This is a genomic window from Pseudoalteromonas sp. 2CM28B, assembly GCF_023161935.1.
The window spans coordinates 1-57,671 of sequence record NZ_JALNTH010000008.1; the positions used below are offsets into that span (position 1 = coordinate 1).

General features: G+C 39.9%; 59 protein-coding genes (1 of these 59 running past the window's edge). 40 read left to right on the forward strand and 19 right to left on the reverse strand.

Translation table 11 applies throughout. The features are described from left to right. Window positions 1-81 precede the first annotated feature (81 nt). Window positions 82-2,934 (reverse strand): TonB-dependent receptor domain-containing protein, encoded by a 2,853-nt coding sequence (locus tag MTN96_RS12795; protein ID WP_029771981.1) that lies wholly within the window; start codon window positions 2,932-2,934, stop codon window positions 82-84. A 528-nt stretch (window positions 2,935-3,462) separates the two neighbouring features. On the opposite strand from MTN96_RS12795, the gene MTN96_RS12800 reads away from it, so the two are divergent. Continuing rightward, window positions 3,463-3,852, forward strand: a complete 390-nt coding sequence (locus tag MTN96_RS12800) for a cytochrome b562 (protein ID WP_024031804.1) — start codon at window positions 3,463-3,465, stop codon at window positions 3,850-3,852. Between the two features lie 200 nt (window positions 3,853-4,052). Continuing rightward, window positions 4,053-4,439, forward strand: coding sequence for an OsmC family protein (locus MTN96_RS12805; RefSeq protein ID WP_004586490.1), 387 nt, complete (start codon window positions 4,053-4,055; stop codon window positions 4,437-4,439). Window positions 4,440-4,490: 51 nt separating this feature from the next. Here the strand turns inward: MTN96_RS12805 and ykgO are convergent, their stop codons facing one another. Both ykgO and MTN96_RS12815 read right to left on the reverse strand, forming a co-directional pair. Next, window positions 4,491-4,625 carry a type B 50S ribosomal protein L36 gene (gene ykgO, locus MTN96_RS12810; RefSeq protein WP_004586489.1) on the reverse strand — a complete coding sequence of 45 codons (135 nt, stop codon included), beginning with the start codon at window positions 4,623-4,625 and terminating at the stop codon, window positions 4,491-4,493. Further along, window positions 4,625-4,888 (reverse strand): type B 50S ribosomal protein L31, encoded by a 264-nt coding sequence (locus MTN96_RS12815; RefSeq protein ID WP_004586488.1) that lies wholly within the window; start codon window positions 4,886-4,888, stop codon window positions 4,625-4,627. The genes ykgO and MTN96_RS12815 overlap by 1 nt, the downstream gene beginning before the upstream one ends. Before the next feature lie 224 nt (window positions 4,889-5,112). On the opposite strand from MTN96_RS12815, the gene MTN96_RS12820 reads away from it, so the two are divergent. Further along, window positions 5,113-5,379, forward strand: coding sequence for a hypothetical protein (locus MTN96_RS12820; RefSeq protein WP_004586487.1), 267 nt, complete (start codon window positions 5,113-5,115; stop codon window positions 5,377-5,379). Window positions 5,380-5,563: 184 nt separating this feature from the next. On the opposite strand, the gene MTN96_RS12825 is transcribed toward MTN96_RS12820, so the two are convergent. Then, window positions 5,564-6,607, reverse strand: a complete 1,044-nt coding sequence (locus tag MTN96_RS12825) for a metal-dependent hydrolase (RefSeq protein ID WP_248531860.1) — start codon at window positions 6,605-6,607, stop codon at window positions 5,564-5,566. A 266-nt stretch (window positions 6,608-6,873) separates the two neighbouring features. Then, window positions 6,874-7,761, reverse strand: coding sequence for a LysR substrate-binding domain-containing protein (locus tag MTN96_RS12830; RefSeq protein ID WP_248531861.1), 888 nt, complete (start codon window positions 7,759-7,761; stop codon window positions 6,874-6,876). 114 nt (window positions 7,762-7,875) lie between these two features. Between MTN96_RS12830 and MTN96_RS12835 the strand changes: the two genes are divergently transcribed. The 3 genes from MTN96_RS12835 (at window position 7,876) to MTN96_RS12845 (ending at window position 10,371) form a co-directional block, all read left to right on the forward strand. After that, a complete protein-coding gene (locus MTN96_RS12835) occupies window positions 7,876-9,048 on the forward strand; it encodes an MFS transporter (protein ID WP_138684637.1) in 1,173 nt (390 codons plus the stop codon). Window positions 9,049-9,202: 154 nt separating this feature from the next. Further along, on the forward strand, window positions 9,203-10,018 hold the full coding sequence (gene dkgB, locus MTN96_RS12840; RefSeq protein WP_004586484.1) for a 2,5-didehydrogluconate reductase DkgB: 816 nt from the start codon (window positions 9,203-9,205) through the stop codon (window positions 10,016-10,018). Between the two features lie 65 nt (window positions 10,019-10,083). Beyond that, the gene (locus tag MTN96_RS12845) at window positions 10,084-10,371 is read left to right on the forward strand and encodes a putative quinol monooxygenase (protein WP_248461973.1); all 288 of its coding nucleotides are present in this window, start codon (window positions 10,084-10,086) and stop codon (window positions 10,369-10,371) included. Window positions 10,372-10,484: 113 nt separating this feature from the next. On the opposite strand, the gene MTN96_RS12850 is transcribed toward MTN96_RS12845, so the two are convergent. Beyond that, window positions 10,485-11,138, reverse strand: a complete 654-nt coding sequence (locus tag MTN96_RS12850; protein WP_064387197.1) for a DUF6058 family natural product biosynthesis protein — start codon at window positions 11,136-11,138, stop codon at window positions 10,485-10,487. A 172-nt stretch (window positions 11,139-11,310) separates the two neighbouring features. Between MTN96_RS12850 and dapA the strand changes: the two genes are divergently transcribed. After that, entirely contained in the window at window positions 11,311-12,225 is a 915-nt protein-coding gene (dapA, locus tag MTN96_RS12855; RefSeq protein WP_248450309.1) for a 4-hydroxy-tetrahydrodipicolinate synthase, read from the forward strand. Between the two features lie 79 nt (window positions 12,226-12,304). On the opposite strand, the gene MTN96_RS12860 is transcribed toward dapA, so the two are convergent. From MTN96_RS12860 to MTN96_RS12875, 4 genes are read right to left on the reverse strand one after another with little or no spacing between them, the layout of a single operon-like run. Further along, entirely contained in the window at window positions 12,305-13,309 is a 1,005-nt protein-coding gene (locus tag MTN96_RS12860; RefSeq protein ID WP_248531862.1) for a BtrH N-terminal domain-containing protein, read from the reverse strand. Window positions 13,310-13,317: 8 nt separating this feature from the next. Next, window positions 13,318-13,719 (reverse strand): hypothetical protein, encoded by a 402-nt coding sequence (locus MTN96_RS12865; protein ID WP_248531863.1) that lies wholly within the window; start codon window positions 13,717-13,719, stop codon window positions 13,318-13,320. Window positions 13,720-13,731: 12 nt separating this feature from the next. Further along, entirely contained in the window at window positions 13,732-14,886 is a 1,155-nt protein-coding gene (locus MTN96_RS12870; RefSeq protein ID WP_248531864.1) for a beta-ketoacyl-ACP synthase III, read from the reverse strand. A 9-nt stretch (window positions 14,887-14,895) separates the two neighbouring features. Next, window positions 14,896-15,816 carry a dialkylrecorsinol condensing enzyme gene (locus MTN96_RS12875; protein WP_248461977.1) on the reverse strand — a complete coding sequence of 307 codons (921 nt, stop codon included), beginning with the start codon at window positions 15,814-15,816 and terminating at the stop codon, window positions 14,896-14,898. An 81-nt stretch (window positions 15,817-15,897) separates the two neighbouring features. On the opposite strand from MTN96_RS12875, the gene MTN96_RS12880 reads away from it, so the two are divergent. Continuing rightward, window positions 15,898-16,338: a DUF2141 domain-containing protein gene (locus MTN96_RS12880; RefSeq protein ID WP_248531865.1), complete on the forward strand. Its 441-nt coding sequence runs from the start codon at window positions 15,898-15,900 to the stop codon at window positions 16,336-16,338. A gap of 54 nt (window positions 16,339-16,392) precedes the next feature. Here the strand turns inward: MTN96_RS12880 and MTN96_RS12885 are convergent, their stop codons facing one another. Beyond that, the gene (locus MTN96_RS12885; RefSeq protein ID WP_248531866.1) at window positions 16,393-17,211 is read right to left on the reverse strand and encodes a hypothetical protein; all 819 of its coding nucleotides are present in this window, start codon (window positions 17,209-17,211) and stop codon (window positions 16,393-16,395) included. Between the two features lie 239 nt (window positions 17,212-17,450). Between MTN96_RS12885 and MTN96_RS12890 the strand changes: the two genes are divergently transcribed. The 28 genes from MTN96_RS12890 (at window position 17,451) to MTN96_RS13025 (ending at window position 42,537) form a co-directional block, all read left to right on the forward strand. After that, window positions 17,451-19,484 carry an FAD-dependent oxidoreductase gene (locus MTN96_RS12890; RefSeq protein WP_248531867.1) on the forward strand — a complete coding sequence of 678 codons (2,034 nt, stop codon included), beginning with the start codon at window positions 17,451-17,453 and terminating at the stop codon, window positions 19,482-19,484. Window positions 19,485-19,527: 43 nt separating this feature from the next. Beyond that, window positions 19,528-20,451 (forward strand): ABC transporter ATP-binding protein, encoded by a 924-nt coding sequence (locus MTN96_RS12895; RefSeq protein ID WP_248531868.1) that lies wholly within the window; start codon window positions 19,528-19,530, stop codon window positions 20,449-20,451. Next, the gene (locus MTN96_RS12900; protein ID WP_248531869.1) at window positions 20,445-21,608 is read left to right on the forward strand and encodes an ABC transporter permease; all 1,164 of its coding nucleotides are present in this window, start codon (window positions 20,445-20,447) and stop codon (window positions 21,606-21,608) included. The genes MTN96_RS12895 and MTN96_RS12900 overlap by 7 nt, the downstream gene beginning before the upstream one ends. After that, entirely contained in the window at window positions 21,599-21,871 is a 273-nt protein-coding gene (locus MTN96_RS12905) for a hypothetical protein (protein ID WP_055019111.1), read from the forward strand. Before MTN96_RS12900 ends, MTN96_RS12905 begins: the two co-directional genes overlap by 10 nt. Then, window positions 21,871-22,956, forward strand: a complete 1,086-nt coding sequence (locus MTN96_RS12910) for a beta-ketoacyl synthase N-terminal-like domain-containing protein (RefSeq protein ID WP_248531870.1) — start codon at window positions 21,871-21,873, stop codon at window positions 22,954-22,956. The genes MTN96_RS12905 and MTN96_RS12910 overlap by 1 nt, the downstream gene beginning before the upstream one ends. After that, entirely contained in the window at window positions 22,957-23,481 is a 525-nt protein-coding gene (locus tag MTN96_RS12915; protein ID WP_146258056.1) for a hypothetical protein, read from the forward strand. Window positions 23,482-23,563: 82 nt separating this feature from the next. Then, window positions 23,564-24,295, forward strand: a complete 732-nt coding sequence (locus tag MTN96_RS12920) for a beta-ketoacyl synthase chain length factor (RefSeq protein WP_248461984.1) — start codon at window positions 23,564-23,566, stop codon at window positions 24,293-24,295. Further along, window positions 24,274-25,068 (forward strand): 1-acyl-sn-glycerol-3-phosphate acyltransferase, encoded by a 795-nt coding sequence (locus MTN96_RS12925; protein WP_248531871.1) that lies wholly within the window; start codon window positions 24,274-24,276, stop codon window positions 25,066-25,068. Before MTN96_RS12920 ends, MTN96_RS12925 begins: the two co-directional genes overlap by 22 nt. Further along, window positions 25,061-25,318: a phosphopantetheine-binding protein gene (locus MTN96_RS12930; protein ID WP_055019106.1), complete on the forward strand. Its 258-nt coding sequence runs from the start codon at window positions 25,061-25,063 to the stop codon at window positions 25,316-25,318. The genes MTN96_RS12925 and MTN96_RS12930 overlap by 8 nt, the downstream gene beginning before the upstream one ends. A gap of 51 nt (window positions 25,319-25,369) precedes the next feature. Next, on the forward strand, window positions 25,370-25,624 hold the full coding sequence (locus MTN96_RS12935; RefSeq protein WP_055019171.1) for an acyl carrier protein: 255 nt from the start codon (window positions 25,370-25,372) through the stop codon (window positions 25,622-25,624). Next, window positions 25,624-26,190: a hypothetical protein gene (locus MTN96_RS12940; protein WP_248531872.1), complete on the forward strand. Its 567-nt coding sequence runs from the start codon at window positions 25,624-25,626 to the stop codon at window positions 26,188-26,190. Before MTN96_RS12935 ends, MTN96_RS12940 begins: the two co-directional genes overlap by 1 nt. Continuing rightward, window positions 26,174-27,514, forward strand: coding sequence for an AMP-binding protein (locus MTN96_RS12945; RefSeq protein ID WP_248531873.1), 1,341 nt, complete (start codon window positions 26,174-26,176; stop codon window positions 27,512-27,514). Before MTN96_RS12940 ends, MTN96_RS12945 begins: the two co-directional genes overlap by 17 nt. Continuing rightward, complete coding sequence (locus tag MTN96_RS12950) at window positions 27,507-27,863, forward strand: acyl-CoA synthetase (protein ID WP_248531874.1); 357 nt, start codon at window positions 27,507-27,509, stop codon at window positions 27,861-27,863. The genes MTN96_RS12945 and MTN96_RS12950 overlap by 8 nt, the downstream gene beginning before the upstream one ends. 12 nt (window positions 27,864-27,875) lie before the next feature. Then, window positions 27,876-28,613 (forward strand): glycosyltransferase family 2 protein, encoded by a 738-nt coding sequence (locus MTN96_RS12955; protein WP_248461989.1) that lies wholly within the window; start codon window positions 27,876-27,878, stop codon window positions 28,611-28,613. A 15-nt stretch (window positions 28,614-28,628) separates the two neighbouring features. Then, on the forward strand, window positions 28,629-29,618 hold the full coding sequence (locus MTN96_RS12960) for a family 2 glycosyl transferase (RefSeq protein WP_248531875.1): 990 nt from the start codon (window positions 28,629-28,631) through the stop codon (window positions 29,616-29,618). 20 nt (window positions 29,619-29,638) lie between these two features. Then, window positions 29,639-31,189: a histidine ammonia-lyase gene (hutH, locus tag MTN96_RS12965; protein WP_248450278.1), complete on the forward strand. Its 1,551-nt coding sequence runs from the start codon at window positions 29,639-29,641 to the stop codon at window positions 31,187-31,189. A 14-nt stretch (window positions 31,190-31,203) separates the two neighbouring features. Then, window positions 31,204-31,632 (forward strand): thioesterase family protein, encoded by a 429-nt coding sequence (locus tag MTN96_RS12970; RefSeq protein ID WP_248450276.1) that lies wholly within the window; start codon window positions 31,204-31,206, stop codon window positions 31,630-31,632. Beyond that, on the forward strand, window positions 31,622-32,206 hold the full coding sequence (locus MTN96_RS12975; RefSeq protein WP_248450274.1) for a hypothetical protein: 585 nt from the start codon (window positions 31,622-31,624) through the stop codon (window positions 32,204-32,206). The genes MTN96_RS12970 and MTN96_RS12975 overlap by 11 nt, the downstream gene beginning before the upstream one ends. Continuing rightward, a complete protein-coding gene (locus MTN96_RS12980; RefSeq protein WP_248531876.1) occupies window positions 32,175-34,514 on the forward strand; it encodes an MMPL family transporter in 2,340 nt (779 codons plus the stop codon). The genes MTN96_RS12975 and MTN96_RS12980 overlap by 32 nt, the downstream gene beginning before the upstream one ends. Beyond that, window positions 34,514-35,779 carry an NAD(P)/FAD-dependent oxidoreductase gene (locus MTN96_RS12985; RefSeq protein ID WP_248450271.1) on the forward strand — a complete coding sequence of 422 codons (1,266 nt, stop codon included), beginning with the start codon at window positions 34,514-34,516 and terminating at the stop codon, window positions 35,777-35,779. Before MTN96_RS12980 ends, MTN96_RS12985 begins: the two co-directional genes overlap by 1 nt. A 77-nt stretch (window positions 35,780-35,856) precedes the next feature. Beyond that, entirely contained in the window at window positions 35,857-36,345 is a 489-nt protein-coding gene (locus tag MTN96_RS12990) for a DUF3261 domain-containing protein (RefSeq protein WP_055019095.1), read from the forward strand. 1 nt (window position 36,346) lies between these two features. Then, on the forward strand, window positions 36,347-37,516 hold the full coding sequence (locus MTN96_RS12995) for a beta-ketoacyl-[acyl-carrier-protein] synthase family protein (protein WP_248531877.1): 1,170 nt from the start codon (window positions 36,347-36,349) through the stop codon (window positions 37,514-37,516). Window positions 37,517-37,519: 3 nt separating this feature from the next. Further along, window positions 37,520-37,975 carry a hypothetical protein gene (locus MTN96_RS13000; protein WP_055019093.1) on the forward strand — a complete coding sequence of 152 codons (456 nt, stop codon included), beginning with the start codon at window positions 37,520-37,522 and terminating at the stop codon, window positions 37,973-37,975. Further along, window positions 37,975-38,700: a 3-oxoacyl-ACP reductase FabG gene (fabG, locus tag MTN96_RS13005; protein WP_248450268.1), complete on the forward strand. Its 726-nt coding sequence runs from the start codon at window positions 37,975-37,977 to the stop codon at window positions 38,698-38,700. Before MTN96_RS13000 ends, fabG begins: the two co-directional genes overlap by 1 nt. Beyond that, window positions 38,700-39,929, forward strand: coding sequence for a beta-ketoacyl-ACP synthase (locus MTN96_RS13010; protein ID WP_055019091.1), 1,230 nt, complete (start codon window positions 38,700-38,702; stop codon window positions 39,927-39,929). The genes fabG and MTN96_RS13010 overlap by 1 nt, the downstream gene beginning before the upstream one ends. Window position 39,930: 1 nt before the next feature. Continuing rightward, window positions 39,931-40,734: a MipA/OmpV family protein gene (locus MTN96_RS13015; protein ID WP_248450266.1), complete on the forward strand. Its 804-nt coding sequence runs from the start codon at window positions 39,931-39,933 to the stop codon at window positions 40,732-40,734. A gap of 1 nt (window position 40,735) precedes the next feature. Further along, window positions 40,736-41,167 carry an excinuclease ABC subunit A gene (locus MTN96_RS13020; RefSeq protein WP_096042945.1) on the forward strand — a complete coding sequence of 144 codons (432 nt, stop codon included), beginning with the start codon at window positions 40,736-40,738 and terminating at the stop codon, window positions 41,165-41,167. 68 nt (window positions 41,168-41,235) lie between these two features. Further along, entirely contained in the window at window positions 41,236-42,537 is a 1,302-nt protein-coding gene (locus MTN96_RS13025) for a DEAD/DEAH box helicase (protein ID WP_004586461.1), read from the forward strand. A gap of 68 nt (window positions 42,538-42,605) precedes the next feature. Here MTN96_RS13025 and MTN96_RS13030 read toward each other — a convergent pair whose 3' ends face one another. Further along, window positions 42,606-44,213 (reverse strand): NAD(P)/FAD-dependent oxidoreductase, encoded by a 1,608-nt coding sequence (locus tag MTN96_RS13030; RefSeq protein ID WP_024031796.1) that lies wholly within the window; start codon window positions 44,211-44,213, stop codon window positions 42,606-42,608. A gap of 192 nt (window positions 44,214-44,405) precedes the next feature. On the opposite strand from MTN96_RS13030, the gene fdxA reads away from it, so the two are divergent. From fdxA to MTN96_RS13045, 3 genes are all read left to right on the forward strand, one after another. Next, a complete protein-coding gene (gene fdxA / locus MTN96_RS13035) occupies window positions 44,406-44,729 on the forward strand; it encodes a ferredoxin FdxA (protein WP_055254052.1) in 324 nt (107 codons plus the stop codon). Between the two features lie 140 nt (window positions 44,730-44,869). Continuing rightward, window positions 44,870-47,116, forward strand: a complete 2,247-nt coding sequence (locus MTN96_RS13040; RefSeq protein WP_248531878.1) for a carbohydrate binding family 9 domain-containing protein — start codon at window positions 44,870-44,872, stop codon at window positions 47,114-47,116. A 223-nt stretch (window positions 47,117-47,339) separates the two neighbouring features. Beyond that, window positions 47,340-49,247, forward strand: a complete 1,908-nt coding sequence (locus MTN96_RS13045; protein WP_154944725.1) for a bifunctional diguanylate cyclase/phosphodiesterase — start codon at window positions 47,340-47,342, stop codon at window positions 49,245-49,247. Window positions 49,248-49,510: 263 nt separating this feature from the next. Here MTN96_RS13045 and MTN96_RS13050 read toward each other — a convergent pair whose 3' ends face one another. The 7 genes from MTN96_RS13050 to MTN96_RS13080 all read right to left on the reverse strand — a co-directional run bounded on the left by MTN96_RS13050 (window position 49,511) and on the right by MTN96_RS13080 (window position 56,281). Then, entirely contained in the window at window positions 49,511-50,212 is a 702-nt protein-coding gene (locus MTN96_RS13050; protein ID WP_054981895.1) for a TorF family putative porin, read from the reverse strand. Window positions 50,213-50,221: 9 nt separating this feature from the next. Beyond that, window positions 50,222-51,439 carry a BCCT family transporter gene (locus MTN96_RS13055; protein ID WP_004586453.1) on the reverse strand — a complete coding sequence of 406 codons (1,218 nt, stop codon included), beginning with the start codon at window positions 51,437-51,439 and terminating at the stop codon, window positions 50,222-50,224. A 146-nt stretch (window positions 51,440-51,585) separates the two neighbouring features. After that, window positions 51,586-53,253, reverse strand: coding sequence for a choline dehydrogenase (gene betA, locus MTN96_RS13060; RefSeq protein ID WP_248531879.1), 1,668 nt, complete (start codon window positions 53,251-53,253; stop codon window positions 51,586-51,588). A gap of 10 nt (window positions 53,254-53,263) precedes the next feature. Then, window positions 53,264-54,727, reverse strand: a complete 1,464-nt coding sequence (gene betB, locus MTN96_RS13065) for a betaine-aldehyde dehydrogenase (protein WP_248531880.1) — start codon at window positions 54,725-54,727, stop codon at window positions 53,264-53,266. A gap of 1 nt (window position 54,728) precedes the next feature. Next, window positions 54,729-55,304: a transcriptional regulator BetI gene (gene betI / locus MTN96_RS13070; protein ID WP_024031790.1), complete on the reverse strand. Its 576-nt coding sequence runs from the start codon at window positions 55,302-55,304 to the stop codon at window positions 54,729-54,731. Between the two features lie 414 nt (window positions 55,305-55,718). Beyond that, window positions 55,719-56,024: a hypothetical protein gene (locus tag MTN96_RS13075; protein ID WP_024031789.1), complete on the reverse strand. Its 306-nt coding sequence runs from the start codon at window positions 56,022-56,024 to the stop codon at window positions 55,719-55,721. Next, window positions 56,024-56,281, reverse strand: a complete 258-nt coding sequence (locus MTN96_RS13080) for a DUF3081 domain-containing protein (protein WP_024031788.1) — start codon at window positions 56,279-56,281, stop codon at window positions 56,024-56,026. Before MTN96_RS13080 ends, MTN96_RS13075 begins: the two co-directional genes overlap by 1 nt. Window positions 56,282-56,427: 146 nt before the next feature. Here MTN96_RS13080 and MTN96_RS13085 point away from each other — a divergent pair, with 146 nt between their 5' ends. Continuing rightward, window positions 56,428-57,671, forward strand: partial view of a flavohemoglobin expression-modulating QEGLA motif protein gene (locus MTN96_RS13085; protein ID WP_248531881.1) — the 5' portion only. 37 nt of this gene lie beyond the right edge of the window; the window shows 1,244 of its 1,281 coding nt (coding positions 1-1,244); its start codon is at window positions 56,428-56,430; its stop codon lies beyond the right edge, outside the window.

Genomic DNA, 57,671 nt, shown 5'->3' on the forward strand with positions numbered 1-57,671 from the left:
AAGTGCATAAAAAAGACCTGGCGCTTTCGCACCAAGTCTTTCATTAAAACCGTCAACCTATTTCAGGACGGGACATAAAAACTAAAAATCGTATGATAAGTTTACATAGCCAAAACGGCCAATATTATCGTAACTTGCACTACCACTACCTGTACCACGTGTACCGTATGGAAGCTCTCTGTTAAATACGTTATCTACGCCTAATTTAACACCCATGCCATTATCAAAGTTATAACCTACTGTTATATCTGAAATAATATAAGTGCCATAGTTCATTAAGCTACTAGGGTTAGGGTTGTCTTCAAGTTCTTGTTCTGTGTATAAGCTAACTTGTTCAATATAGCGAGTGCTTAAAGAGGTGTAGAAACGCTCGTAGCTATACTCTATATTAATGTTAGCTTGCCACTCAGCTTCGCCAGTTGTACCCGCATATTCAATGAACTCTTCTGGTTCATCTTGGAATGGGAACTCTTTACGTTCAATTAAGTAAGTACCAATTAAACGGGTTGCAAAGCTACCCTCAAGGGCATCAAAGTCATAAGCAAGTTCAAAATCAATACCAGAAGCTTCTTGGCCTGATACGTTTAGAACTGAGTTTTGAATTAGCGTAATTTCACTGTTTGCATCACGCGTTATTAAATCACAGTATTGATTTTCAATACCTGAAGTGCTGTCGACACAGCGATCCAGAATTTCTTGAGATGCAATTGTAGAAATCGCATCTTCTAGTTCTATTTTCCAGTAATCTAGCGTTAATACTGCATTTTCAATGAAATCAGGCTGGTACACTAAACCTATCGTTGTACTTGTTGATTCTTCACCTTTAACATCACGGTTACCACTTTGTAAGCCTTCAAGTGTTTGTGAATCGTAGTCGGATTCAAAGCCAACTGGTACACCAAGCGCAGCACAGTTAGCACGGCGAGTGTCGCTATTTTGTAAATCATTTAAGTTATCGGCTAAACAAGGATCATCTACGTTATAGAAAGTTTGGCTAGGTGCGCCAAAAATTTCACCAATATTAGGCGCTCTTAGTGCTTCTGACTGTGTAAATCGCAAGCGTACTTGGTCATTAACAGTCCAATCTAAGCCAAGCTTCCAGCTTGTTGCATCACCAATAGTGCTGTAATCAGCGTAACGCACAGCTGCATCCAGTACTAAATCTTGAACAAAAGGAAGGTCAGAGACTAAAGGAATAGTGGCCTCAGCAAAAACTTCATTTACATCAAATTCGCCCTTATCCTCACCTAAAGCATTGAAGAAAGTCCCCTCAGCGTTATCAGGTTCAATTGTTTCACTTTCTTCTTTACGGTATTCAACACCAAATGCCATACCAACATAACCTGCCGGTACTTCAAAAAGTGCACCATTTGCCAGTGAAGCTGAAACCACTGTTTGTGTGATTTCAGAAGTACCGGTCGATACGGTATTAATATAATCAATGGCTTCTTGGCTAGGTGCGCCAAAACCCATAATGTTTACAGGCACACAGCCGTCAGCACGTGCAGCTTCACTACGACATACAATGTTGCCTTCGTCATCTTCAATTGCATCAAGCGCGAAAGAATAGTTATCTAAAATCATATTAGCGCCATTTACACGCTCAAGTTCGGTTTTACCACGAACCACTGAAGCATCTAGATCCCAATCTTCTAAAACTGTTCCTTTTAAACCCGCTACAAAGCGCGTGGTTTCACGGGTGTTATTTTCGATACGACGACCTAAATCTGTCATCATACGTAAAACATTAATCGAGTCGACGCCTTCACCATCATTAGCCTCTTCCATTAATGTTCTGACGCTGTCATCTAAGTATGGGTTATCTATACTGATTGTATTTCTAGGATCGCCAAAGAAAAATGCTGGTTGACCAATGCTTTCACCTTCACTGTTGACGTATTTTGCTTCAAAATAAGCATTTAAGTCTTCTGTTACGTCATAGTTGACTTTGAAATTAACATTGTATCTTTCAAATTCAGGTTGTATTTCATCAAATTGTGCAAGGTTAAACGAGTCACAATCGGCACACAGTAATCCATCAACATTGTCACCAATATAAATATCTCGCTGTGTTCCATCTGGATTAAACGTATTTACATAGCCGTTACCTACGCTAAATACGCCTGCGTTATTAATTGCATAGTAGCCTGCATTTGGTGTGTAAATTTTATCAGGAAAGTTTGGGTCATCTTTATTAGCATCAGTTTGTGCTTGGTTGCGTAAACTTGAGTAAGAGCCGTCTGTCCACGGGTGATCAAGTGCGTTTAATGAGTCTTGACCAGAGTATTCAACTGCAAATGCTGCGTTACCGCGGCCATTATCAAAGTTTTTACCATATGAAAAAGTGGCTTTTTCGTTGTTATAATCACTTAGGTCAGAAACCCCTTTAGTCACACTTACGTTTAAGCCTTCAATGTTGTCTTTTAAGATAAAGTTAACTACGCCCGTTACCGCATCCGCACCATAAACGGCCGATGCACCACCGGTAACTATTTCAACGCGCTCAACCCATACACTTGGAATAGTATTCGTATCGACTGATTGAGAGCCCGCAGAACTTGAAACATGGCGCTTACCATTAACAAGTACTAAGGTACGGTCTGTACCCATATTACGTAAATCAAGAATATTTAAACCGGCAGTACCAATGAACCTGCCTGAGTTTGCAAGTGAGTATGTATTACCCAACGCTGGTAATTTGTTTAAGGCTTCACCAATATTAACTGCGCCGGTGTTAATAAGATCTTCGCCAGAGATAACGGTAACAGGGGCAGGGGCTATTGCGCCTACACGGCTGATTTTAGAACCTGTTACTTCTATTCTTTCTAATTTTTTTTCATCCTCTTCTGCCGCTAATGATGAAAATGCTAAACCTGCAGTTGAGAGACAAAGTGCAGCTTTAATACTGTGAGAGACTATATTAAACGTTTTCATTGAAATTCCCTAGATGATTACTTGTGATTTTAGGTACAGCTCTTGTGCAATGTGTATTAATTACTACGAGCTGTTTGTTTATTATTTACATTGCACATTAACAATTAACATGGATGTATATGGGAACAACTAATTTTCGCTGAAATCACAATAAAATAAGCCCAAACACAGTGTTAATTAAATGAAGAAAATATGCTTAACCTTTGTTTTAAAAAAAAGATTATTCTTCTAATTGAAATTGTTGTCACTGTTTTTAAATTGTATTTAATATAGGTAATTCATGTGTTTGTATTGATGTTTTTGAGTTTTTATTAGGCGGTGTTAATTTCTATTGTCCCTTTTATGGGGTGTTTTTTTTAAGGTGTATTATTTGTATTTACTGTTTAGTTACATTTATAAAGGTAATACTTGTTATTTACTCGTTTATTGTAAAGCCCCTTTACAGTTATCTAGCATCCTATGCACCTTGAGTTACTTTATTACGTAAACTTGATACACTTATACTGTTTTTTATAAATAGGTTTTACCATGAAGTTTTTAGTTTTAATTTTTACTTTTGTATTTAGTACTGCGGCCATTTCAGAGCAAGAAGTTGATCTCGAAGTTAATATGAAAAATACAGGCCTTGCTTATAAAAATGCGGTGCAAGCAGTAGGTATAGGTGGCTTTAATACCGCCATAGATAAGTTTATTACTTTGGTTGAAACCAGTAAAAAAGCGACCTTTCATAAAGAAGCACAAATGTCGCTACAAGGGCTAGATAAAGTTATTGCGCAAGCAAAGTTGGCAAAAAAATTAGCGAATGAGCGCGGGCTTGATGCAGCAAAGCCAGCCCTTAAAAATATAGATGATTTACGCAAGAAGTATCATGAGTTGCACGAGCCTCCGGGTTTTTTTGACTTATTGTTTGGTAATTAACCTCAGCTTTTTTGTAAATTAATGTCGAGCAGTTATTTCAGCGCTACATATGCTAACTTTTTCGCTATAGCGCATTATTGATGCGCAGATTTGTGATGTTTTAATAAAATGTATAGCTGCAGATTAAGTAGTTTGAGTGCTCATTTTTCAATATTTTAGTAAAGCTCTTATCTAGGGTGCAGATTAATTAAGGAATAGTAATGGAAATTTCAGTGTCATTGTTAGAGGGTCAAAAACAAAGTGCAAAATTTGGTGACCTTGAAGTAATAAGCGATCAAAGTATTAATGCTGGTGGCGGTGCCGAACACCCAGAACCGTTTGACTACTTCTTAGTAAGCATGGTGCTATGTGCTGGGTTTTATGCACGTAAATTTTGTGAGCAACGCGATATCTCTACACAAGGGATGACGCTTACGCAAAATAATGAAAACGTAGATGAAGAAGGTAAAAAATTATTTTCTATCGAAATTAATTTACCAGATGGCTTTCCTCAAAAATATAAAAAAGCACTTATTGCTGCGGTTAATACGTGTACTGTTAAAAAAGTGATTCAGGCCCAACCTGAGTTTTCTGTAGTTGTTAAATAAAAAATACGGGTAAACATGGTTCGTTTACCCGTATACTTCACGGAATTAGTGTTACTTTTTCTTCATTCCTTGTACTGCTTTAAAACGTGGATTGTCTTTACATATTACAAAAACACGTCCTTTTCGCTTCACTATTTGACATCCTGGTCGTTGCTTAGCGCTTTTAAGCGAGCTTAATACTTTCATTACTCACCTTTTTTGGCAGTAGATAAGTTTTTAAAGCGACGGTTAAACTGCGCGACACGGCCGTCACTAGCCACTGTTTTTTGCTTACCAGTATAAAATGGGTGCGAGTCGCTAGACACATCAATAGGCACATACGGATACGTTTTCCCTTCAAGCTCAATAGTGCGGTCTGTTTTAATGGTTGAGCCAATAATGAAGTAGCTATCGGCAGCTGTATCGTGAAAAGCAACCACGTTGTAATCTGGATGGATATTAGGTTTCATAATACGCCTCAGTTTGTTATGTGATAATATAACTATATAGTATCGAGTTTACGGTATTTGTGCAAATGATTTTTACTCTCATTTACTGGTATTTTTGCTGGCTAATTGCGCAAACAATTCAAAAAATAACCACTTAAACCAAAAATACTGGCTATTAGTTTTTAGGCTGTTATAACTATATAAAAAGTGTTAACAAGAAAATTTTTACGGTTTAGAGGTAAGCTATGAGCGACGCAGCACAACAAGAACAAATAGACCAAGGGGTGATGGAAACCCTTAGAGAGCGCGATCACACAGTCTTATCTGAGCAAATTAATCCAATAGACTGTACACACAACGATATTATTGAGCTATTAGCACACTATATGGCGTTAAGTGAGCAAGATAACGACGAACTATTTGACGATTGGTTTGATAATCTAAATAAAGAACAGCACACTGTTTTAAAAGTGTTTGAGGTATACCGCGGCCAATACGAGCACCAAAATTAATACTTAGGCGCAGCTGAAACGCTCACTTAGCTGCGCCTTATTAATTAACCACCAACCTGAGCTTTGGATAATAAAATTATCTCAAGCTGCTAATTTGTTTTCACATAAAATTTTTAGCTAGCGAAAGCAAACTTAAATATTATAACCACAGCTCAGATTAATGAATGCAATTATAATCAGAGAGTTAAGGCGTTTTCATACAGTTTTTGTCTGCATAGGGCGGGGCTAAACTGACATCAGGGTTCCAAATTCTATCCCACACTTTACTTAGGCTACTTAAATTAGAGCGCTGATTTAGTTTTTCAAAGTTGCTTGCCTGCACTCCTTTGTTGGTTTTTTCACCAACTGCAAAATTAAATACGTAATAACACTCCATGCCCATACGTAAGTCAGATAAAACAATTTTATTTTGCTGCTCTTTCACGCTATAAAAGCCTTTAGTAAACCACTGCAAACGTTGTACGCCCCATTCATTTTTAATATCGTTTAGCAAAGCGGGGCTTGTGTTATAGCGGTTTATTGTAACCTCTTCAGGGGAGTCAAATACCGAGGCATAACTTATGTAATATTGCCCATCAGACATCGCTACAACTCGCCATAGCAAGGTTGTAAGCGGGGCGGGGGTGCTTACATAGTTATTAATGTGTATGTGTTTATGTGCAAACGCGGCGTCTATTTTATTGTTAATTATTACTTTTAAAATAAGAGAGCTACATAAATAAAGGCTACTGAGCACAAGCATAGCGGCGTTAATTTTATAAATGCGCGGTGTGTGTATTTTAGGTATTAAAGTGCACAGAAAGGCCAAGAATAACGGCAGGGTGTACAGGGGATCGATTATAAATATATTTGAAATAGCAAAAGGGTGCTCGCTAAGCGGCCAGATTAATTGCGTACCATATACTGTAAAGCTATCAAGTAATGCATGGGTCGATAAACATAAAAATACCAGCCAAAACCAGCGTGCTTTATGTATTTGCATACCGGAGTGTATTTTTAAAATAAGCCAAACAATAAGTGGGCTAATTAATAAATGCACTATAAACGAATGGCTGAAACCGCGATGATAAGTAAATGCCTCCACTGGCCCGCCATAAGGAATAAAAACATCTAAGTCGGGTAAAGTACCTAAAGCAGCACCCCATAAAGCGGCTTTTCGGCCAATTTTATTACCTAATACGGCGTAACCTACTGCGCTACCTAAAACTACCTGCGTTAACGAGTCCATTTTATTCCTTCTTATTTAGGGTGTTAGTTATGCTGCCCTTGGGCTTAAAACCAATCCACAATAATACTTAATCATATTGCGGGGCTAAACGTGTCGCTACCTGCGTTAAAAAATTTTAATTTACGACTGCATGGATGCAGAAGGTAGAGCAATGCAGGAGCAATTGCTGAGAACAACGAAATAGCAAATTTTTTGCTTAGCTATCCACACGTTTTTCCAGTCACAATATAGATTACTTAATTAAGCGTTTGGTATAAAAACGTCACTTACAATTTCAGCAGTGGTTTTATAAAATCTAAAAAAGCCATTATACGCGACGATACAGCACTGTTTTTGTAATACACCGCTTGCACAATTTCGCGGTTGTTTGGCGTGCTAATACTCCCTGGCAGTATTTCTATTAGTTTGTCTGATTTTAAATCATCACCAATCATAAAGTGCGAAAGCAGCGCCACCCCTTGGTTTGCCAAGCATAGCTGGCGTACAGTCTCGCCGCTACTGGCGGTTAAGCCAAAATTTAAAGCTGTGGTCGATTTTAGCGGCCAGTTATTAAGTTTGGGCGAGTCGGTAAAACCAATGATTTTATGCTGGGTTAAGTCGCTGGTGTGCGAAATAGTCGGTGTATGTTTAAGGTAACTAGGGCTTGCAACTAAATGCAATTTACTTACGCCGAGCTTTTTTGCATGTAGGTTGGAGTCTTTTAACTCGCCTATACGAATTGCTAAGTCGGTTTTATGTTCGAGCAAGTCAATAATGCTGTCGTGGGAGGTTATATCAAGCGTAATGTGGGGGTATTGCTTATTAAATTCAGCAATTAAAGGTACCAATTGGTGTAGTACAAAGGGGCTGGCTGCATCAATACGTAATTTTCCACTAGGGGCTTGTTTTAAAAGCTTTATTGCTTCTTCGCCGGTTTGTAAAGTGTTTAAGCCATCGCGAGCATATTTAATAAAGGTATGGCCCTCTTCGGTTAGTTCTAATCGGCGAGTGGTCCTATTTAGTAATGTACATTGTAACGTGTTTTCAAGGCGAGACACGGCCCGCGACACTTTTGCTACTTGCTGATCAAGCAAATTAGCTGCTGCTGAAAAACTTCCGCTATCTACTACCGTTAAAAACATTTCTAAGTCTTCGGTTTTTGCATGCTGAGCCATACGTGAGCACCTTACTTTTGCATTAATTACAAAAGTATTTTGTCACTAATGCTATTTTTTGCAAACACATTTTTAGTCAAACTGTAAGTCTTAACTAATAATGAGGATTTAATTATGCCATTGGCTTTGTGGGCGCTCACCTTAAGCGCATTTGCAATAGGAACAACCGAGTTCGTAATAGTGGGATTAGTGCCTACTATTGCAAACGATTTAGGCGTAAGCCTACCTTCAGCTGGTTTGCTAGTTAGTTTATATGCAGTAGGGGTTGCCATTGGTGCACCAGTATTGACCGCACTAACTGGGCGTTGGAACCGTAAAATTGTACTAATAAGCTTAATGGGCTTATTTGTTTTAGGTAACTTACTTGCATGGCAAGCGCCTAGTTACGAAACATTAATACTAGCGCGTATTTTAACAGGCTTGGCTCACGGGGTGTTTTTCTCAATTGGCTCAATGATTGCCACAAGCTTAGTAAGTAAAGATAAAGAAGCCAGTGCTATTGCTATTATGTTTACCGGACTTACTGTAGCGCTAGTGACGGGTGTGCCACTAGGCACTTGGATTGGCCAACACTTTGGCTGGCGAGCAACGTTTTTAGTGGTGTCGGTACTGGGTTTAATCGCTTTAATTGGCAGCGCTATTTTAGTACCAAAAAACTTAAAACAGTCTATTCCGGCAACGTTTAAAGAGCAGCTTCAGGTTATTGTTAAGCCGCGCTTATTACTCGTATATTTAATGACAATTTTAGGTTACGGCGGCACGTTCACTGCGTTTACTTACTTAGCACCTATTTTAGAGCAAGAAACAGGTTTTGCTCCTTCAGCGATTGGTTTAATTATGCTGGTTTACGGTGTATCGGTAGCCATTGGTAATATTTGGGGCGGGAAACTGGCTGATAAACGTGGCCCAATTAGCGCACTGAGTATTATATTTAGCGCGCTGACAATTATTTTATTGGCTTTTACTTTTACGATGGAGTCAAAAGTAGCGGCCGTACTGACTATTCTAGTTTGGGGTGCATTTGCGTTTGGTAACGTACCAGGCTTACAGCTTTATGTCGTAAAACAGGCGCAAAAGCATACTCCTAATGCGGTAGATGTCGCATCGGGCTTAAACATAGCAGCGTTTAATATTGGTATCGCACTGGGCTCAATTATTGGTGGCAGTGTAGTAGAGGGCATGTCACTTCAAGATACCGCTTGGATTGGCGCAGCAATTTCTGCTCTAGCATTAGTAGTAACTCGTTACAGTGGCATGCTTGATAAGCGAGAAGTGAAACAAGCATAAAGTATTCTGTTAAGGTTGAAACTTAAATTTATGACCTCATTACCTGTATTGAGGTCATAATTTTTAGGTGACAACACAAAAGAAGTAAAAGGTGTATTTCGTAAAACTTTAAACAGTTTGTATTTTTAACCGATTATTTTATAAGGATAGAGCCATGACACAACGTGTAATAGAAATGCCAGATTTAGGCATGGGAACATTCCGTTTAGAAGGCGATACCGCCTACAATTCAGTAAAAATGGCGTTAGAAGTGGGGTTTCGTCATATTGATACTGCGCAAATTTATGGTAACGAAGAGCAAGTAGGCCAAGCCATAAAAGATAGTAACATTCCGCGCAGCGAAATATTTTTAACCACCAAAGTGTGGAACAACAAACTTAATAAAACTGACTTTATTGCCAGCGTTGAAAAGTCACTCGAGAAATTACAAGTAGACTCTGTCGATCTACTGCTTATTCATTGGCCTGCGCCTTCAAATGATGAACCAATGAGTGAGTACCTAACGGAGCTTTTAAAAGCTAAGCAGCTTGGTTTAACAAAACATATTGGCGTATCTAATTTTACTATTGCCAACTTAAACGAAGCAATGCAAACCCTTGATTCGCGTGAAATATTTACTAACCAAGTTGAGGTGCATCCGTATTTAACCAATACTAAGCTACGCGCTTTTTGTGCCCAGCACGATATTCACGTTACAGCGTATATGCCATTTGTAGTTGGTAAAGTACTAAAAGATCAAACTATTATTGATATTGCTAATAAGCATGAGGCATCACCAGCGCAAGTAGTTATTGCATGGATTAATGCCAACGGCATGACCACTATTCCATCGTCAACTAAGCGTAAAAACTTAGAAGATAACTTTAATGACCATGTTAAATTAGACGCTGAAGACATTGCTCGTATTGACGGACTTGATTGTGGCGACCGCCAAGCAACGCCTGATTTTGCGCCGCAGTGGGATCAGTAATAAAATACGCAAAACAACATTAGGTGTAGCAAAGCTGCACCTTTATTTTTTTAAAAGGACTCCGTATGTTAACGGTAATTGCCACTATAGCGAGCAAAAATATCGACGCAGAGGTTGTTTTAACTGCGCTCGAAAATCTGCAAAAGTATTCACGTCAAGAAGTGGGTTGTTTGCGTTACGAGTTGTCGGTTAAACGAGACTCAGACAATACCGAGTACCTTGTAAGTGAGCAGTGGGCGTCGCAAGAACACTTTGAAGCTCATAAACAAGAGCCTCACTACAAAGCATTTGGTACCCAAGTTACCGGGCTTGTAACAAGCAGTAATATTGCAGTGTACAACACCATCGGCTAGTAAAAAGCACTCTTATTAGTTAATGAGTAAAATACAGTGGCGGCGTAAGCATACATCGCCATTTGCGTTGCTTAGTCTTTTAAATACCCACCTCATATTAAAACCTCCGCCTTTTATTTAATCGATAAATCGTACTTTAAAATAAGTGCATCTATGTAACGGGCACGCAATGTGTGTTGTTTTTCGTGATCGGCACCGTGGCCTAATGCTTTATTGAGTAACTTCATCGCGGGGTGAAGCTGCGTCCGCTCTTGCTGGTTTAAACTTCCTTTAGTGCGCAATTCAGTAATATCGTCTACCAGCAAGCGGCCTATATCCACACATACTATTTCGTCAATTAAACCGTTTTGTGTCAGTACGCCGTATTTGCTACATAAAAACTGTTGCCACACTTGCTGTAAATGCTCGTCTATTTCGCAGCCAAATAATTCTTCATTAAAACTAAAGCCTTGCTGGGCAAGTTTACTCAGGCTTGCCGTGTACTGCTGCGCAAAGTAATTAAAGGCATTACTAGAGGATTCAATTTTTTGTTTTATTAGCCCTTGCCCCCAATTTACACAGCCGCGCGGGTAATAGTCATCGTACTCTTCACATTCATACAAACCAGAGTACGAGCTGCAACTTAATTGGCTTTTTATACAATAACTTGGTTTAGGAAAAATACTTTGCTGCTGCCATGTATCTAGTTGCTCGGCATCAATATTTAAAGCATGGCAAAGCTCATCGGTGTTATAAAAATGAGTGGCTAAGTAGTCAGATAAACGCATAATGGCTCGCTTAAAGTTAAAAATATAAATACTGTTTAAATGTACAGTGTTTGTATTTTGTATTATCAAACTAAATAACACAAGCCATTTTACGTTTATTATTCGCTTAGGCCTGCAAAAATGCGTGCAAGTATGTTACAAATAGCGCAAGTTTTATAAATAATGAATTTTTATGCGCACCCTAGAACAAATTAAACAAGCAAGCTTAATTACCGCCATTAAAACCCCATACTTAGCCAATGGTGAAATAGATTTAGCAAAGTACGATGAACTCGTTGAAATACAAATTGCAGCGGGTGTAGATGGCATTGTGGTTGGTGGTACAACCGGCGAAGGCCAGCTAATGAACTGGGAAGAGCATTTAATGCTTATCGCGCACAGTGCAAATAAATATGGCGATAAGCTGGTGATTGTAGGGAATACGGGGAGCAATAATACCCGCGAAGCTATTAAAGCCACTAAGTATGGCTTTGCAAGTGGTATGCATGCCGCGCTGCAAATTAACCCATATTATGGCCGCACCTCTATTGCCGGTGTTAACGAGCACTTTAAACGTGTACTGGATATTGGCCCTGCGTTTATTTACAACGTAGCAGGGCGCACAGGGCAAGATTTAACCCCTGATATTATTGAGCCATTAGCAAAACACCCTAATTTAATTGGTGTAAAAGAATGTGGTGGTAACGAGCGTATTGCCCATTACGAACAGCAAGGCATTGCGTGTTGGTCAGGTAACGATGACGAAGCACACGATGCACGTCACACACACAATGCACACGGTGTTATATCGGTCACATCTAATCTTATACCTGGGTTGTTCCGCCAGTTAATGGATACTAAAAATGATGCCTTAAATACCTCATTACAACCTTTAATGAACTGGCTATTTTGCGAGCCAAACCCGATTGCAATAAACACCGCAATGATGATGACAGGCGCGGTAAATCCCGTATTTAGATTACCGTATGTGCCACTGAGCGATGAGCAACAAGCACAAGGAGTAGAGCTTATCAATGCTTTATCAATCAGCGACTTTGTTGGAAAAACAGCAAAACCGTTACTGCAAGACTATTCAATAATTGGCTAATGAATAAACAGTGAGTATGAAAAAGTCACCTTGGGTGACTTTTTTCGTTCTTAAGATAAGGCTTTTTACTTAAAAACTTTTAAGCAATAGCGTTTAATAGCAATTTACTTAATTTTGCCTCTTGCTCTGCGACTTGCTCTAACTTATTTGCTATCTCGTTTAGGTTGATATCGCTACGCTTTTTGCAGTATTTTACCGCTAACATTGCAAACTCACGCCATAAGTCACCAAGGTCAGTTGTATGCTCAGCACATTCTTTTAATGCAGGGGTATTGGTTTTCTCGCTGGCTTGCTCTAAAAAGCTGGCGTACATAAATCTAAAACCGGCACCACCAGTACCAATTTCTTCTTGCATCCGTACAATGTGCGCTAAGTAAAGCCGTGCATATTTAGCGGGCTTTTTATCAAGCATACGTATTTGTTTTGCCATGTGGCGAATGCCTTTCAGGCCAAAGTAAGGCAGCACTAAGCCATTCATCATCTTAGCGGTTTTTTTAATTGCAGGTTTTATTACTGGGGCTAAGTCACATTGGCTTGGCGCTGAGCGAATCACATACATTAAGCCTTTTGCAGCCAATGCACCTTTGGCGAAGCGGGCATTTTTTAAATCATCGTATGCGCAAGTAACAGGGTTCTCAAAAACCGGATCGCTGATCAAGTAATCACCTTGCTCGGTTTTACCATACACCACCAAATTATGGGCATTAAAGTGAAAGCGCATATCCTCAGGGAAGTAGGGTAACCAATAAACTGAGCTTTGCAGACCCACTAAATTGCCCTTTGCAAGCTCGTTATCAAGTGCTTGCATACCAGCTTCTGGACTTGAAAACTTGCGGCTTTCTAATTCTATATTTAACTTTTTACATACCTTTTTGATGATGGTTTTTGGTGGCATGCGGTAGGCGATCAATGGCATACCACTAATTTTAACAAAAGGTAAATAAGCAAAAGTAAGCGCCGATGCAAGCCCAAATGCCATTGGCTCGCTCATGTCTATGCCTTTGCTCTGCAATAGCGTAGCAACTACGCCAGTTTCACAATGCGAAGATTGCTGGTGGTTTATTGGTAAAATAATATCAGGCATGAAAGTATCTATTGTGAGGGCAAAGTCAGCAATGCTTCGCGGCTAATTTTTAAGGTGTCGCAGTAGCGATTAAGTTTTTTATCAGACAATTTTGCAAACACCGAAGGGCGTAAATGACGTTTAATTTGCCATTGAAAAAAACCGCTGGCGCCAGCGAGTGTGGGAATATCGAAGCGCCTAGCTAACATATGATAAGCTAATGGCGACACTTCACCACGTTGCGCTTGTGCTAGGGCTTCGTTGGTTTGCTCGTTTAAATAGTCAACAGCCAGTTGGGTGGCAAAACTTTCCACTTCCCAACCCGATGATTTTACGCCTTCATAATGGCCGCTCTCATCCACGGCGTAAACAAGTTTGTTTTGACCTTGATAGGTTTTGCTGTTGTCTTGGGGCACATCATGTTTTTTCACAGGCGACTCACATTATTTGTTAATCACGGTTAACTGCATAAAAGCACTAGAAAAACGCCCGCTTTCAGGCACATAACACAATAGTGTTTGTCCATCAGTTAATTGACCTGATTTAAACAGTTCATCAAGCATAATAAAGATAGACGCAGAGCCAGTATTGCCTTTTTGCGTTAAATTTGTGAACCATTTATCGTACGGAATTTGGAAGTCTATATTACAAAGGCCATCGAATAATCGCTCACGAAAGTAACCCGAAGAATAATGCGGCAGGAAAAAGTCGTAATCACAAGCTTTAATGCCTCGCTTTTGAACTATCTTGCTCAGTGCGTCTTCTACGGTGTATTTTACAATATTTTCATTTAACAGTTTTACGTCTTGTTTTACTGATAAAATAGAGTGCTGTTCGCGCTCTTGTGAATCAAAACGTGTCCAACTTTTTAGCTTACCGTTAACTTTTTCAGCACCGGCGTACATGCATGCCTCGAGTTGATCAGCATACGAAGTGACATCAATCCAGTCTATACGTAAAGACAAGCCGTGGTCGTTGGCTTTGTTACTTAATAATGCAGCACCAGCACCGTCAGAAAGCATCCAACGTAAAAAATCTTTTTCAAAGGCGATTTCAGGCTTTTGGTTTAGCATTGCAACTTTATGTTCGCTCTCAGCATTAAAATTACGCGAATGCATGACATTTGAAGCAAGCTCACTGGCTACCACTGCACTGTGCTGGCTTTCGCCTGCTTTTACATTTAAATAAGCGTATTTAAGTGCGGTGATTCCGCATAAACAAATACCGGCGGTTGAGATGACCTCAAGGCTAGGGTTTTTAAGCTCGCCATGAACCATCACACCGTGATTAGGCATGATTTGGTCAGCCATTGACGTACTTGCTACTAAGCAATCAAGTTGTTCAAGTTGTGTGCCTAGCTTATTAAACAAACCACGCACTGCATCCGCAGCCAATGACGCATTGGTGTAGTTGTATTCACCAGTTTCGGGGTCAATGGCGTAGTATCTGGTTTTTATCTGGTTGCTCCGTAATATAACGGGTTTTGCGCGGGAGCGTTGTCCGCCAACCTCACCTAAAACGACTTCCATTTCTTTATTGCTTACAGGACTATTGGGTAAGACAGCGTGTAAGTTATTTATATATACAGCATTTTCCATAACGGACGGTTACTCTCCAGATGGCTCAGCAAAATAGGCTTTTTGCTTGGCTATTCTTTTTCTAGTTAAGGGGGCAATTAATTTTTTTATGAGTGCTGTTATTGGCACAACAGTAATGATTAAGGTCAGCAAAAATAACACATAGATCAATAGCCCACAACTTCGGCGCGTTGAATGCATCGGGCCAAGTGTAGCTAAAATTTTACTCCATATTTTAAAGCTATGTTGGCCTACACGTTCGCTGGCTATAAACTTTTCGTTCACCTTGACTGCGCCTAGTCCTTTAAGCACGGGTTTATCTAATGTGTGCCCGGGCTCTAAGGTTAATAAGGCTTTTTTGATAGCAACGCCAAAACGACTTGCTGCGGTTATTTCGTGCTGTGCTACACCCGCTGCTGGCACCCAAGATACTGATTTCTTTTTCCCAGAAAACATCCAAAGTGGTGTGGCTAAAAAGCTAAAACCGGTGCCGCATTCATCACTTAGTACCACATTATCAATGAGCTTAGCGTTTACATTACTCAATAGTTGTTTCATTTTCTCTTGCGCGCTTAGCCACATACCACGACAACCTATTACAGTAATAACAGGTTTGTTGTTGAGTAGCTTAATCGCTTGTTCAGACTGCATAAACGAAGATATAGGTAACGAAGGTGATAAAAACCATACTTGGTAAGTTAAAATAACCAGGTCGTAGTCATCATGGGCAGACTCTATAAGGTCCATTGGCTGCGGAACCATTTTCACGCATTCGGGAAAGATATGGAAAAAGGTTAAAAAGGGCCAAGGGAAAGGATAAGGCTTACTTGGTTTTAAATTAAGATAGTCGACAATTATATCTTCACTGCCTTGAATCGGTGAGACGATAGAGTCTGCTATTTGAGTGAGTTGACCCGTTTGTGAGTAGTGAATAACGAGAACTTTGCGCATCCTTTAACCTTTTGTAACTTCCTAAAAGTCCGTTATTATACCTAGATATAGGTACTCAAGCCATAGAAAGGAGCGTAAGGCATGAAAAAATTCATTGGATTATTAGCCATCAGCTTAATGATGAGCCAAAGTTTCGCGAAGGAGCGACACACACTTAAACTCTCGTTTGCCAAATTTAAACAGGTCACTGGCACGGTGCATTATCAAATTCTTGATTGCAGTAATGTGGCTTTAAGCTGGCAAGAGTTACCTAATCTAGTCACGCAAGAAGTAGTCGTTTCAGCCAACTCATTGGAGCAGTCAACTTCACTGCAGGCAGGCAGCTATTGTGTTCGATTTTTTCAGGATTTAAATGGCAATGGTGAGCTAGACTTAGCCGCCAGTTCGATACCCAAAGAACCGGTTGGCTTTTCAAATAACCCAAATTTGATGTTTGGCCAGCCATCCCCTGAAGATGCTGTCTTTGAGTTTAGCCAAAATAGCGAGATTCAAATTAAAGTGAACAATAAAAAACGCCGCTAAAATGCGGCGTTGTTATTAAGTTTTGTAGACCTTATAACGTCTACAGACCCTGTATTATTGTAGTTGTTTTTCTACTTCTATTAGGTCAACCGTACCTGCCTGATAGTAAGGGCCTTTGCCTTCGATTTCGTCAGGACAATGCTTGCGCACTGCGCGGATAGGACTATTTTCTTCGGCATCTTCAATTAAGGCTTTATAGCGACCGTTTTTATCTGTTGCTAAGCCTTTACATACCCATGCGAGTGTATCGTATTGATGTTGTTGCCCCGTTTTGTAGTTTTGGGCAAAATATTCAGCCAGGGTGTCGCCAACTTGTTGCGAAGGAATACCACTTGTGGTGTATTTTTGCGCGAGCATTTTGATTTCAATTAAATTTCCTGAAGCAATATCAAACATTGCTTTATCATCACCAGTTAATGATGAACCGTTTGTAACAGGCGCTTTTTGTATGCTCTTTAAATCAATACTACCAACAACGTATTGGCTCGCATCAGTAGAAGGTAAGCTTTTTAGTGAGCGTTTCGCGTATTTACGAACTTTTTTATGAGCATTACTGTTTACAATGCTAGTGAGTAACTCTCGGTAACGTGGGTTACCTGTTTCACCTAGTGCGCGACACGCCCATGCAATGGTATCGAGTTGATAATCCGGTGCATGTAAATAGTTTTGTGCGACAAATTCGGCTAGTACATCTAACACTTGAGCATTGTTGGTATTATTAGCGACTATTGATTGTGCGGCTTTTTTTACTTCGGTTAAATCACCAGAAACTAAACGATCATAATCGCGCTGCTCTATTGTTGTCAGGGCAAATGCTGAGCTTGATAAGGTTGCTAATGTTAAGCCAATTATTAAAGGCTTGAATGAAAACATAACCATTCCTTGTTGGTATAGTAAAATAAAATTAATAAAAACAGAGTGTAAAAACGTTTTATCTGTTAATTGAGTTTTATCATAATGCCGGTTTAGGTATTCAACAAGCCCTTATTTTTAATTTTGACTATAAAATGCACTGTTTAATATGCTGCGAAGAAAATTAGTGGGTAATTTTTGCAGTCATTATTAAAGCTTGCTACTCTAGCGCGGTTTTGTACCAGAGTTGTGTAGTTTGTATGTCATTCAGTCGATTATTTGCCCCTTATCATTTAGCTTTTACTACGCTGAAAAACCGCGTGGTAATGGGGTCTATGCATACAAATTTAGAAGAGCTACCAGATGGCTTTACTCGTCTCGCTGCTTTTTACGGTGAACGTGCACAGGGTGGGGTCGGTTTAATAATCACAGGGGGAATTTCTCCGAACCCCGAAGGCATACTGGCACCGAATAGAAGTGTACTTGATTGCCAAACTGGGGTGGCACAGCATAAGCTCATAACAGATGCCGTAAAACAACACGGTACTAAAATATGCATGCAAATACTTCACGCCGGTCGTTATGGCTATCAGCCTCAGCAAGTCGCGCCTTCGGCCATTCAGGCACCGATCAGTCCTTACATGCCAAAAGAATTAACCACCGCTGAAATAGAAAAACAAATTAATGATTTTGCGCAATGTGCAAAACTTGCTAAACAAGCAGGCTATGATGGCGTTGAGATCATGGGCTCAGAAGGTTATTTAATTAACCAGTTTATTGTTAAAGCGACCAATAAGCGCATTGATGAGTGGGGTGGGTGTTATGAAAATCGGATTCGTTTTGCGATTGAAACTGTAAAACATGTTCGCCAAGCCGTAGGCCCTGAATTTTTATTAGTATTTAGGTTATCATTACTGGATTTAGTAGCAGATGGCAGCACTTTTGCTGAGGTATTACAGCTTGCACATGCGCTTGAGGATGCTGGAGTCGATATGCTCAACTCAGGCATAGGCTGGCATGAGTCACGCGTGCCGACTATTGTAACCAGTGTTCCTAGGGCGCTATTTACGTCATTGAGCCAACGTTTAAAGGCGGCGGTTTCGGTGCCGGTGATCACCAGTAATCGTATCAACACCCCGGAAGTCGCAGAGCAATTATTAGCGGACGAACACGCTGACTTTATTTCCATGGCGCGACCATTTTTAGCTGACAGCCAATTTGTTACCAAAGCACATAACAACCAAAGTGCACAGATCAATACCTGTATAGCGTGTAATCAGGCTTGCCTCGATAATATTTTTGTTAATTTACCCGCTTCATGCATTGTTAATCCTCGCGCATGTAATGAAACCTTAATACTGACAGCTAAAGCTACACAAAGTAAACAGATAGCTATTATCGGGGGTGGGGCTGCGGGCATGGCCTGCGCAATTTATGCTGCTGAGCGAGGCCATAAAGTGAGCTTGTTTGAACAAAGCAACCAGCTTGGTGGGCAACTTTTATTAGCGGCAAATATCCCGGGTAAAGAAGAGTTTAAAGAAACATTACGGTATTTTAAAAATCGTTTATCGAGCCTTAATGTGAAAGTTTGCATGAATACACAAGCGGATACTGCAACCTTGGCTCAGTTTGATCATTGTGTTGTTGCTACTGGGGTGAAGGGCTATACACCTGATATTGTGGGAATTGATGACCCGAAAGTGGTCGGCTATCAAGCAGTGTTAGATGGTAGCGTGTCAATTAAAGGCAATGTGGCGATTGTCGGCTCTGGTGGCATAGGTTTTGATGTTGCAAGTTTTATTACTGGCAATCAATCTGGGCACAGTGTGCAACAAACTGCGCAGGGTTTTTCGAATCAATGGGGCATTGATTTAACGGTGAATTCACCGGGTGGTGTGATAAATAAACAGCCGAAAGCAGACAGTGCTGATACAGCACCTAAAGTGTACTTATTACAGCGAAAGTTACGAAAGCATGGGGCTGACTTGGGGAAAACCACAGGTTGGATCCACCGTGAACATTTAAAACATCAAGGTGTTAAGATGTTAGCTGCGGTAAATTACACTAAAATTGATCAACAAGGGTTACATATCAGCGTACGAAAAAGAGAGCGGATTTTGGCGGTCGACCATGTTGTGATTTGTAGTGGGCAAGAACCCGTATTACCTTGTAATCATCAGCAGCTAGATGAACTATCTATTCCTGTAAGCTATATTGGTGGTGCATTAAAAGCCGAAAAACTAGATTTACAACGGGCTATTGGCGAGGCGTTTAACCTTGCGCAACGTTTATAATTAAAATAACAACAAGGACAGTAATCATGGCGCAGGATACCTTATGGCAAAAATAGCTCCTATCATGTTGGAACTACAACAACTTAGCTTTGCTTATAAAGGGGCTGAACGGTTGACGGTTGATGCTGTCTCACTGCAGTTAAAACAAGGGACATGCACCGCTATTTTAGGCCCAAATGGCGCAGGTAAATCGACATTAATTTCGTTAATGACTGGCTTGTTAGCCCCTGCTGCAGGACGGATAGAGTACCCGCATTATCAACAGTTAAGCCTAAAACAGGCAATAGCAAAAAAAGTGGCTTTAGTACCACAAGATTTTGCCTTTTATGAAGAGCTAACTGTGTATGATAATCTTGCTTTTTTTGTTGCAATAAGTGAAAAAAATCGCCGTTTACATGCTCAGTATATTGAATCCGCAATTGCTGCCTGCAATTTACAAGCGGTTACTAATAAACGAGCAAGTACACTTTCAGGTGGCTATAAACGGCGTTTAAATATCGCAATCGCACTGAGCAAACAACCTGATATTATATTTTTAGATGAGCCGACTGTGGGAATCGATCCGCTCTCTCGTGATGCCATTATTAGTTTGTTGCAGGATTTAAAAAAACAAGGAAAAACCTTGGTTTACACCTCACACTTGTTATACGAAGTGGCGCAATTATGTGACGATGTAGTGTTTATAAAAGACGGTAAAGTTGTCGCCAACCAAGCTATTAACAGTGCTCAATTCACGCTTAACTTTATTACTAAAAACCGTTTATCTCAGATGCAGTTAGCGTTATTTACAGAGCAATTAAGAGTGATTAGTGAGGCTCAGTATCAGTTGACTATTTCAGACACCAAGCTACTTGGCAGTCTTTTTAGCGCTTTAAGTCAGCTTAGTGATGAAATAAAGTCTGTTAATTTTTCTGATAACCAAATTGAGCAGCTTTATCGGGCGTTGTTTTCGGAGCAGGCATGTTAATTCACACACTGAAAAAAGAAGCGCGCTTAATTGCTAATGATTTGCACAGTTTAGCAGTCTTATTGCTTATGCCCATCGTGTTCATGGTGATTATGACCATGGCAAGTAGTCAGTCACAACAAAGTATACAGCAGAACTTGGTACTGTCAGTGGCGGGTGAAAATAATAGCCAACACAGCCTGGTTATTACTAAGTTACTGCAAGCACAAGGGTTTACTATTAGCGCTAATAAAAGCAGAACCGAGCAAGTCAGTCAGTTGATTATCAATCCGCAGTTTGATCAACAAATCCTTATGCGCCAAGGTACAAGCCAGTTACAACTTATTATAAGTGATGATCTTGCCCCACAAACACGTTTATTACTGCGAGAAAAAGTGAAAGCGTGTTTGGCACAACTGAAACTTTATTTATATATGCTCGAAACTGGTGATTTAGACGCCGATGCCGTTATTGATGAGCAAATAAACGCAGTAATCACAGCATCTGATGTCAATTATTTACTTGCCAATACTCCTGCAAAAGCGCTACACAACCCAGCATTAAATAGTATTCCTGCATGGTGGGTGTTTGGCGTGTATTTTATTGTGTTACCAGTCTCTTTAACTTTTATAAACGAGCGAAATAATGGCACCTTAGTGCGGTTAAAAACCTACCCTATTAGCATGGCGCGTTACTTTTATAATAAAGCATGTGCCTATACACTCGTAAGCTTAGTGCAAACAGTGTTATTAGCGTTAATAGGCTGCGTGGTGATCCCGTATTGTTTAGAATTGCCGCTACTATCTCTAAACAGCTTGAGCTTGTGTGTGATTGCATTAATCAGTTTAAGTGTTGCGGCTATTTCCTTTGCATTATTTTTAGCCAGTTTAGTATCAAGCTATGAGCAAGCTATTGTTGTTGGGGGAGGGGTGAATATCATCCTAGCGGCAATGAGTGGCTTTATGGTGCCGCTTGAGATCATGCCAAGCAATCTTGCAGCACTGGCAAATGGTTCGCCTATGTATTGGTCAGCACAAATTTTAAGGTTAATAATGGGCGAGACAATGACACACAGTTTTTGGCATTACAGCGTATTACTTTGGGGTTTTTCATTGTCATGCTTTAGTGCCGCTCTATGGATATTTAATAAAAAAATGAGGAATTTGACATGGAATTAGCCGAACTAAAACTACAATTAAAGCAGCTGATTATTACCGAGTGTGACAAAGAAGATGATTTTGCCCCTGAAGACATTATCGACTCAGAGCCTTTATTTGGTAGTCAGTCACGCATAAATTTAGACTCATTAGACGCGTTGCAATTATCTTTAGTACTAAAGCAGCATTTTGGTATTAAAGTTGAGGGCTCGAAAGAAACTCGTAAGCATTTGCAGTCTATTGATACTATTGTTGATTTTATTGTTAGTGAGCGCGAAAAATAATGGCTTTACGCAGTGTCTATTTAAATGCCAGTGAAGTGATGTGTGCAACGCTAGGCACTGAAACAAGCAATAAAGTACAGACTAACGAAAGTGAAGTAGTGGCGTTTAAATCATTTAGAGATGAAATAGACAACTGTCAATTTGGCGACATTTTAGCTTACTTTGATCAATTGTTATTACCGCTGTTTGCAAAACTTTCATTAACTGCTGAGGATCTTAAAGCCACATGTTTGTTTTTAGGTTCAACATCATTAGATATCAGTGCAGTTGATATTGGTGCCAGTGATGAACTTTGGCTCTCTACAACCAACAAAATAAATCGGGCTTTAGTTCAGCGTTATGGGCTCAATGACTTAGAATTTACTTTTAGTACGGCCTGTACCGCTAGCGCTAATGCATGTTTATACGCAAAACGCTTAATTGCCCAAGGTAAAATAGACAATGCGCTAGTCATTGGCTGTGAATTTTATAATCCTTTAACAGTCGAAGGGTTTAAGTCGCTAGATTTGATTAGTCAATCTGGCTTAGCCGCATTTGCTAAAGGGCGCTCCGGTCTGGTGTTAGGAGAAGGCCTTGCTGCATTGTACCTATCTGAAAAAGCAGCTGAGCAGTGTCAGTTTAAGTTGTTAGGTGGTGCTTCTGCTTGTGATACTTACAGTTTAACTATGACGCAAGAAGACGGCAGCCATATTGCGCAAGTGATCAGCGATGCGCTTAGCGATGCCGGTATTAGTGCTAGCGAGATTGATGTTGTTAAGGTTCATGGCACAGCAACGCTTGGTAACGATGAAGCAGAGTGCAACGCATTAACAAGGGTTTTTAACCAGCACCAACCACCTTTAATCGCTTTCAAGCCTTTTACAGGTCACACCTTGGGAGCGTGTGGTGTTATTGAAATAGCCTTGTACCAGCAATGTCAGCAACAACAAAATTACGTAGTGGCAAGTTATGCTCACGATAGCAAAGAATTAATGTGGCCGTTTTATGTAAAGCCAGACTTTACGCAGGTAAACACTGTGCTACTTAACTACTTTGGTTTTGGTGGCAATAACGCAGCGTTAGTGATGCAAAGGCATAAGGCTTAGATGATGAACGTACTTGCAAACTCATTAGTTAGTTTAGATAAATCACTGGATATAAAAGCACTGCGCCAGCAAATAAAACAAGAGACAGGTTTAACAGTTCGTAGAATGGATGCATTTACACTGATTGCCTTATTGGCCGTTTTTAGGGCAAAGCAGGGCATTGATTTAACCTCGCGGATTGGCTTGTACAGTTGCGCTGATTATTTTTCTAGTGATTTAATGCAATCTATGTTGCTTGACGTACACAACTGTGAAGCCATTAAGCCGCTTAGCTTTGTTGCGAGTGTGGGCAATGCCGCTAATTATTACCTTGCTAGTGCTTATTTTATTAACGGCCCTAATTTATTTATCGGCTCAGATAAGTCAGGAATGAAAAAGAATCAACTATTAGCTCAAGCTGACATGGAAAGTGGGATCATTGATATTGCTATCTTAGTAGTGTGGCATGAAGATGATAAAATACGTCATTGTTCAGTTAAAATAGTGGAAAATGCTGGTTTTTCCAGCGAACGTGGCAAAGATTAGTGTCTTCTACTTGAATCCGAGCATGCAGGGCTGTAGAATCTAGCCTCTTTTTCTCATCACCTTTGTAATAGGGATTGTTACGTTGAAATTTGTTGTAAAAAAATGTGTTGCTTGGGGCGATGGTAAGGCTAGTACCGAGGATTGGTATGCGTTTGCTAATAATAGAAGTCTAAACACTCGAACGTTAACTTTTCCTGAATTGAAACAAATGCCAGCTATGCAGCGCAGGCGTCTTAGTCCGTTTGCTAAATTAACGCTGCATTGTGCACTTGCTGCCTGTGAATCCTATGAACAAACAGTACCTAGCGTATTTTCATCTCGCCATGGGGATTTACACAAAACAAGCAAATTAATTGCTGATGTAGCAAGTAAAGAGGCATTATCTCCAACCCATTTTGGTTTATCTGTTCATAACGCTGTAGGTGGTTTATTTAGCATCTTTACCGGTAATAAAGCGCCTTTGTCTGCTGTGTCGGCTGGCGAAGATAGCTTTTTTATGGGCTTGGTTGATGCGGTCTCAAAATTACATGCTTACAATTATGACCGTATTTTATATGTATATAGTGATTTAGCCGTACCGGAGCAATATCAACCTTATGTGCAACAAAGTCCTGATAACGTTGCTGTGGCTTTGTTAATAGAGAAAAGCACATCGCAAGCGTGCATTAATTTGGAATTTACCAGTCATAACCAGCCTAGTGGTACTGAGTCATCACAATTACAGGCATTGGCATTTTTGCGTTTTTATTATTCAAATAATAAACAGTTAGTGCTTGATTCAAAACGCTATCAATGGCAGTTAAGTCAGATATGAAAGCTTCATTCACTAAACTATATCGCGTAATAGCTACAGGCAGTGCGTTTGCTTTATTTAGCGGCGGAGGCTTGGTTTTATCGGTTCTGGTGTTTTCAATTCAACGTTTACTTTATTCGGATATAAACCAACGAAATCAAGCGGCTCGCACCGCGGTACATTATTCGTTTAAATTTTTTGTCGGTTATATGCGCCTAGTTGGTATTTTACGAATCGATCTTGATAAATTAGATGCAATAAAAAATGCGAAAGGACAGCTAATTATCGCCAATCATCCTTCTTTGATAGATGTGGTGGTGCTAATTTCGATAGTCAGAAATGCTGATTGTGTCGTCAAAGCGGACCTTTGGAAAAATCCATTTTTAAAAGGTGTTGTAAAGGCTACGGGTTATATCAACAATGATGCTGATCCTGAATGTTTTTTAAATCAGTGTCAGCAAAGTTTTGCCTGTGGTAATAACTTGATTGTATTCCCTGAAGGTACGCGAAGTGTTCCCGAAAAGCCATGGGAATTTAAACGAGGTGCAGCAAATATCGCGCTTCGCACTGAAGTCGATATGTTGCCGATTTTGATAGATGTGTCACCGGTCACGCTGACCAAAGGGCAAAAGTGGTATCAAGTGACTGATCGTCGCTTTACCTTTAAAATGCGCGTGCTACCGATTTATGAGATAAAACCTTATTTAAAAGGTGATCATGTAACTAACACTGTTAGACAACTAACACGCGATTTACAAGCTTATTTTAACGAGGAAAAATTAAAACATGAGTGATTTAAGCACTGAAGTAAAACAACTAATCATTGAAACCCTTGATTTGGAAGATATAGAAGCATCAGATATTAATGATAATGAAGCGTTATTCGTCGATGGTTTAGGCCTTGATTCAATTGATGCACTTGAATTAGGTGTCGCGATTAAAAAAGCTTATGACGTAAAAATTGATGGTAATACCGATGACAGTAAAAAACATTTTTACTCGGTTAAAACCTTGTGTGATTTTATTGCCTCAACACGGGCATAATAAACTGCAGTCACTCTGCATTGTTTGGAAGTAACTATGAGTAATGAAAACATGAATAATGGCGATAAAATTTTTGCAATGCTAAGCGAAATCCTAGAGCAGGATTTTGAAATAGATGCAGAAGATATTACCTACAGCGCGAATCTATACGAAGACCTTGATTTAGACAGCATTGATGCGGTTGATTTGGTCGTTAAATTACGTGAGCAAACCGGTAAAAAAATCGAGCCAAATGACTTTAAACAAGTCCGTACAGTGCAAGACGTCATTGATGCAGTTGAAAAACTGATGACAGCAGACGCTTAATGAATAAAGCCGTGCTAGTTGGGTTACTTTTTCTATATCCACTAGCCGTGTATTTTGGCTTGCAGTTTAGCGAGCCTGCGTTAATTGCTGCACTCTTTATTGTGGTGCTTTTAGCGCGATACTGGTTAACAAAAAGCAGTATAGTTAATTTTGCACACATGAAAATAATAACTATCAGTGGTATAGCTGTATTAAGTTTTGCGACTTTTGCTAACTCTGAATTGGCACTGAAGTTTTACCCAGTGGTAATAAGTAGCTGCTTTTTAGCTGTATTTGCCTATTCACTTTACAACCCACCTAGTTTTATTGAAGTGATTGCCAGTAAATTTGAAACGCTTGACGAGCACGGCAAGCGTTACACCCGTAAAGTAACAAAAGTATGGTGTGGATTTTTTATCATTAATGGATTAATTGCGACAGCAACGATTTTTCATCCAGAACCAGTGGTTTGGCTAACCTATAATGGTTTAATTTCCTATTTGTTAATAGGGATATTAATGGTCGTAGAATTTATAATAAGAAAGTTTCAAAAGGCAAAAAATAAATCAAATGAAATGGCCGACTAACAAGACCTACTTTTATTGTCAAAATCATGGCTATGCCATTTGGCAACAGCAAGTACATGCCCATGCACGTGTATTTGCTGCACGTGATGAACAAACATGGTTATTATTTGATGCTGACAGTTACCAATTCAGTGTTTTGTTTTTTGCGTTATTAGCCGCAAACAAGTCCATTGTATTGCCACAAAATGGCCAACCAGAGCAGCTTGCACAGTGCTTAGCACAAGCTGAGGCATTCACTGGCATAGCCGATAACACCTGTGCAGAAGTGGCTTTTAATAAACACATTAGTGTTGAGCATGTGGTAAATACTGCCATTAAGGTTGATGAAAACGCCGCGATTAGATTTTTTACCTCTGGCTCAAGTGGGACGCCAAAAGCAATTGATAAAACCTTTTCCCAGTTATTGATTGAAGTTAAAGAGTTGGAACAGCAATTTGCTGATCAAATGCAACAAACCATGATGGTTGCCACGGTGTCGCATCAGCACATTTATGGTTTATTGTTTAAGGTTTTGTGGCCACTGTATAGTGGGCGCGATGTCTGTTTTAATAGCTTTGATTACCCAGAGCATTTACTGCACTTTATAAATCAACAAAATGATGATCATGACTTTGTTGTGATCAGCAGCCCTGCTTATTATCATCGATTAGTACAAGATAATGTGCTTGTGGCTATAAAGCATAGAATACGTGGATTATTCTCATCAGGTGGGCCACTAAAAACCGCCGCGGCTATGCAGTTGGCGAGTCAACTCGGTGATTCGCCAATAGAAGTATTAGGCAGTACAGAAACCGGTGGTATTGCTTGGCGTAGACAAAACAGCCAGGGTCATTGGCAGACTTTTTCAACAATTAAGCTTAAACTCGATGATTGTCAGCGACTTATTATTTCATCTCCTTATGTTGATAATGGGCAGTGGTATCAGACGGATGACCGGGTGCAGTTATTGACAAATAACCAGTTTAATTTATTAGGTCGCGCTGACCGGATTGTCAAAATAGAAGAAAAACGTTGTTCACTCGATGAAATAAGCCTCAGAGTAAACCAGTCTGATTGGGTTGTAGATAGTTATGTTTTATTACTGCAACATGATACAAGTACTGGCAAGCGAGATGAAATTGCCGCTGTATTAGTATTAACAGAGGCTGGCGAGCAGGCATTAGAGCAGCTTGGCAAATTTAAGTTTTCTCAAGCATTAAAAACACATTTAAAAGCATTTTTCGAACCCTTAGTGATACCTAGAAAGTATCGTTATTTAACTGAGTTGCCACACAACTCGCAGGGTAAACTTAATAAAGCGCAGTTGGAGAAGTTGTTTGACTGATTTTGTATATAAACCTGATTGTCAGCTGATTGAGCAAAGTGATAAACACGTTTTGCTAAAGTTAACAATTCCTGAAAATCTCTATTATTTCCAAGGCCATTTTCCTCAGGCTGCTATTTTACCTGGTGTAGCACAGCTTGACTGGGTGATGCACTATTTAACAGAGTTTATGGCGGTCGATTGCACTAAAACAGTGTCGATTGATGCCCTGAAATTTCAAATTATTGTACAGCCTAATTATGAGGTTGACCTGTGTTTGAAAAAAATCAAAGCAAATAAATTTAGCTTTAGCTACAGTTCCACACATGGTCAGCATGCCTCTGGCAAAGTGGTACTTGCAGATGAATAAGGCGAACTGATCATGAGCAGCCAATACGGATTTGTGATCCCAAATTACAATCATCATTTAGTGATTCGCGATACCATCGCAGCTTTAGTGAGTTTTAATTTACCAATTATTTTGGTCGATGATGGCAGTAATCAACAAACTCAAACAGTGTTAGAGGATGTTGAGCGAGAGTTTGCTCTGGTCACGCTTGTTCGTAGAACGCAAAATGGTGGTAAAGGTGCTGCTGTACAAACAGGGTTAGCTCATGCCCACCAAGCAGGATGGAGCCATGCTATACAAGTTGATGCGGATGGTCAGCACGACTTGAATGATGTAGAGCAACTAATCACACGCTCTAAGTTTGCTCCCACGGCATTGGTCAGCGGTCAGCCTGTTTATGATGAGTCAATATCTAAAGGGCGCTATTACGGTCGTTTTATTACTCACTTTTGGGTCTATATTGAAACGCTTTCTTTCAAAATTAAAGACACTATGTGTGGCTTTCGGGTTTATCCGTTAGCTGCTTATGTGCAGTTAATAAATAACACGCGCTTAGGCAATAAGATGGATTTTGATATTGAGGTCATGGTAAAGCTTTATTGGCAGGGCACACCCGTTGAGTTCATTAAAACCAAAGTATTGTACCCAGAAAATGGTGTATCCCACTTTAATGTATGGGAAGATAATGTTTTGATATCAAAAATGCATACGCGTTTATTTTTTGGTATGTTGCTGCGTTTACCTCGGCTCATCGCGAATAAATTTAAATAGGAAGTAATAAACACTGTGTCAGATAACAACAAACCACAGCAACCGCACAACGACAGTACTTTTCATTGGTCACAATTAAAAGAGCGTGGCTCGATGTTTGGTATTGAAGTGTTAGTGTTTATTTATAAAGTATTTGGCAAATGGTTATTTAAAGTCGTATTAACGCCTGTGATGTTTTACTTTTATATTACGGGACGTTTATCACGACATGCGATTTGGCATTACTTAGACAATTTAAACACCAGCATGGGTGGGCAAAAGCGGGTCGGCTTAGCGCGCTTTAAGCAAGGTTTTAAATTGTATTTTTCATTTGGTATGGCAATTCTCGATAAGTTTGATGCTTGGCTTGGTAAAGTAAATATCAAAGATATTGAGATTGCGACCCCTGACGGTTATCAAGAGTTAGTGCAAGCCAAAGGGGCGGTTATCTTTAGTGCTCATTTAGGTAATATGGAAATATGCCGCGCAATTTTTAGTATGGGTGATAATAAGCGTCCACTTAATGTGATCACTTATAATGAGCATACCCCGTCATTCAATAATTTCTTAAAGAAAGTAAACAAAGAAGCGGCCATTAATTTTATTCATATTAATAACTTCGGTCCTGATGACACGATTAAACTAAAACAAAAAATTGATGATGGTGAAGCAGTGGTTATCTTTGCTGATAGAACCTCGGTCAATAACCCAACAAGTGTGCATCAAGCGCCGTTTTTAGGGGAACAAGCCCCTTTTGCTGTTGGTCCATTCGCGCTGGCGAACATTATGGAATGCCCAGTGTTTCTAATGTTTTGCATTAATGAACACGGGCGCTATAGAACCTATATTGAGAAGTTTGCCGACCCCATTAAAGTAAAACGCAAAGAGCGCCAAGCGCATTTTCAAGCAATGGCAACAAAGTTTGCTGAGCGTCTTGAGTTTTATTGTAAAAAAGCGCCTTATCAATGGTACAATTTTTTTAACTTTTGGCAAAAAGCCAGCGACAAAGATTCAAAGCCTAGCTAAATATCTGGAGACAGTAGTAAATGGAAAACAATAAATCAACACACCTTTTATTTGGCGCAGGCCGTTTAACGATTGAAGACATTATTAGTGTTGTAAAAGAAGACCGCAGCGTCGCGCTATCTGGTGATAGCCAGTTTGCTGAAAAAATTGATTCAGCCGTCGCTTTTTTAGATAAGCTTTTAGCTGAAGAAGGCCATATTTATGGTGTAACCACTGGCTATGGTGACTCGTGTACGGTAGAGATCCCGTTAGCATTAGTAAATGAGTTACCTATGCACCTTACACGCTTCCACGGTTGTGGCTTGGGTGATTTTTTTACGCCAGAACAAGGTAAATTGATTTTAGCTAGCCGTTTAGCGTCATTATCACAAGGCTATTCAGGTGTTAGCTGGGATTTACTAAAACTACTCGTTGAAATGATCAATCGTGATATTATCCCTGTTATCCCGCAAGAAGGATCAGTGGGTGCAAGTGGTGACTTAACGCCGCTTTCATATGTGGCAGGAAGTTTAATTGGTGAGCGCGACACCTATTATAAGGATCAAGTTGTTAACTCATTAGCGGCCTTTAAAGAAGAAGGTCTCGAGCCTATTACCCTACGTCCGAAAGAAGGCTTAGCAATAATGAACGGCACAGCGGTGATGACAGCGCTTGCTTGTCAAGCTTATGATCGTAGTGAATACGCAAGTCGTTTAATGACCCGTATTACCGCGCTTGCAAGTATTGCACTTAAAGGTAACAGCAATCATTTTGATGATATTCTATTTAGTGTTAAACCACATCCGGGTCAGCAAAATGTGGCAAAGCGCATTCAAACTGATTTAAATCATGTAGAACATCCACGTAATTCACATCGCCTACAAGATCGTTATTCAATCCGTTGTGCTCCTCACGTTATTGGTGTGTTAGAAGACAGCCTACCGTGGCTGAGAAGCATGATTGAAAATGAACTTAATAGTGCTAATGATAATCCGATTATCGATGGTGTCGGTGAGCATGTGCTACATGGCGGTCACTTTTACGGCGGCCATATCGCCATGGCAATGGATTCAATGAAGAACTGTGTGGCTAACTTAGCAGACTTGGCTGATCGCCAAATTGCCACCCTAGTTGATGTGAAAATGAACCATGGTTTGCCCTCTAATTTAAGTGCGGCTTCAAGTGAGCGTCGCTTTATTAATCATGGCTTTAAAGCAATTCAAATTGGCTGCTCTGCTTGGACAGCTGAGGCATTAAAACTAACCATGCCAGCGAGTGTGTTTTCTCGTTCAACTGAGTGTCACAATCAAGATAAAGTGAGTATGGGAACTATAGCTGCGCGTGATTGCTTACGGATTTTACAACTCACAGAGCAAGTATTAGCTGCGACTTTACTTGCGGCAGTTCAAGGTGTGCGCATTCGTATTTTAAATAATGAAATCGATGCCGCAGCACTTAATCCTGAAATTACAGCGATGATTGATGATGTAGCCGGCTTTTTTGATTTATTAGAAGAAGATCGCCCAACTGATAAGTTATTGCGTCAAACCATTGAGTATATTCAAACTCAACGTTGGTCGCTTTACCAATAAAGTGAAGGTATAAGATGAAAAAATCCAACGCAATAGTAACTGCCCATGTTGACATGGTGGTGCCATTTTATGATTTAGATCCTATGCGCATTGTTTGGCATGGGAACTATGTTAAATACATAGAAGATGCTCGGTGCGTATTACTTGACAAAATTGGCTATAATTACAATGCGATGGAACACTCAGGTTATATGTGGCCGATTGTTGATATGCGTCTAAAGTATGTTGCATCGGCCGTGTTTGGTTCGCACATACGCATTCATGCGAGTTTGGTTGAGTACGAAACACGGCTCAAAATCGAATATAAAATTGAATGTTTAGACAGCCAGAAGGTGTTGACTAAAGCCCATACAATTCAAGTCGCCTTAGATTTACAAAACCAAGAATTACAGTTTGAATCTCCCGCTGTACTTATCGATAAAGTACGTACATATGTTGAGTAACATTTGCTGTACTATATGGCTAGTAGCGGTGTTATTCGTTTGCTTGGTAACTAACTGTTTTGCACAAAGTGATTTCAGTGAGTTTGAAGTTAAGCAAGGTAAAGGAGAGTTTAGCCAAGCAAAGCATTTCACCTTTTTAAAACGGGCCATTAAGTCACAAGGTGAGTTTGTTATTTTCGATCGACAAGTTTATTGGCATACACTTTTGCCTGTAAAAAGTGAGCTACTGCTTTTAACTAGTGGAATTTATCGGCGTACTGATACTGACCAAGATTATCAAGTACTGACCCAAGATAAACAAATAAACCAGCTATTAGCTAACTTATTAAGTGGCCAGATCAAGAACTCTGATTGGCAAATAACCACTGAAGATCAAACTGGTTGTTACCAATTAGTGCCAACTTTAATTGAAGTAGCAAAGATGTTTAAGCAAGTAAAACTGTGCCGAGAAGGTGATAGCCAACGTGAGATAGTGATAACCGACCAACAGAATAATCATACCAATATTATTATGAAAATAACCACTAAGGAGCTTAGTCAAGGTGACATGGAAGCCATTAAGCTCACGCACTAAGCTCGTTGTATGGTGCATACAGTTTGCTGTTATATTAGCGGGTTTGACTTATTTATGGCTATTTAAGTCATTTACGATTGTTGCTGATCTCAATCAAATATTTAGCGTAGAACAAGATCCAGAAATACAACTCGTTATCGACCAATTAGAACAACAGCAATTACGTCAGCATCTTTTATTAGTGGGTCATCAAGATAAAGCCACGGCAATTAAGTATGCCCAGAGAGCGGCTAAGTCGTTAAATGAAATTACGGGTATTGCTGTCAATGTAAAGTTTGATGCTTTACCCAAACTTGACTCAATAGTGCGTGATTACCTTAATTATCCGCATGCTTTTATCAGTGAGCAATATCGATACTTGTTGCAAGCAAACGATAGTCAACGCTTATTCAATTACCAATTTAACCTCCTTAATGACGTGGCGTCGCCTTGGGTTGCAGCTACTTTGCAAAGCGACAAAACCTTAGCCCTAGCCGACTTTTTTAATCAACAACGATTACCTTCAGCGCAACTTAAAAACTATGATGGCTTTTTAATTGCGACTAAAAGCGAGGCTGTAGAGCAGGTTCGCTATTATGTACTCGTAAACTTTATGAGTAATGGCACGGGTTTAGATTTAAATGTTGCGAAAAAGATTGCAGCAAACGTCGCTTCTCTTAAACAGCAAGCATTAACACAAGATACAGGTGTGGATTACTTGGCCACTGGGGCTGCTTTTTTTACTGCGAGTGCAAGCTCCAGCGCCCAAAGTGAAATGGCCCTTTTTGGGGGGATTTCTGTACTCGCAACCTTGTTATTGATCATGGTTATCTACCGAAGTGTATTGAGTGTGTTCTGCACGTTATTCGTCGTTTTAGTCAGTATGATTTATGGCTACACTGCACTGCGATTATTGTTTTCTGAGGTCAATGTTTTAACGTTAGTGTTTGCAGTGACGTTAATTGGTATAGCAGCCGATTATAGTTTTCATGCCCTAAGTGAATTGCGTTTTTCTCAAGCTAAAATAGCAAACCCATTGCACAATATTCGTAGTTCATTGTTATTAGGTTTTCTGACAACTACTGCCGGATATTTAATACTGGTGTTTACGCCATTAATATTATTTAAACAAATTGCGGTCTTCACCATGGCAGGGCTGCTGGGGGCTTTATTATGTGTATTGCTACTCTACCCAAGTTTAATGCTATTAAAAGCTAAAAGCGCTATGCAGGTGCCGAACTTTATTACTGGATTGCATAACCTACAGCAAACGTGGCTTACTAATAAGCTGGCGATGCGTTGGCAAGTGCTATTCATCATAGTCGCATTATTTGGCTTAATGTTTTTAGATAATGATGATGATCCACGACATTTCTACAAAGTTCCTCATGATTTAATCACTCAGCAACAAACAATCAGCGATTTATTAGCAGCGCAATGGGACAGTTCATACCTGTTGATAGCCAGTGACAGCGAGCAGCAGGTGCTTAGGCAGATGGAGCAACTTTTACCACAGCTTGAGCAATTACAAGCAAACAAAGAGATTGCAGCGTATTCCAGTATCAGCCAATGGCTACCGTCAATATCCATGCAAAAGAGTAATCAACAATTGCTAACTCGAGCAGTTAATCGCGGGGATTTTACACAGTTAAACTTAGTGCTCGGCTATGATTCATCAGATATTCTATTTGATGATTATTATCAACAGCTTGACTTTGCCACATGGCAAGATAGCCAAGTGGGACTTTTATTTATCAATCAATGGTTGCAATCGCTAGACCGTTATTACAGTGTGATTAAGTTAAAGAGGGTAAAAAATTCCAGCAGGCTTAAAACCTTAGCTAACAGTAATCCTAATGTTTTTTTTATTGATAAAGTAGCTGATGTAAGTAAGCAAATAAAGCAATTTAGACAGCAATTAGTTTTAATCTATGCATTTTCCTTAGCTGCGGCGATGATAATTTTTTGGCTGCGCTACGGGCTATTAAATGCTTTTATTGCAATGACACGCCCACTAATTGCAATACTAATTGCACTTATAGTAAGCACTTGGTTTTATGGAAGTTTGACCGTATTTAATTATGTTGCTGGGATCCTTATTTTAGCCCTAGGCCTAGATTATTGTATTTTTTATGCCGAACATGGCCTAAGTAAAAAAATAACACTAACCACCTTTGTATCAGCAGCAAGTTCATTATTTGTATTCGCAATATTAATCGTTAGTTCAACGCCTGCAGTTAGGCAATTTGGTTTTACAGTATTTATTGGTGTAACAGTGGTGTTTTTGCTCGCGCCACGCCTTGCTTTAGTATCAAAAAGGAATATTTAATGATATCAACAGATTATGATGTAACTATTATAGGGGCAGGCCCTTCGGGGACAGTCGCAGCGTGTTTGTTAATGCAACATGGTTTAAGTGTCTGCCTCATTGAGCGGGATGAATTCCCTCGCTTTTCAATTGGTGAAAGTTTATTACCGCAAACAATGGAATTCTTAGCTAAAGCCAATATGCTTGATGTACTGCTAGACAATGCTGATGAGCTTGGGTTTCAATTCAAAAATGGCGCCGCATTTTATCGTAATGGTCACCATACTAACTTTAATTTTGAAGAAAAATTCAGTGATGGGCCAAGTACAACATATCAGGTTAAACGAGCTGCGTTTGATAATTTATTAGCGCAAGAAGCAGTTAAACAAGGAGCTACAATCCTCTTTGGACAGCAGGTAACTGGCTTTAAAAGTGATGAAAAGACTACTTACACAAATATAATTGATTTAAAAACGAAAGAAGAAAGCATCATTTCTGCAAAATTTACCTTAGATGGCAGCGGGTTTGGCCGTGTACTTCCGCGCTTATTGGATTTAGAAGAGCCGAGTGTACTCACTCCTCGTAAGGCTGTATTTACACATTTTAAAGATAATATTGATAGCACACAGTTCGACCGCAATAAGATACTGATCACCGTTCACCCTATGATTCCAGATGTATGGTACTGGGTGATTCCTTTTAGTGATAGCACAGTTAGTGTAGGGGTTGTCGGTGAAACAGCACAAATCGAAAGACCAAATCAAACACTTGAACAAACACTCTCAGACTTTATTCGTGCTGATGACAACCTAAGTGCTTTATTGACAGATGCTAAAATTATTGCACCTGTTCGCACGATTGGTGGCTATTCAGCGAATGTAAAAACGCTACACGGTGATAAGTTCGCATTATTAGGTAATGCTGGTGAGTTTTTAGACCCCATATTTTCATCTGGTGTCACAATTGCGTTAAAATCTGCTGTTCAAGCGTCCGAGTTGGTGGTGAAACAGCTTCAAGGTGAAGCAATTGATTGGCAAGTTCAGTATGAAGAGCCACTAAGGGAAGGGATCGAAGTATTTAAATACTTTGTGAATTCATGGTACGACACGAGTTTGCAATCAGTGATCTTTTTTGCTGATGGTCAACCAGATGTAAAAGAGATGGTGTGCTCAATCTTAGCGGGGTACGCTTGGGATAAAAGTAACCCATTTGTAAAAAATACCAAGCGTGGATTAAAGATTTTAGAACAAATTTGCGAGCCAGATAATAATGATAGTGTTGCTTAATGGTGCTGCTGATGTTGAGATTATATAGAAAAACGCTGTTGCCATTATGTGTGCTATTTATAGCTGGATGTCAACAAATGGCAGCAAATCATATGGCAAGAGCAATGTTTAATTATATGCCAATCCCTACACAGTTGATTGAAAAAGGTTGGCTCGAAAGATTTCAGTTTTCCGGCATTGTTGATGAGTCAATATTGGTATCAACCGAGTTTTCAAAATTATCAATCACAGTTGTTGCTCTCACTTTTGAAGGGGTGCCGGTTACACAGCTGCAATTTGATACTCAAACTCATGAACTTACCACCGAGAATACGTTAGGTTTAGAGCTTGATGGAAAAAAAATTATTTACGATATGCAAAGTGCATTTTGGCCTTTGGGGATGCTTGAGCAAAACATGCGTAATGATAGTAAGGTGATTGAGTTTGATAACATGTTACTTCGAACACGGCAGTTTTACCGTAATGGCTTATTAGCTCGAGAAATCACGTATAATGGCGCTGTCACTCTACTGACAGAATTTGAACAAAATTATCGCTTAAAAATAGAAAGATTAGAAGAATATTAATATGCAACAACCGCTATATATTAGCCATTATGCTATGGTTAACCCATTAGGCTGTGACAATAAAACAATTAAACGTAACTTGTTAGCAGGAAATCAAGAAGGCATTGTTGTTAATAATGAACTACTTAATGAAGGTCCAATTTATGTTGGTGCTGTGCAAGCAGTGTTGCCTTCATTAGTACAATATCCTTGTGAGTTTCATAGCCGCAATAACCAATTAGCCGCTTTAGCACTAGAGCAGCTAATCAACCCAGTTAACGATTTAAAACAGAGATATGAACAACACCGAATTGCAGTAATTGTAGGCACTAGTACCTCAGGAATTGCGCAAGGTGAACAAGCCATGGCGCAATACTTAGAGCAAGGAAAGTTTGTCCATAATTATCATTACCAGCAGCAAGAGATGGACAATTTATCTCAATTTATTAGTTTGTATTTAGACGTAAAAGGACCCGCTATGACATTATCTACAGCTTGTTCTTCGAGTGCCAAAGCATTTGCCACAGCACAAGAGCTAATTGCAGCGGATCTTGCTGATGTTGCAATTGTCGGTGGCGTAGATAGCTTATGCGGTATGACAGTTAATGGGTTTGCCGCATTGGCCTCAACTTCTACTGGCATTAGCAATCCTTCTAGTAAAAACCGTGATGGTATCAACTTAGGTGAGGCAGCGGCATTATGCATAGTTGAAAAACAAGGTACTGTCAAATTGCTCGGCGTAGGAGAGTCTAGCGATGCGCATCATATGTCAGCCCCACACCCACAAGGCGAAGGTGCAGTAACGGCTATGCGAGCCGCACTGACTCGAGCTGGCTATCAAGCAAGTGATGTTGATTATGTTAATTTGCATGGTACAGCTACCCCTAAAAATGATGAGATGGAAACCATTGCAGTGGCTGAAGTGTTTGGTAATGGTACACCCTGTAGTTCTTCTAAAGGCATGATAGGGCATACGTTAGGTGCAGCAGGAGCAACTGAAATCGGCTTATGTTGGTTGTTACTTGGCGATGATGAGTTTGCCCCGCATATTTGGGATGGCGAAGCGGATCCAGCATTGCCGACAATTAATCTCGTGCCAGTAGGGGCGAAGAGCGAAACAAAAATTAAAACATGCCTGTCCAACTCATTTGCTTTTGGCGGCAATAACGTTAGTGTATTAATCGGATTATAAGAGATGTCTGTGTACCCAATTGAAACTATTTTACCTCATACTGCGCCCATGATTTTGATCGATAGTTTAGATAGCTATGATGAAACAGCTGGAATTTGCTCGGTCACAATTACACCCCAGAGTAACTTTTATAATGCAGATAGCCAAAGTGTCGCAAGCCATGTAGGTATTGAGTATATGGCGCAAGCCATCGCTGCTTACGCCAACGCTAACCAAGTTGATAATGGCGCAAAAGTCGAAATTGGCTTTTTAGTGAGTAGTCGTAAGTATAAGATGCACTGTAATCGTTTTGCTTTAAATAGCACATTAACGATCAGAGTAGAAAAATTATACAGCGAAGCAAATGGCTTAAGTGCTTTTGACTGTAGTATTAAGCAAGTGGATACCCTGTTAGTAGAAGCAAAAATTAATGTATTTCAACCTGAAAACCCAGAGCAATTTTTAGCGGAGCAAATGTAATGTCAAAACGAGTATTAGTGACTGGTTCAAGTAAAGGAATTGGTAAAGCAGTTGCTCTACAATTAGCTAAAGATGGGTTTAATATTAGCCTGCATTGCCGCTCAGGTCGTGAAGCAGCAGAGCAAGTTAAAGCTGAAATTGCTGCGTTAGGTGTAGATGTGGATATTTTACAATTTGATGTAGCTGATAGAACGAGTGCAAAAGCAATTTTAGATCAATACGTTGAAACCCATGGTGCTTTTTATGGCGTAGTTTGTAATGCTGGGATCACTGCAGACACTGCATTCCCTGCGATGACAGATGAAGAGTGGGATAGTGTAGTACACACCAACCTAGATGGTTTTTATAATGTGTTGCATCCACTTGTTATGCCGATGGTCAGAACGCGAAAGGGGGGACGCATTATTGCAATGTCGTCAGTGTCAGGAGTGGCAGGTAATCGCGGTCAGGTCAATTACAGTGCTTCAAAGGCAGGCGTTATTGGGGCATCTAAAGCACTTGCGGTTGAGCTTGCAAAGCGAAAAATTACTGTTAACTGTGTCGCTCCAGGTTTGATTGATACTGGAATGACCGACCATCTACCGATTTCTGAAATGACAAAAATGATCCCAGCTAATAGAATGGGTGATCCTGAAGAGGTAGCTGCGGCGGTCTCGTTTTTAATGTCTGATGGGGCTAGCTATATTACGCGTCAAGTGCTTCAAGTAAATGGTGGTATGGCGTAATGAAGCGAGTTGTAATAACGGGGATGTCATCGATTACTGCTTTAGGTGATAACTGGGGGGATTTTAAATCTGCGTTAATTCAGGGAAAAAATGCAGTCAAGCGTATGCCTGAGTGGGATTATATAGATGGATTAAATACTAAACTCGCAGCTCCTGTTATCGATTTTAATCGCCCATCTCATTACTCTCGTAAAAAAGTACGTTCAATGGGACGAGTATCATTGATGTCTACTTATGCTACTGAACGTGCGCTTGAGCAAGCGAAACTACTTGAACACCCAGCATTGACCGATGGTTCAACAGGTGTCTCATATGGTTCGTCAATTGGCTCAACGGCTCCTTTAGTCCCATTTGGTCGTATGATGGATACAGGCTCTATGAATGGAGTGACAGCAACTAGCTACATCCAAATGATGGCTCATACAGCCCCAGTAAATGTGGGTGTTTTTTTTGGTATTAAAGGTCGAGTCATTACCACAAGCTCTGCGTGTACTTCAGGTTCACAAGGGATAGGGTACGCCTTTGAGGCAATTAAGTTTGGTCGTCAAAAAATTATGGTAGCTGGAGGAGCTGAAGAGCTGTGTGTTACAGAGGCTGCGGTATTCGATACTTTGTATGCAACGAGTACACAAAATGATAATCCAGAGCTAACTCCCAAGCCATTTGATAAAAACCGTGATGGCTTAGTTATAGGAGAAGGTGCCGGTACGCTAATACTTGAAGAGTATGAACATGCTAAAGCTAGAGGGGCAAATATATTGGCTGAAGTTGTCGGTTTTGGCTGTAATTCTGATGGACAACATGTTACTCAACCTACATCAACGACGATGCAAGTTGCGATTGAAATGGCATTGCAAGATGCAAACTTATCGGCAGATCAAATTGGTTATGTTAATGCACATGGTACTTCAACAGATCGTGGTGACATTGCAGAAACACATGCAACCTTTAACGCGTTAGGTGCTAAACCAATTAGTTCACTAAAAAGTTATCTTGGTCATACTTTAGGTGCTTGTGGTGCGATAGAAGCGTGGGCTAGTATTAATATGATGACTGATAATTGGTTTGCCCCAACAATTAATTTGACAGAAGTAGACAATGAGTGTGCGCCTTTAGATTATATTACAGAACATGGCCGTGAAATAGATACCGATTATATAATGAGTAATAACTTTGCATTTGGTGGCATTAATACCTCATTGATTTTTAAACGCTTTAAAGGTGAGTAATATGCCTTGGTTAGTGTTAGTTTTGTGCTTATTTAGCCCATTGAGTTTTGCTACATCTAAATTAGAAATAGGCGGTGGTGTGTTTGTGGCTGATATCCCCCACTATCTAGGATCAGATCAAAGTGAGCAATACATAATGCCTGTGCCTTATGTTCGTTATCAAAGTGATGAGTTAGATGTGGACCGCAATAGCTTTACTGGTTACTTATGGCATTTTGATAATGTACACCTAGATATATCTGCTGGAGTTAGTTTAGCCGTTGACAGCGCAGATAACCAAGCTCGAGAAGGCATGGATGATTTAGATTGGGTGTTTGAACTTGGACCTTCGCTAAATTATTACTTTAAAGGTGATCCCCAAGCGGCAGAACAATTTTATATTGGCTTATTCACCCGTAAAGCTATGGCAACTGATTTTAGCTCAGTGACTAACGTCGGTTGGCGTTATGGGCCGAGCATCTACTATGAAAGCCCGGTGTTTATTGCCCCAACTTATGTAATTACCACTAGTGTAAGAGCAAATGCCAATTTTGCCGACGGTCGTTACTTGAATTATTATTATAGTATATCAGCATCAGATACGCATGATTCACGTTCAAAGTTTAATACTCAGTCGGGGTATTCGGGCGCCGATATTTCGCTGGGGCTTAATTTAGATAGTAAAAAATATTGGCTAGGTGGCTTTATTAAATATCACCACTTAGCCCAAAGCAAACAGCAACGTAGTCCCTTAGTGAAACACGATAGTAATATCTCGTTTGGTTTTGGAGTTGCATGGAAGTTCTATACAAAAGAAGGAATATAAAATGAAATTAATGACAAGCTTATTATTAGCTACATCTTTGTTAACAGTGAGTGCGGTTGAAGCACGTGATGATATAGGTAAATATCCTATTCAATCACTCTTAGAAACCAGTAAAGCCAAAAGTGCGCTATTAGATGTACCTCTTTACTTTGCTGATCAAAGCTACGGTAGTGAGAGCAGTAAATACGGTGAAGTGATCACTAATAAAAAAACTAACGCGTTTAATAAAAGTGATCGTGAAGCGTGCGAGTGGGTCATGCTTAGTGCTTTAAAAGCACTACAAGAGCGTGCCATAAAAGAAGGCATGAACGCAGTTGTAAATATTCAATCATATTATAAAAAGCGTAAGTTTGTAAGTAGCACGGAATATGAATGCGGTGCTGGTACAATTATCGCTGGCGTTGCATTAAAAGGCACTTTAGTTAAGTTATAACTAACTGTTGACTCATTTTTGCTGTATAATTTGCGACCCTTGATAAATGTGGCCGCAGGTTATACAGCATGAATTTTAAATCTTTTAGTTTTTCCCCTGAACTTATTCAGGCGTTAGACGAACTTAATTACCACACCCTTACGCCCATTCAGCGTTCAGCTATTCCGGCTGTTCGTAAAGGTAAAGACGTTTTAGCAAGTGCCCAAACAGGCACAGGTAAAACGGCTGCGTTTGCTTTACCTATCATCCAAAAATTAACTGAATCTGAGCTAAGCACAAGCAATGCTCCGCACGCGTTAGTGCTTGCGCCAACTCGTGAGCTGGCAGAGCAAATAGCAAATAACTTTAAAGCCTATGCAAAACATACCGCTTTAAAAGTAGTGAGCCTATTTGGCGGTGTTAATACCGCAGGCCAAGCAAATGCACTTAAAGACGGCGTAGATGTTGTAGTTGCAACCCCAGGGCGCTTACTTGATCATATTCGTTTAGGTAATTTAAGCCTAGCAAGCGTTAAACACTTAGTACTTGATGAAGCTGATCGTATGCTTGATATGGGTTTTATTGAAGATATGCAAAGTGTTATTAAAAGTTGTGACGAGCAGCGCCAAATTTTACTTTTTTCAGCCACTTTTCCAGCGGCTATTAAGCAGTTTGCAGCAAAAGTATTAAAACAGCCTGAAATTGTTCGCGTAGATCAAACTAATAGTACTGCAAGTACGGTACAGCATGTTGTGTACCCTGTTGAAGAGCGCCGTAAGCAAGAGCTGCTTTCTGAGCTTATTGGTAAAAAGAATTGGCAACAGGTACTTGTGTTTGTAAACATGAAAGAAACGGCGGATGAGCTGGTTAAAGAGCTTAACCTTGATGGTATTCCTGCCACTGTATGTCATGGTGATAAATCGCAAGGTAACCGCCGCCGTGCACTTCGTGAATTTAAAGAAGGCAAAGTACGTGTTTTAGTGGCTACCGAAGTTGCTGCGCGTGGTATTGATATTGAAGGCCTACCACGAGTAATTAATATTGATTTACCATGGCTTGCAGAAGATTACGTACATCGCATTGGCCGTACAGGTCGTGCTGGTAATCAAGGCCAAGCAATTTCGTTTGTAAGCCGCGAAGAAGAAAACACCTTGTTTGAAATAGAGTCGTTAATTGGCCAAAAAATCAAACGTGTTTACTTAGAGGGTTATGAAGTAAGTAGCCGTGAAGTACTTATTGATAAAATAGGTAAAAAACCAGCGCATTTACGTCGTAGCCGTACGAATAAGCCAACAGGCCAAGCAACAGGCGAAGCACGTGCGGTAAATCGCTCACGTATTTCAAATGTGCGTAAAAGCTTAAAAGGCGCCAAGCTTACCCTTAAAAAGTAAGCTTACAAAGTGTAACGCTTCTAAAAAAACCTCACTAAGTGAGGTTTTTGATTAATAACTTAAAAGGGTTAAGCGTTTTCTAACATTGAGAGTGCAACGGCTTCAGCCGCTTTAATACCATCAATGCCTGCAGATAAAATACCACCTGCGTAACCGGCGCCTTCACCCGCTGGGTATAAACCTTTAGTATTTATGCTTTGGAAGCTTTTATCGCGTTTGATACTAATAGGTGATGATGTACGGGTTTCTACCCCTGTTAATAAACCGTCGTTTGTAGAAAAACCACGAATTTGCTTATTAAAGGCTGGAATGGCTTCGCGTATTGCATCGATAGCAAACTGCGGGAGTACATTTGCTAAATCGGTGAGTTTTATTCCTGGTGTAAACGACGGTTGTACATCACCTAAATCGCCCGATGCTTTTCCTTTTAAAAAGTCGCCAATTAACTGTGCTGGTGCATCGTAGTTGCTACCGCCTAATGCATAGGCTTGCTCTTCTAGTTTACGTTGCAAATCTATGCCGGCAAGCGGGTGACCAGGGAAGTCTTTTTCAGGTGTAATACCTACTACAATGGCACTATTTGCATTGCGCTCACTACGAGAGTATTGGCTCATACCGTTTGTTACTACGCGGCCTTCTTCAGAGGTGGCGGCTACAACAGTCCCTCCTGGGCACATACAAAAACTGTAAACCGTGCGGCCATTATCACAATGGTGAACGAGTTTATAATCAGCAGAGCCTAAAATGGGGTTACCCGCGTTAGGCCCAAAACGACACTCATCAATCATCGATTGCTTGTGCTCGATTCTAAAGCCCACAGAAAACGGTTTAGCTTCTACATAAATGCCTTTATCGTGAATCATTTTAAAGGTATCACGGGCGCTATGTCCCACAGCAAGTACTACATGGCGGGTATTGAGCTTTTCACCGTTTGAAAGCGTTAAGCCAGTTACTTGTCCATCATCTATATGAATGTCGTCTACGCGGGTGCTAAAGCGGATTTCGCCGCCAAGTTCAATAATACGTGCGCGCATTTTTTCAATCATAGTAACAAGTTTAAACGTACCAATGTGCGGCTTACTTACGTATAAAATTTCATCTGGTGCGCCGGCTTCTACAAATTCGGTGATAACTTTACGCCCGTAATGTTTTGGATCTTTCACTTGGCTGTATAGTTTACCGTCTGAAAATGTACCTGCGCCACCCTCGCCAAACTGCACATTAGACTCTGTATTAAGGGTACGTTTACGCCAAAAGCCAAAGGTGTCTTTGGTGCGTTCGCGTACTTCTTTACCGCGCTCTAAAATAATAGGGTTAAAACCCATTTGAGCCAGCACTAAGCCCGCAAATAATCCACACGGGCCAAAGCCAATTACTACAGGGCGCTCAGTAAGGTTAGCGGGGGCGTGGGCAACAAATTTGTATGAGGTATCAGGGGCAGGTTTTACGTGCTGATCTTTTGCAAATGCGTTTAACAGCGCTTCTTCGTTATCTACTTCAATATCGAGGGTATAAATAAGTAAAATAGCCGTTTTTTTACGTGCATCGTACCCACGTTTAAACACATTGTAGCTGTGTAGCTGCGCTGGCTGTATTTTTAGTTTATCAACTATGGCTTGGCCTATAGCGTCTTCGTTATGATCAAGCGGCAGCTTTATTTCGGTTAAACGTATCATTGTTATCTCTTTTAGGTGTCTTAGCGGTAATATTATCCGCTCACAATAAGAAGTGTAGGGCACGTAATGGCTATACATTAAGGGCGCATATATTACGTTAAATTGACCGCAGATGGCACATATTTATTGTGTTTTTAATGGGGTTGGGTATGATCCTCGCTTTAGATAATTAATTACTAGGTTTAAACTATTATGGCGTTTGTGGTCACCGAAAACTGTATTAAGTGTAAATACACAGATTGTGTGGCAGTGTGCCCTGCAGATGCCTTTTACGAAGGCCCTAACTTTTTAGCAATAAGCCCTATTGATTGCATAGATTGTGGATTATGCGTACCTGAGTGCCCAGCTGAAGCAATTTACCAAGAAGACGAGCTGCCAGAAGAGCAAAAAGAGTTTACAGAGCTTAATGCTGAGCTTGCATTGGTGTGGCCACGCATTGTTGAGGTAAAACCAGCGCCTGCTGATGCCGATAGTTGGAATGGCGTGGCTAATAAGCTTAAATTAATTGAAACCTAGCTTTTAAATTAAGCCTTTAATATTAATTAGTTAAAAAAGCTATTGTTTTTAGTATCAAACTATTAACAAATGTACTGACTTAAATTACACTGCATAAATAAGTTTACCTTTTAAGGGTAAACACGTCTAAATGGATGTTTATGCAGTACTTAATAATTATAAAAAAACAATGCAGTGCTTTATTCCCCTTCTTATTAGCACTTTTATTTTCTAACCACCTTTATGCCAGTGAAAAACAGCAGCATTCTCTTGTACATATAAATGCAGATATTACTGTAGATGGCGTACTTGATGAGCCCCACTGGCAAAATGCCACTTTAGTTCCTATAGCATTTCAAGATGAGCCTAACGAAAAGGGCGCCCCACCGGTTAAAACTGATGCTTACATGTATGAAGATGGCAGCAACTTATATGTTGCTTTTGTAGCCGAAGATCCACAGCCGAGCGAAATTACAGCTTCTCTACGTGACAGAGATACGCTTTGGCAAGATGATACGGTTATTTTAATTATTGACACTTTTAACGACGAACGTTCAGCTTACGAATTTTATGTAAATCCATTGGGTGCGCAAGGTGATACGCGGATGAGTGACACCGATGGCTGGCAATCAGACCCGTCTTGGGATGCAATATGGGATAGCGCAGGGCAAATTACCGCCCAAGGGTTTGTGGTTGAAATGCGTATACCTTTTAAAGCGCTAAGATTTCCTGAGAATAAAACAGATTTAACATGGGGCTTTGCCCTTATGCGAAATTACCAACGTGATGTACTGTATCAGCTTTCAAATATGGGGTTTGACCGAGATATAAAATGCAGTTTATGTCAGTTTGATAAATTAAATGGCTTTAAAAATATAAAAGCCAGCAAAAATCTGCAACTAACGCCCACACTTACGGCGCTCAGAAATGATTCAAAAGCTACCTTGCCAGGGCAGTGGGATAATGGTGATATAGACACCGAGGCTGGCCTTGATTTACGCTGGGGGGTTACACAAGATGCGGTAATTAATGCCACTATAAACCCAGATTTTTCGCAAATAGAAAGTGATGCGTTAGCCCTTGATGTAAATACCACGTACTCAATTTATTATGCAGAAAAACGACCATTTTTTTTAGACGGCGCATCCTACTTTAAAAGCAGTTTATTTGAACTATTGTATACCCGCACTATTGCAGAGCCTGAAGTAGGGGCAAAATTAACAGGTAAAACAGGGCAACATAGCTATGCATTTATGTATGCCGATGACAATAATAGCAATATTTTATTGCCAACAAATCAAGGCTCTGGTTTTGCAATTTTAGAGGATAAAACCCATGCAGCAGCGGCGCGTTATCAATACGATATTGGCCAACAAGGCACTATAGGGCTAAGTACGACTCACCGCGAAAGCGATGACTACTACAATACAGTGCTTTCTGTCGATGGCAGCTATTGGTTTAATCAATCAGATCTACTGACCTACCAGGTAGCTACAACAGATTCTAAAAACTCTGATTTTTTAACAAGTAACTATAACTTATCTAAAACTCAATCTGATGAAGCGTACGCTATAGAGTTTACCCGTGATAAACGTGACTACAATTTGTTTGCCAGCTACGAAAACATAGGTAAAGACTATCGCACTGACTTAGGTTATCAAGAAAAAGTAGATTATGAGAACGTAGGCTTTGGGGGCGGACAAACCTGGTATGCAGATGAATCTGGCTTATTAACGTCATGGTCTTATGAGGCTGATTGGGATAAAACATGGGCGCAAAATGGCGACCTACTTGAAGAAGAATACCAAGGGTTTATAACATTAAAAGGGCAAAAGCAGTCTATTTTTGAAATTGGCTTACTGCATCGTTATGAAAACTATAATGATGCTTTTTATAATCAAAATATTGGCTTTGTTTATACGGGCTTTAAACCTAAAAATAATATATGGCTTTCGTTTTACGGTGAGTATGGCAGCCGCATTGATTACGCCAATGAGCAAATTGGCGATTCGTATGCTACGCAAACGCAAGTTACGTGGGATATAAACGATCATTGGCAAGTAGACGCTACACATAACTACAGCGTTTTAGATAATCCTGAAGGGGAGCGAGTTTATACTGCTAACTTATTAGATTTTAGGCTTTATTATAAATTTAGCATGCGCGCTATGCTCAAGCTTATATTGCAATTTGAAGACATTGATAGAAATAAAGACGCCTACTACTACCAAGTTAGCCACATTAATAAAGACTATGGCAGCCAATTAGTTTACTCGTACAAAATTAATGCTCAAACATTATTTTATTTAGGCTACTCAGATAAAAGCTATCAAGACGATTCTCTAAAACACGTTGAAAGAGATCAACGCACATTTTTTACAAAAGTGAGTTATGCATGGCAGCTATAAGTTGTTAGGCCAAAATATGTAACTTTAACAAAGTGGTTTATTTTTATTCATCACACTCTATAATTAGTTAATTATTAAGCATTAATTTATTCTTTTTGAGTACAGTTCTAAAAATTTTAATGAATAAGGACTGTGCTATGGCTTGCTTAGTACTAAAAACAGGCGATATAATCGTCTTTTAGTAACGGGTTTATAGGATAAGTAATTTAGATGGATTTTGTTGATGAATAAATTTAAACCCTTAGGCGGCATTTTTTTTGTATTTATCTTGTTTTGCTTTTGTTTAAACATCGAACTAACAAACCAGATTAACCGCATTAATTTATTCAATCCTGATATAGATTTGCGCCACTTTGATATTGTAGATACAACGCTCGAAATGGCGCCTTGGTATAACCCTATGCTCAATGGGCACTATTTAATACACCAGCCTTCTGCCGATTTTTTGTTAGTTAAAACTACCGACACGGAATTTATCGCTGCAAACGCAACAAAGCTTATTTTAATGACGTTAACGTCGCCAATAAACTTTATATTGGTGTGTATGGTATTGTTTGTTGGCTTTACAATTATTCGTAAAGAGCGTAAAAAAATCTCTTATCAGCATCAAATTGCACAGCTAAATAACAACGCTAATCAATTGCTTGTTGCCTTTAACCTACAACCCCAACACGACAACCCGTCAGGGCTGGGCAATTTAAGCCAGTCAATAAACAATTTAAATACCCATGTTGCTAATTATTTAAAGCAAACACAAACAAGTATCTGCCAAGATAAGCTAACTTTGCTCATTGACCGCCATGCTTATATTGAGCATATAGATAGGCAAATAAATTTTACTGATGAAGAGCAGCTTAAATGCGCCTTATTGTTTATTGACCTAGATGGCTTTAAACAGGTAAATGACTCGTTTGGCCACAGCTTTGGTGATGAAATTTTGGTGCAGGTTGCTACGCGCTTAGCCAACGTATTACGCCATCATAAGTTAAGTAATATTAACGAGGCGAATCAGTTAGAGCAAAATTTATCACGTTTAGGCGGTGACGAATTTTCAATTTTTATTGAGTCAGTAGATACCGATAATAAAGTGGTCGATATTGCTAAGCACGTACTCAGTGAACTTGAAAAAGACTTTGTACTGGGTAATAAAATAATAAAAATTAGCGCCAGTATTGGTATAGCGGCGTACCCAGAGAGCGCATCAACCCCACAAGCATTATTGCAATTGGCCGATGTGGCAATGTACCGTGCAAAAAGCGATGGTAAAGGCATTTTTAAAGTGTACTCCCCAGAGATGGGTAATAAAATGCGCCGCTATCACTATTTATTAGAAGAGTTGCGTTTAGCGGTTGCGTGTAAAGACTTTTACTTATCTTTTCAACCTATCGTGCATGTAGAAGATTGCATGATAGATTATTTTGAAGCGCTTACACGCTGGGATCACCCTATAGAAGGGATGATTTCACCGGCTGAGTTTATACCTATTGCCGAAGAGTCTAACCTTATTTTAGAGCTCGGCGATTGGATTATGCATGAGTCGTGTAGGCAAATGGCGGCATGGCATAATGCCGGTATGCGCAAAGTAAAAATTTCGGTTAATGTATCTGGTGTGCAACTAAAACACCGCTCAGTGTACGATTGGATAATGAAAAACCTAAAAAACACAGGGCTGCCATCGCATTCTTTAATGCTAGAAATAACTGAGTCTACGTTTATTAAAGCCAGTAAAAGTATGATTGAAGAGCTTGAGCGGCTTCGTGCAGAAGGTGTGACAATTGCTATTGACGATTTTGGTACCGGCTTTAGCTCATTAAGCACATTGGCTGATTTGCCCATTGATGTAATAAAAATAGATCGCTCGTTTATCTCTCAAGCCGATAAAAGTCCAAAGTACAACGATATCCTTAATACTATTAGCGAATTAGGTCAAAAGTTAGGACTTAAAATAGTGGCAGAGGGCGTAGAAGAAATTGAGCAGTTTGAACTTGTAAAACGCATGGGAGTAAGCTCTGTACAAGGTTATTTGGTTAGTCGCCCTCAATCATCTATCAATGTGGGTAACAAAGTTTTACGTAAAAATACCGCTAACTTATCTGCAGCGGGTACCAGCGCGTGGGAAATAGAAGGTTAGAGCCTGTATATTATTATAGGTAATTTAATAGCTTATGTAGGGTTTTAGGCTCAGGTTATGCTATGAAATTACCACTACCGATAGCGATTAACTTAAGCATTCATTGGCGCAGTTATTTAGGCCACGAAACGTTAAACCCCGTATTGTGCCTAATTGCCCCTAAATAAAACTAAGTTCTTTAGGGCTAGAGCCTTAAAATTTAGTAAAAAAATGCCACTTTTAAAAGTGGCATTTTTGTTTGTAGAATCTAACAACTACAATTTTTATAAATCGAATGTGCGTGATATAGCAAGTACTATACGCTCATCAGCGTAATCGTAATCTAGGCTTGTGTCTTCAGCAGCAATCTCAATGCCAAAGCCTTCGTAGCTAGTTTGGTACGCTAGGCGGTAATGTTTGTATGATTTCTTTTGGTTTACATCCCATGCCCATTTTTCGCCATCAAGCGAATTAGAAATATCAAAGCTTGCACGAATGGCATGATTTGGGGCAATTTCAAAGGTGTGGGCAATCATAGAAATAACATGGCCAGCGCCTGTACCAAAGTAATCCCAGCTATACCAAAAGTTTAGCTCTGTTTGACCATACTCACTTGCATAGCCAAATTTTGTGTAGGCTTCGGCGTAGTTACCGTCGCTGTTATTACCTTGGTATGTGTAATAAGCAATACCGTAATCAGCGCTAACCGTGTCAGTTAATTGCACGTATTTACCTAGGTAGGCATCAAGTTCAAAATCAGTGTCATCACCAAAATCTACATTAGATGCCCATGCACCCGCATAAACACCGCTGTCGAACGCGTAATCAAGGCTTGCTTGAATTGCAGGGTCGCTATCAGTTTGAGTTACACCGTTAAAAGTATAGTCAGATGCTGCTGTAATGGTTGTTGACCAGTTAGCTGACACTGTAGTTGATAAAAGCGCGAAAGGTAGCGCTACTGCTAGTTGTTTTAGTTTGTTATTCATTGTTGATCCCTAATGTACAGTTTCTATTTTTGTGTAATCTATTTTGTTTGCTTTTGGCGAACTGTCTATATTGTTAACCGTTTTAAATTTGCTGTAGCCAATAAACGCAGCACAACCAAAAAACAGTGCAATTACTAACGCGCCAACCCATTGAATTTGTAAAAACTCAAGCTTAAACAATAGGGTTAGTAACGAAAGGGCAACAATATTGAGTATCATATAGTTCATTTTACCTAAACGTTTAACCGTTAAGTTAAGGTTATCTGTGTATAAGCGTATTAGTGAATCAAGCGAATTAATAACAAACACTATCCCAACAAATACCATGGCAAAGTTTTTAATACCCGCTGTTGAAATACCCATTTCGTGGTAGTGATAAAGTACGCTAAACCAAATCGCAATCGGAATAGATGGAAATATCAACATTGCACCTAATACTTGGTATGTTTTAAGGCCGCCTACAAAACGAGACGTAAATTGGCCAATCATAATGCTCCACGCAAACCACCAAAATAGATAAAATTCATGGTAGTCATTAAGCGGTAAAACAAACTGATTTATATTGGCAAAGTAAGTACCAATTTCAGCAAGGTTATTGGTAAATGCCGACATTTCGCTGTCACCAACGACAAAGGCACCTGCCCACATAAAGGCAATTAATGCGATAAATAACCACGTTGTAGAAATACTTAAAAAGCGCACGTATTTAATGTCTGTACTTGAGTACACAGCAAAGCAAATAGCTGCAAATACAATAAAGTAAAAGGTAGGTATAACGCTCGAACCATCGCCTAGCTCTGGTAAGTACCAGGGTAAGTTAGAAAGCAGTAGGTAAGCCGTAAAGGCACATGTGCCAATAATAACCACGTTATTAATGAACTTAACCCATGAAATTTCGAAAAATTTAACTTTGGGCTCTATTACACAGAAATAAAAGCACGTAAGAAAGTAAAATCCCCAGATCAAGAATCCCCAGTAGCCAAACTCAATAGCCAGTGGGTTTGCAAACGCGTATTCTGGGCTTGCTTTTATGTCTGCATAACCTGCAAATTCGGTTAATGGAAACATGATTAGGCCAACGTCTAGGCCTGAGGTAAATAAGATTGCGATAAAGGTAAACGTTCTCACTGGTGTTACGCCTACTACGCGTACGTTACCCCATTTAAATAAAATAGTAATAACAGCAAGTAGCGTAAATATAATGCCAGCACTAAGCCATATAGTCATTATCGCCCTCCCAAAATGAATAAAAGTAACTCATAAGTTCTCCGTTTTTGTTTTAATACTTGCACAAACACCGCGTAACCAATTTACGCCGTGAGCCACTGCAAGTTGAACGTGCCCTACATAGTGTTAGGCACGTTATGGCTTAATTAAATCTCGCTATTACGTTGCGTTGTTTGCCAATTACTGCTCATGGCAACGTCCACAGATGCTTGCGGTAACGGTGTTTTACCTAAAATTAGATCCGCTGCTTTTTCTGCAACCATAATTGTAGGGGCATTTAAGTTGCCATTTGGCACCGTAGGGAAGATTGACGAATCAACAACACGCAGCCCTTCAATACCGTGAACTTGGGTATTAGAATTAACCACGGCCATGTCATCTTCGCCCATTTTGCAAGAACAAGACGGGTGATAGGCACTTTCTACTGCTTGGCGTACAAAGGCATCTATTTCTTCGTCGGTTTGAATGTGCTTACCTGGTTGAATTTCTTCATCGCGGTAGTCATCAAATGCGCTTTGCTCAATAATGTCACGAGTTAGGCGCACACACGCTCTAAAGCCTTCAATATCGTCTTTATGTTGCAAGTAGTTAAATAAAATTTTCGGCGGTTGCTCAGGATTAGCTGATTGAATAGTGACACTACCACGGCTTTTAGGTTTGTTATGACCTACATGCACCTGAAAACCATGACCCGCAAATGCACTGCGCCCATCGTAACGCATCGCCGCTGGTAAAAAGTGGTACTGAATATCTGGCCATTCAACGTCTGGTTTTGAGCGAATAAACGCACACGACTCAAAGTGGTTTGTTGCACCTAAGCCTTTTCGGGTCAGTAGCCATTTAGCGCCAATTAAGCCTTTTGAAATAAGACCTAATTTACCGTTTAAGGTAATAGGTTGTTTACACTTATACTGAAAGTAAAACTCAAGATGATCTTGTAAGTTTTGACCTACGCCTGGTAAATGATGCTTTACCTCAACACCGGCTTCTTCAAGTATGGCTTTATCGCCAATACCCGAAAGCTGTAAAATATGAGGTGAGCCAATTGGACCTGCACTTAATACAACGTCTTTAGTCGCATGCGCCGTTTTAAGAGTGCCATTTACTGTGTACTCAATGCCTGTGGCTTTTTTGCCTTCTAAAATCACTTTTTGTGCTAAAGCACCTGTAATAACTGTTAGGTTACTGCGTGATTTTACTGGGTCTAAATACTCGCGCGAGGCCGAACTGCGAACACCGTCTTTAACAGTCATGTGCATCGGGCCAAAGCCTTCTTGCTGAGCTGCGTTGTAGTCGTCTGTGTGTGCATACCCTGCTTCTACACCTGCTTTAATAAAGGTGGTGTAAAGCGGGTTTTGCATTTCGTTACCGTTATTAACGCCAAGCGGGCCTGTGCCACCACGGTGCGCATTTTCACCTAAATAAAAGCTTTCTGCTTTTTTAAAGTAAGGTAAGCACGACTGATAATCCCAGCCGTTAGCACCGTGTTGCTGCCACTCGTCAAAATCTTTCGCATGGCCACGTACATATACCATGCCATTAATTGATGACGAACCGCCTAACACTTTACCGCGTGGGCAGTGCATTTCTCGGTTATCTAAATACGGCTCTGGCTGAGTGTGAAATTGCCATGCGTATTTATCTGTATTCATAGGAATAGAGAGCGCAGTTGGCATTTTTATAAATATACTTTTATCGCTACCACCGGTTTCTAGCAATAGCACTTTATTGTTTGTATCTTCAGATAAGCGATTTGCAAGTACACAACCTGCAGAACCGGCGCCAACAATAATATAGTCGTAAGTGTTACTCATAGTTGCCACCTTAAAACGGGCTTTCTATGTCGGCCATGCCCACATAAATAGACTTAGTTTGCGTGTAATGATCAAGCGTTTCTATGCCATTTTCACGGCCAATACCTGATTGCTTGTAACCACCAACAGGCATTTCAGCAGGTGAATTACCGTAAGCATTAATCCAACAAATACCGGCTTCTAATTGGTGAATAACACGGTGCGCACGTTTAATATCGCTAGTAAATACGCCTGCGGCTAAGCCAAGGTGTGTACCATTTGCACGGGCGATAACATCGTCTTCGTCTTCAAAAACAAGCACGCTCATAACTGGGCCAAAAATTTCTTCTTTAACAATAGTCATGTCATCGTTGCAATCGGTAAATACCGTAGGTGCGACAAAGTAGCCATTAGGCGCTGATTCAGGAGAAAGAGTTTTACCGCCAGTAAGTAGCGTTGCACCTTCGGCCAAGCCACTTTCTATGTAGCTCATTACTAATTCTTGATGCTTTTTAGAAATTAATGCCCCAAAGTTAGTATCTAAATCTTGTGGGTCGCCGGCAATAATATTTTGCTCAGTACGTGTTTTAAGCTCATCAATAAATTGTTGATATACATTTTTATGAACATAAATACGTGTACAGTTAGTACAAATTTCGCCTTGCGTATAAAAGTTACCTAGCATGGCAGCACTGACTGCTTGCTCAATATTGGCATCTTCAAACACTAATAAAGGTGATTTACCACCTAATTCCATTGTTACGTCTTTTAATGTACCTGCAGCGCTTGCCACTACTTTTTTACCTGTGCCTACTTCACCTGTGAACGACACTTTGTCTATTTCATTGTGAGAGGTTAACCACTGACCTACATCACCGGCACCTTGCACAACGTTAAATACGCCGGCAGGTACGCCTGCTTCAACAAAAACTTCAGCTAGTTTAATAGCACCTAAAGGGGTTTCTTCAGAAGGTTTAAAAATAAACGCATTACCTGCTGCTAGGGCAGGGCCCGATTTCCAACATGCAATTTGCAGCGGGTAGTTCCATGCACCAATACCAGCACAAATGCCTAGTGGCTCTTTGCGGGTATAGTAAAAGTCTTCGCCAACCATTTGCTGCTGGCCAACTTGCGCTGGTGCTAGGCCTGCAAAGTATTCAATTACATCTGCGCCTGTTTCTATATCAACGCAGTTAGCTTCTTGCATTGGTTTACCTGTATCAAGCACTTCAACTAAGGCAAGCTCGTCATTACGCTCACGCAATAAAGCAACCGCTTTTAATAAAATACGGCTACGTTCTATTGGGCTCATTTTTGACCATTGAGCAAAGCCTTGTTTTGCACTTTCGATAGCCGCGTTTTGAATAAATTCGTCGGCAACTTCTACCGAGTAAATAACTTCATCTGTGGCTGGGTTTTTTACATCAAAAGTTTCACCACTTTGGTTTGCAAGGAAGTGGCCGTTAATAAAGTTTTGATAGACAGGTGTAGTCACGCTAGGCTCCATATTGCTTGATGAGTGAATGTACATAGCTTTTTGCTAATGTTTCACTGTGTTTAAATTGGTTTTCGTCAGATTGACTTAATACTGCTCTTAACCATAGGCCATCAATCATGGCGGCGCTCAGTTCTGCAGCTTGTTTTGCTTGCTTTACGGGCATTAGTTGCTTAAAAGAAAATGCTAAATTACTTTGCAAGCGATTACTGTTTACATTTTGCAGCCTGTGCAGCTCTTGATCGTGCATTGACTGCGCCCAAAAACTTAACCACGTACGCGTGGTGTCATTGCGCTGTTGAACAAGTGCAAAGTTGGCCTCAACAATAAACATCAAACGCTCAATTGCGCTGGTGGTTGGCTCAACTTTTTCAATTAATTCATTTTTTAAATTCGATAACAAATACCTAACGGTTGCCTCTATTAACCCCTGCTTGCCACCAAAGTAATGGCTAATAATACCAGATGATAAACCTGCATTTTTACTGATGGTGTTAATAGTTGTTCCTTGCAAACCGCGCTGTGCAACTGACTCAATGGTCGCGTCAATTAGCTGCTGACGCCTGACAGGTTCCATTCCGACTTTAGGCATAATTTTTATTAATTGAACGTTCAATAAAGATAAGCTTAATGTAATAGCTCTAACAATTCAAGGCGCAAGTAAACAACCAGATACCAAGATGTAGATGGATTATTAATAAAAACGGGTTAATTTTCAGTAGTACCATATGTAGGTCTTTATTAATAAAGTCACCTATATTCAATGGGTTACACTTTTATTTTTAAATGGTAAAAATAGTAAGGATTTGTTTACGGGGTATGAGTAATAAAAAAGATAAATATTCGTTAGAATGGTAATAGTTAGAGTACGAAGGGTATTTTAAATAAGCAAACGAAACCATTTCACATGTTTAATTAGTGTACTAATTAAAAAAATAGCAGTGTGTAATGGCTATAAGAGGAGGCGTTAAGGTTAAAAAAGGCGTGTAAATTAGGCGCTATTAATAACGCCTTTAAATAATAGTGGGTAGCGTCTAAGGCGATTACCTATGTAATCATCGGCTAAGATTTGTTGGCATATAAAATTAACATCGTTACTGGCCTCAAACACCCAGTCAAAGCGTTCAATAGCCAGCAAAAAACCGCGTTTAAGGTGAGTCTGTTCGCGGTATTCGTTTAGGTTTCGACGGATTATCTCCAGCTTTTCTGGGTGCGCTTGCAGCTCAGTGATTACCTGGTTTATAAACGAGGTGGTTTGCTTGTTTGTGGTGCGTTTACGAATGCGTCTTGGCTGCATTATTCCTCATTAGCAATGTTGTATAGTTTTTTTAAAAAGTCGTCTTTATGTTTGTCATGCTCATAATCTAGGTGATAAGCATTATGAAACCCAAAGCGTAACAATACGCCGCTACCTTCTAAGTAAATAGTGTAGCCGTCAATGTCAGAGTAAGCCGTAACACCTTGATAATGTTTACCAATATCATTTTGTTTACCGCGCTGCTGAATACGTTCGTATACAGAGAGGATCTGCTTGTTATCGAGTTCGTTTTTCATCATTAACCCTTTATTGTTTAAAGCTATTACGTTTTATATATGAGGGTCGATCACCGTAAAAACAATGCCTAATAAGCGCTAAAATAATCTTGCTATTAACTGGTTTTATCTTATGCTCAAGCCTCATTTTTTGTTGAGCTTACACCATGATAGACAAGGCTTTACTCCTTAAAACTCGCGAACTGTCAGAGCAATTAATTGCTTTACAAACACCCATTAGAATACTCGATGCCATTAGCTGGGATAAACAAATCAAAGAGACGTTTTTTAGACAAAAGTGCCAAAAAAATCCGCTAATCGATAGCGCCTATTACCAGCAACGAGATTTAGGATTTGTCCCCAGCGAATTACGCCAAGCGTTTTCTAACTTGCACCGCAATATTATTAACCAGCTAGGTCAGCTAAATCCTATTTCTCAATACATGGGTAAAATGTGTAGTGAGTATAAAACGGTGCTCAGTATGCTTGAGTATAGAGGAACGCCTGAGTTTCATGATTTGTCGGTAGAGCTTTTTGGTCACCCAAAAGATTTATTTCATGCGGGTGAACCTTCACTGTTCGAACTTGCCAATATGCTAGAAAAGCCACTGCAAAACTTATTAATAGCCGATATTTTGCCTGATGATCCTAAAAATATTAATGCAAGTGATGCCGTGCGTATTTTATCTGAGCAAGTAAATAGTAGTATGGCGGGTATTAATGTAGAGGTTATGCTCAGCGATGGGATTGTTAGTGATGCTGCTGCAGGTGCAAATAACATTAAGCTAAATCAAGATGTTAAATTCTCACAGCGTGAGCTCGATATTTTAGAAGTGCACGAAGGGTGGATACACGTAGGTACAACGCAAAACGGGCTAGCTCAGCCTTATTTAACCTGTTTAAGTAAAGGGACGCCAAGCTCAACAGTGACTCAAGAAGGCTTAGCTGTTTTAACCGAAATAATTACCCTTAAATCAACACCTAGGCGTTTATCAAAGTTAGTAAATCGTATTCAAGCAGTTACTAAAGTGATTGATGGTGCAGAGTTTGTTGATATATACCGTGACTACTTAGCGCAAGGGCTTTCAAAAGATGAAAGCTATACGTTAGCACAACGTGTATTTAGAGGCAGTACGGCAACAGGCTTACCTTTTACTAAGGATATTGCTTACATTAAAGGATTTGTGCTGGTATATAACTTAATTCGTGTTGCTATACAGCTTGGGCGCATTGATCAGCTGCCATTATTGTTGGTCGGAAAAATATCGATTGATGATTTTAGACTTATATCGCAATTACATAGTTTAGGTGTAATAGAAAGTCCAAAATTTGTACCACCACATTTTAAAGATTTACGAGGTTTAGCAACGTGGCTAAGCTTTGGCAGATTTATAGGCGACTTATCGTTTGA

What these genes read in the sequence shown, in the direction of transcription:
- MTN96_RS12975 (WP_248450274.1), top strand. Translation starts at nt 31,622, where the DNA reads ATGTTGAGTAACATTTGCTGTACTATATGGCTAGTAGCGGTGTTATTC.
- MTN96_RS12850 (WP_064387197.1), bottom strand. Translation starts at nt 11,138, where the DNA reads ATGCGTTTATCTGACTACTTAGCCACTCATTTTTATAACACCGATGAG.
- MTN96_RS13000 (WP_055019093.1), top strand. Translation starts at nt 37,520, where the DNA reads ATGTCTGTGTACCCAATTGAAACTATTTTACCTCATACTGCGCCCATG.
- dkgB (WP_004586484.1), top strand. Translation starts at nt 9,203, where the DNA reads ATGACACAACGTGTAATAGAAATGCCAGATTTAGGCATGGGAACATTC.
- betA (WP_248531879.1), bottom strand. Translation starts at nt 53,253, where the DNA reads ATGAGTAACACTTACGACTATATTATTGTTGGCGCCGGTTCTGCAGGT.
- MTN96_RS12890 (WP_248531867.1), top strand. Translation starts at nt 17,451, where the DNA reads ATGTCATTCAGTCGATTATTTGCCCCTTATCATTTAGCTTTTACTACG.
- MTN96_RS12925 (WP_248531871.1), top strand. Translation starts at nt 24,274, where the DNA reads ATGGCAGTTAAGTCAGATATGAAAGCTTCATTCACTAAACTATATCGC.
- MTN96_RS12805 (WP_004586490.1), top strand. Translation starts at nt 4,053, where the DNA reads ATGGAAATTTCAGTGTCATTGTTAGAGGGTCAAAAACAAAGTGCAAAA.
- MTN96_RS12800 (WP_024031804.1), top strand. Translation starts at nt 3,463, where the DNA reads ATGAAGTTTTTAGTTTTAATTTTTACTTTTGTATTTAGTACTGCGGCC.
- MTN96_RS12900 (WP_248531869.1), top strand. Translation starts at nt 20,445, where the DNA reads ATGTTAATTCACACACTGAAAAAAGAAGCGCGCTTAATTGCTAATGAT.
- MTN96_RS13045 (WP_154944725.1), top strand. Translation starts at nt 47,340, where the DNA reads ATGAATAAATTTAAACCCTTAGGCGGCATTTTTTTTGTATTTATCTTG.
- MTN96_RS13075 (WP_024031789.1), bottom strand. Translation starts at nt 56,024, where the DNA reads ATGCAGCCAAGACGCATTCGTAAACGCACCACAAACAAGCAAACCACC.
- MTN96_RS13040 (WP_248531878.1), top strand. Translation starts at nt 44,870, where the DNA reads ATGCAGTACTTAATAATTATAAAAAAACAATGCAGTGCTTTATTCCCC.
- MTN96_RS12985 (WP_248450271.1), top strand. Translation starts at nt 34,514, where the DNA reads ATGATATCAACAGATTATGATGTAACTATTATAGGGGCAGGCCCTTCG.
- MTN96_RS12880 (WP_248531865.1), top strand. Translation starts at nt 15,898, where the DNA reads ATGAAAAAATTCATTGGATTATTAGCCATCAGCTTAATGATGAGCCAA.
- MTN96_RS12905 (WP_055019111.1), top strand. Translation starts at nt 21,599, where the DNA reads ATGGAATTAGCCGAACTAAAACTACAATTAAAGCAGCTGATTATTACC.
- MTN96_RS12945 (WP_248531873.1), top strand. Translation starts at nt 26,174, where the DNA reads ATGAAATGGCCGACTAACAAGACCTACTTTTATTGTCAAAATCATGGC.
- MTN96_RS12995 (WP_248531877.1), top strand. Translation starts at nt 36,347, where the DNA reads ATGCAACAACCGCTATATATTAGCCATTATGCTATGGTTAACCCATTA.
- MTN96_RS12935 (WP_055019171.1), top strand. Translation starts at nt 25,370, where the DNA reads ATGAATAATGGCGATAAAATTTTTGCAATGCTAAGCGAAATCCTAGAG.
- MTN96_RS13080 (WP_024031788.1), bottom strand. Translation starts at nt 56,281, where the DNA reads ATGAAAAACGAACTCGATAACAAGCAGATCCTCTCTGTATACGAACGT.
- MTN96_RS12830 (WP_248531861.1), bottom strand. Translation starts at nt 7,761, where the DNA reads ATGGCTCAGCATGCAAAAACCGAAGACTTAGAAATGTTTTTAACGGTA.
- MTN96_RS12870 (WP_248531864.1), bottom strand. Translation starts at nt 14,886, where the DNA reads ATGGAAAATGCTGTATATATAAATAACTTACACGCTGTCTTACCCAAT.
- fdxA (WP_055254052.1), top strand. Translation starts at nt 44,406, where the DNA reads ATGGCGTTTGTGGTCACCGAAAACTGTATTAAGTGTAAATACACAGAT.
- MTN96_RS12815 (WP_004586488.1), bottom strand. Translation starts at nt 4,888, where the DNA reads ATGAAACCTAATATCCATCCAGATTACAACGTGGTTGCTTTTCACGAT.
- MTN96_RS12955 (WP_248461989.1), top strand. Translation starts at nt 27,876, where the DNA reads ATGAGCAGCCAATACGGATTTGTGATCCCAAATTACAATCATCATTTA.
- hutH (WP_248450278.1), top strand. Translation starts at nt 29,639, where the DNA reads ATGGAAAACAATAAATCAACACACCTTTTATTTGGCGCAGGCCGTTTA.
- MTN96_RS12895 (WP_248531868.1), top strand. Translation starts at nt 19,528, where the DNA reads ATGGCAAAAATAGCTCCTATCATGTTGGAACTACAACAACTTAGCTTT.
- MTN96_RS13020 (WP_096042945.1), top strand. Translation starts at nt 40,736, where the DNA reads ATGAAATTAATGACAAGCTTATTATTAGCTACATCTTTGTTAACAGTG.
- MTN96_RS13055 (WP_004586453.1), bottom strand. Translation starts at nt 51,439, where the DNA reads ATGACTATATGGCTTAGTGCTGGCATTATATTTACGCTACTTGCTGTT.
- MTN96_RS13015 (WP_248450266.1), top strand. Translation starts at nt 39,931, where the DNA reads ATGCCTTGGTTAGTGTTAGTTTTGTGCTTATTTAGCCCATTGAGTTTT.
- MTN96_RS13050 (WP_054981895.1), bottom strand. Translation starts at nt 50,212, where the DNA reads ATGAATAACAAACTAAAACAACTAGCAGTAGCGCTACCTTTCGCGCTT.
- MTN96_RS12795 (WP_029771981.1), bottom strand. Translation starts at nt 2,934, where the DNA reads ATGAAAACGTTTAATATAGTCTCTCACAGTATTAAAGCTGCACTTTGT.
- MTN96_RS12970 (WP_248450276.1), top strand. Translation starts at nt 31,204, where the DNA reads ATGAAAAAATCCAACGCAATAGTAACTGCCCATGTTGACATGGTGGTG.
- MTN96_RS12915 (WP_146258056.1), top strand. Translation starts at nt 22,957, where the DNA reads ATGATGAACGTACTTGCAAACTCATTAGTTAGTTTAGATAAATCACTG.
- MTN96_RS12845 (WP_248461973.1), top strand. Translation starts at nt 10,084, where the DNA reads ATGTTAACGGTAATTGCCACTATAGCGAGCAAAAATATCGACGCAGAG.
- MTN96_RS12990 (WP_055019095.1), top strand. Translation starts at nt 35,857, where the DNA reads ATGGCAGCAAATCATATGGCAAGAGCAATGTTTAATTATATGCCAATC.
- MTN96_RS13025 (WP_004586461.1), top strand. Translation starts at nt 41,236, where the DNA reads ATGAATTTTAAATCTTTTAGTTTTTCCCCTGAACTTATTCAGGCGTTA.
- MTN96_RS12860 (WP_248531862.1), bottom strand. Translation starts at nt 13,309, where the DNA reads ATGCCTGATATTATTTTACCAATAAACCACCAGCAATCTTCGCATTGT.
- MTN96_RS13030 (WP_024031796.1), bottom strand. Translation starts at nt 44,213, where the DNA reads ATGATACGTTTAACCGAAATAAAGCTGCCGCTTGATCATAACGAAGAC.
- MTN96_RS12885 (WP_248531866.1), bottom strand. Translation starts at nt 17,211, where the DNA reads ATGTTTTCATTCAAGCCTTTAATAATTGGCTTAACATTAGCAACCTTA.
- MTN96_RS12825 (WP_248531860.1), bottom strand. Translation starts at nt 6,607, where the DNA reads ATGGACTCGTTAACGCAGGTAGTTTTAGGTAGCGCAGTAGGTTACGCC.
- MTN96_RS12910 (WP_248531870.1), top strand. Translation starts at nt 21,871, where the DNA reads ATGGCTTTACGCAGTGTCTATTTAAATGCCAGTGAAGTGATGTGTGCA.
- fabG (WP_248450268.1), top strand. Translation starts at nt 37,975, where the DNA reads ATGTCAAAACGAGTATTAGTGACTGGTTCAAGTAAAGGAATTGGTAAA.
- MTN96_RS13010 (WP_055019091.1), top strand. Translation starts at nt 38,700, where the DNA reads ATGAAGCGAGTTGTAATAACGGGGATGTCATCGATTACTGCTTTAGGT.
- MTN96_RS12930 (WP_055019106.1), top strand. Translation starts at nt 25,061, where the DNA reads ATGAGTGATTTAAGCACTGAAGTAAAACAACTAATCATTGAAACCCTT.
- MTN96_RS12875 (WP_248461977.1), bottom strand. Translation starts at nt 15,816, where the DNA reads ATGCGCAAAGTTCTCGTTATTCACTACTCACAAACGGGTCAACTCACT.
- MTN96_RS12940 (WP_248531872.1), top strand. Translation starts at nt 25,624, where the DNA reads ATGAATAAAGCCGTGCTAGTTGGGTTACTTTTTCTATATCCACTAGCC.
- ykgO (WP_004586489.1), bottom strand. Translation starts at nt 4,625, where the DNA reads ATGAAAGTATTAAGCTCGCTTAAAAGCGCTAAGCAACGACCAGGATGT.
- MTN96_RS12820 (WP_004586487.1), top strand. Translation starts at nt 5,113, where the DNA reads ATGAGCGACGCAGCACAACAAGAACAAATAGACCAAGGGGTGATGGAA.
- betI (WP_024031790.1), bottom strand. Translation starts at nt 55,304, where the DNA reads ATGGAACCTGTCAGGCGTCAGCAGCTAATTGACGCGACCATTGAGTCA.
- dapA (WP_248450309.1), top strand. Translation starts at nt 11,311, where the DNA reads ATGCGCACCCTAGAACAAATTAAACAAGCAAGCTTAATTACCGCCATT.
- MTN96_RS12835 (WP_138684637.1), top strand. Translation starts at nt 7,876, where the DNA reads ATGCCATTGGCTTTGTGGGCGCTCACCTTAAGCGCATTTGCAATAGGA.